47 protein-coding genes, 1 tRNA gene, 2 rRNA genes and 2 pseudogenes (1 of these 52 running past the window's edge) are annotated in these 57671 nt (G+C 62.5%); 16 read left to right on the top strand and 36 right to left on the bottom strand.

Annotated elements, in window-relative coordinates; genetic code table 11:
• The 3 genes in view from ampD to ccsA are tightly spaced (at most 9 nt apart) and all read right to left on the bottom strand, a layout consistent with a single transcriptional unit that may run on beyond the window.
• A protein-coding gene (ampD, locus tag B0G74_RS00275; RefSeq protein WP_132372980.1) for a 1,6-anhydro-N-acetylmuramyl-L-alanine amidase AmpD crosses the window boundary here: on the bottom strand, positions 1–122 show its 5' end (the start). It extends 475 nt beyond the left edge of the window; only the first 122 of its 597 coding nucleotides appear in the window; it begins with the start codon at positions 120–122; its stop codon lies beyond the left edge, outside the window.
• Positions 119–433 (bottom strand): PP0621 family protein, encoded by a 315-nt coding sequence (locus tag B0G74_RS00270; protein WP_132372978.1) that lies wholly within the window; start codon positions 431–433, stop codon positions 119–121. Before B0G74_RS00270 ends, ampD begins: the two co-directional genes overlap by 4 nt.
• A gap of 9 nt (positions 434–442) precedes the next feature.
• Positions 443–1372: a cytochrome c biogenesis protein CcsA gene (gene ccsA / locus B0G74_RS00265; protein ID WP_132372976.1), complete on the bottom strand. Its 930-nt coding sequence runs from the start codon at positions 1370–1372 to the stop codon at positions 443–445.
• 81 nt (positions 1373–1453) lie between these two features.
• On the opposite strand from ccsA, the gene ffh reads away from it, so the two are divergent.
• A complete protein-coding gene (gene ffh / locus B0G74_RS00260; RefSeq protein ID WP_132372974.1) occupies positions 1454–2821 on the top strand; it encodes a signal recognition particle protein in 1368 nt (455 codons plus the stop codon).
• Positions 2822–2962: 141 nt separating this feature from the next.
• Entirely contained in the window at positions 2963–3514 is a 552-nt protein-coding gene (locus tag B0G74_RS00255; RefSeq protein ID WP_007180337.1) for a hypoxanthine-guanine phosphoribosyltransferase, read from the top strand.
• Between the two features lie 112 nt (positions 3515–3626).
• Here the strand turns inward: B0G74_RS00255 and B0G74_RS00250 are convergent, their stop codons facing one another.
• Both B0G74_RS00250 and B0G74_RS00245 read right to left on the bottom strand, forming a co-directional pair.
• Positions 3627–4226: a MarC family protein gene (locus tag B0G74_RS00250; RefSeq protein WP_132372972.1), complete on the bottom strand. Its 600-nt coding sequence runs from the start codon at positions 4224–4226 to the stop codon at positions 3627–3629.
• Positions 4227–4238: 12 nt separating this feature from the next.
• Positions 4239–5975, bottom strand: a complete 1737-nt coding sequence (locus tag B0G74_RS00245; RefSeq protein WP_132372970.1) for a proline--tRNA ligase — start codon at positions 5973–5975, stop codon at positions 4239–4241.
• 314 nt (positions 5976–6289) lie between these two features.
• Between B0G74_RS00245 and B0G74_RS00240 the strand changes: the two genes are divergently transcribed.
• A complete protein-coding gene (locus B0G74_RS00240; RefSeq protein ID WP_132372968.1) occupies positions 6290–7030 on the top strand; it encodes an RNA pyrophosphohydrolase in 741 nt (246 codons plus the stop codon).
• A 77-nt stretch (positions 7031–7107) separates the two neighbouring features.
• Positions 7108–7665: a CNP1-like family protein gene (locus B0G74_RS00235; protein ID WP_132372966.1), complete on the top strand. Its 558-nt coding sequence runs from the start codon at positions 7108–7110 to the stop codon at positions 7663–7665.
• A gap of 131 nt (positions 7666–7796) precedes the next feature.
• Here the strand turns inward: B0G74_RS00235 and proB are convergent, their stop codons facing one another.
• The 4 genes from proB to rplU all read right to left on the bottom strand — a co-directional run bounded on the left by proB (position 7797) and on the right by rplU (position 10941).
• Positions 7797–8915, bottom strand: coding sequence for a glutamate 5-kinase (gene proB / locus B0G74_RS00230; protein ID WP_132372964.1), 1119 nt, complete (start codon positions 8913–8915; stop codon positions 7797–7799).
• Positions 8916–8984: 69 nt separating this feature from the next.
• On the bottom strand, positions 8985–10106 hold the full coding sequence (gene cgtA, locus B0G74_RS00225; RefSeq protein ID WP_132372962.1) for an Obg family GTPase CgtA: 1122 nt from the start codon (positions 10104–10106) through the stop codon (positions 8985–8987).
• A 234-nt stretch (positions 10107–10340) separates the two neighbouring features.
• Positions 10341–10604 (bottom strand): 50S ribosomal protein L27, encoded by a 264-nt coding sequence (gene rpmA, locus B0G74_RS00220; RefSeq protein ID WP_007180330.1) that lies wholly within the window; start codon positions 10602–10604, stop codon positions 10341–10343.
• Positions 10605–10629: 25 nt separating this feature from the next.
• Complete coding sequence (gene rplU, locus B0G74_RS00215) at positions 10630–10941, bottom strand: 50S ribosomal protein L21 (RefSeq protein WP_007180329.1); 312 nt, start codon at positions 10939–10941, stop codon at positions 10630–10632.
• A gap of 239 nt (positions 10942–11180) precedes the next feature.
• Here rplU and B0G74_RS00205 point away from each other — a divergent pair, with 239 nt between their 5' ends.
• The 9 genes from B0G74_RS00205 (at position 11181) to B0G74_RS00165 (ending at position 19353) form a co-directional block, all read left to right on the top strand.
• Positions 11181–12173 (top strand): polyprenyl synthetase family protein, encoded by a 993-nt coding sequence (locus tag B0G74_RS00205; RefSeq protein ID WP_132372958.1) that lies wholly within the window; start codon positions 11181–11183, stop codon positions 12171–12173.
• Positions 12174–12221: 48 nt separating this feature from the next.
• Positions 12222–12298, top strand: a tRNA-Pro gene (locus tag B0G74_RS00200).
• Between the two features lie 216 nt (positions 12299–12514).
• Positions 12515–13813 (top strand): HlyC/CorC family transporter, encoded by a 1299-nt coding sequence (locus tag B0G74_RS00195; protein WP_207915606.1) that lies wholly within the window; start codon positions 12515–12517, stop codon positions 13811–13813.
• A gap of 174 nt (positions 13814–13987) precedes the next feature.
• On the top strand, positions 13988–15283 hold the full coding sequence (locus tag B0G74_RS00190) for an ATPase, T2SS/T4P/T4SS family (protein WP_132372956.1): 1296 nt from the start codon (positions 13988–13990) through the stop codon (positions 15281–15283).
• Positions 15280–16509 carry a type II secretion system F family protein gene (locus tag B0G74_RS00185; protein ID WP_132372954.1) on the top strand — a complete coding sequence of 410 codons (1230 nt, stop codon included), beginning with the start codon at positions 15280–15282 and terminating at the stop codon, positions 16507–16509. Before B0G74_RS00190 ends, B0G74_RS00185 begins: the two co-directional genes overlap by 4 nt.
• A gap of 27 nt (positions 16510–16536) precedes the next feature.
• Positions 16537–17478: an A24 family peptidase gene (locus B0G74_RS00180; RefSeq protein WP_132372952.1), complete on the top strand. Its 942-nt coding sequence runs from the start codon at positions 16537–16539 to the stop codon at positions 17476–17478.
• 3 nt (positions 17479–17481) lie between these two features.
• Positions 17482–18084, top strand: a complete 603-nt coding sequence (coaE, locus tag B0G74_RS00175) for a dephospho-CoA kinase (RefSeq protein ID WP_132372950.1) — start codon at positions 17482–17484, stop codon at positions 18082–18084.
• A 194-nt stretch (positions 18085–18278) separates the two neighbouring features.
• A complete protein-coding gene (gene zapD, locus B0G74_RS00170; RefSeq protein WP_106285174.1) occupies positions 18279–19034 on the top strand; it encodes a cell division protein ZapD in 756 nt (251 codons plus the stop codon).
• Positions 19035–19155: 121 nt separating this feature from the next.
• Positions 19156–19353 (top strand): DNA gyrase inhibitor YacG, encoded by a 198-nt coding sequence (locus B0G74_RS00165; protein WP_132372948.1) that lies wholly within the window; start codon positions 19156–19158, stop codon positions 19351–19353.
• A 78-nt stretch (positions 19354–19431) separates the two neighbouring features.
• Here the strand turns inward: B0G74_RS00165 and B0G74_RS00160 are convergent, their stop codons facing one another.
• The 5 genes from B0G74_RS00160 to ltrA form a co-directional block, all read right to left on the bottom strand.
• Entirely contained in the window at positions 19432–19854 is a 423-nt protein-coding gene (locus B0G74_RS00160; protein WP_132372946.1) for an NUDIX domain-containing protein, read from the bottom strand.
• An 8-nt stretch (positions 19855–19862) separates the two neighbouring features.
• Positions 19863–20732: an ATP-binding protein gene (locus B0G74_RS00155; RefSeq protein ID WP_132372944.1), complete on the bottom strand. Its 870-nt coding sequence runs from the start codon at positions 20730–20732 to the stop codon at positions 19863–19865.
• Positions 20733–20786: 54 nt separating this feature from the next.
• The gene (gene argJ, locus B0G74_RS00150) at positions 20787–22028 is read right to left on the bottom strand and encodes a bifunctional glutamate N-acetyltransferase/amino-acid acetyltransferase ArgJ (protein ID WP_132372942.1); all 1242 of its coding nucleotides are present in this window, start codon (positions 22026–22028) and stop codon (positions 20787–20789) included.
• A 151-nt stretch (positions 22029–22179) separates the two neighbouring features.
• Complete coding sequence (gene secA / locus B0G74_RS00145) at positions 22180–24990, bottom strand: preprotein translocase subunit SecA (protein WP_132372940.1); 2811 nt, start codon at positions 24988–24990, stop codon at positions 22180–22182.
• 202 nt (positions 24991–25192) lie between these two features.
• A complete protein-coding gene (ltrA, locus tag B0G74_RS00140) occupies positions 25193–26893 on the bottom strand; it encodes a group II intron reverse transcriptase/maturase (RefSeq protein WP_132372938.1) in 1701 nt (566 codons plus the stop codon).
• Positions 26894–28109: 1216 nt separating this feature from the next.
• On the opposite strand from ltrA, the gene B0G74_RS00130 reads away from it, so the two are divergent.
• Positions 28110–28595 carry a DciA family protein gene (locus B0G74_RS00130; RefSeq protein WP_132372936.1) on the top strand — a complete coding sequence of 162 codons (486 nt, stop codon included), beginning with the start codon at positions 28110–28112 and terminating at the stop codon, positions 28593–28595.
• A gap of 71 nt (positions 28596–28666) precedes the next feature.
• On the opposite strand, the gene lpxC is transcribed toward B0G74_RS00130, so the two are convergent.
• The 18 genes and pseudogenes from lpxC to coq7 all read right to left on the bottom strand — a co-directional run bounded on the left by lpxC (position 28667) and on the right by coq7 (position 49072).
• On the bottom strand, positions 28667–29584 hold the full coding sequence (lpxC, locus tag B0G74_RS00125; protein ID WP_132372934.1) for a UDP-3-O-acyl-N-acetylglucosamine deacetylase: 918 nt from the start codon (positions 29582–29584) through the stop codon (positions 28667–28669).
• Positions 29585–29872: 288 nt separating this feature from the next.
• Positions 29873–30376 (bottom strand): peroxiredoxin, encoded by a 504-nt coding sequence (locus B0G74_RS00120; RefSeq protein WP_012434415.1) that lies wholly within the window; start codon positions 30374–30376, stop codon positions 29873–29875.
• A gap of 265 nt (positions 30377–30641) precedes the next feature.
• Positions 30642–31838, bottom strand: a complete 1197-nt coding sequence (gene ftsZ, locus B0G74_RS00115) for a cell division protein FtsZ (RefSeq protein WP_132372932.1) — start codon at positions 31836–31838, stop codon at positions 30642–30644.
• A gap of 132 nt (positions 31839–31970) precedes the next feature.
• Complete coding sequence (gene ftsA / locus B0G74_RS00105) at positions 31971–33203, bottom strand: cell division protein FtsA (RefSeq protein WP_007180311.1); 1233 nt, start codon at positions 33201–33203, stop codon at positions 31971–31973.
• Between the two features lie 27 nt (positions 33204–33230).
• Positions 33231–33983, bottom strand: a complete 753-nt coding sequence (locus tag B0G74_RS00100; protein WP_132372930.1) for a cell division protein FtsQ/DivIB — start codon at positions 33981–33983, stop codon at positions 33231–33233.
• A 24-nt stretch (positions 33984–34007) separates the two neighbouring features.
• Positions 34008–34949 (bottom strand): D-alanine--D-alanine ligase, encoded by a 942-nt coding sequence (locus B0G74_RS00095; protein WP_132372928.1) that lies wholly within the window; start codon positions 34947–34949, stop codon positions 34008–34010.
• Between the two features lie 5 nt (positions 34950–34954).
• On the bottom strand, positions 34955–36358 hold the full coding sequence (gene murC, locus B0G74_RS00090; RefSeq protein WP_132372926.1) for a UDP-N-acetylmuramate--L-alanine ligase: 1404 nt from the start codon (positions 36356–36358) through the stop codon (positions 34955–34957).
• Positions 36355–37473 (bottom strand): undecaprenyldiphospho-muramoylpentapeptide beta-N-acetylglucosaminyltransferase, encoded by a 1119-nt coding sequence (gene murG / locus B0G74_RS00085; protein WP_132372924.1) that lies wholly within the window; start codon positions 37471–37473, stop codon positions 36355–36357. Before murG ends, murC begins: the two co-directional genes overlap by 4 nt.
• A complete protein-coding gene (gene ftsW, locus B0G74_RS00080) occupies positions 37470–38744 on the bottom strand; it encodes a putative lipid II flippase FtsW (RefSeq protein WP_132372922.1) in 1275 nt (424 codons plus the stop codon). The genes murG and ftsW overlap by 4 nt, the downstream gene beginning before the upstream one ends.
• A pseudogene (murD, locus tag B0G74_RS00075) lies at positions 38741–40254 on the bottom strand (UDP-N-acetylmuramoyl-L-alanine--D-glutamate ligase). Before murD ends, ftsW begins: the two are co-directional and overlap by 4 nt.
• Before the next feature lie 23 nt (positions 40255–40277).
• A complete protein-coding gene (mraY, locus tag B0G74_RS00070; protein WP_095418165.1) occupies positions 40278–41447 on the bottom strand; it encodes a phospho-N-acetylmuramoyl-pentapeptide-transferase in 1170 nt (389 codons plus the stop codon).
• Positions 41448–41464: 17 nt separating this feature from the next.
• Positions 41465–42877, bottom strand: a complete 1413-nt coding sequence (gene murF, locus B0G74_RS00065; RefSeq protein WP_132372918.1) for a UDP-N-acetylmuramoyl-tripeptide--D-alanyl-D-alanine ligase — start codon at positions 42875–42877, stop codon at positions 41465–41467.
• Complete coding sequence (locus B0G74_RS00060) at positions 42874–44421, bottom strand: UDP-N-acetylmuramoyl-L-alanyl-D-glutamate--2,6-diaminopimelate ligase (RefSeq protein WP_132372916.1); 1548 nt, start codon at positions 44419–44421, stop codon at positions 42874–42876. The genes murF and B0G74_RS00060 overlap by 4 nt, the downstream gene beginning before the upstream one ends.
• Complete coding sequence (locus tag B0G74_RS00055) at positions 44418–46283, bottom strand: penicillin-binding protein 2 (protein WP_132372914.1); 1866 nt, start codon at positions 46281–46283, stop codon at positions 44418–44420. Before B0G74_RS00055 ends, B0G74_RS00060 begins: the two co-directional genes overlap by 4 nt.
• Positions 46280–46630: a cell division protein FtsL gene (gene ftsL / locus B0G74_RS00050; protein WP_132372912.1), complete on the bottom strand. Its 351-nt coding sequence runs from the start codon at positions 46628–46630 to the stop codon at positions 46280–46282. The genes B0G74_RS00055 and ftsL overlap by 4 nt, the downstream gene beginning before the upstream one ends.
• Complete coding sequence (rsmH, locus tag B0G74_RS00045) at positions 46627–47580, bottom strand: 16S rRNA (cytosine(1402)-N(4))-methyltransferase RsmH (protein ID WP_132372910.1); 954 nt, start codon at positions 47578–47580, stop codon at positions 46627–46629. The genes ftsL and rsmH overlap by 4 nt, the downstream gene beginning before the upstream one ends.
• A 15-nt stretch (positions 47581–47595) precedes the next feature.
• Positions 47596–48024 carry a division/cell wall cluster transcriptional repressor MraZ gene (mraZ, locus tag B0G74_RS00040; protein ID WP_012434430.1) on the bottom strand — a complete coding sequence of 143 codons (429 nt, stop codon included), beginning with the start codon at positions 48022–48024 and terminating at the stop codon, positions 47596–47598.
• A 409-nt stretch (positions 48025–48433) separates the two neighbouring features.
• On the bottom strand, positions 48434–49072 hold the full coding sequence (gene coq7 / locus B0G74_RS00035) for a 2-polyprenyl-3-methyl-6-methoxy-1,4-benzoquinone monooxygenase (protein ID WP_132372908.1): 639 nt from the start codon (positions 49070–49072) through the stop codon (positions 48434–48436).
• A 303-nt stretch (positions 49073–49375) separates the two neighbouring features.
• On the opposite strand from coq7, the gene B0G74_RS00030 reads away from it, so the two are divergent.
• Positions 49376–50545 carry a porin gene (locus B0G74_RS00030; protein WP_132372906.1) on the top strand — a complete coding sequence of 390 codons (1170 nt, stop codon included), beginning with the start codon at positions 49376–49378 and terminating at the stop codon, positions 50543–50545.
• A gap of 182 nt (positions 50546–50727) precedes the next feature.
• Here the strand turns inward: B0G74_RS00030 and B0G74_RS00025 are convergent, their stop codons facing one another.
• Positions 50728–52401 carry a long-chain fatty acid--CoA ligase gene (locus B0G74_RS00025; RefSeq protein WP_132372904.1) on the bottom strand — a complete coding sequence of 558 codons (1674 nt, stop codon included), beginning with the start codon at positions 52399–52401 and terminating at the stop codon, positions 50728–50730.
• Positions 52402–52547: 146 nt separating this feature from the next.
• Positions 52548–54627, bottom strand: a pseudogene (locus B0G74_RS00020) (molybdopterin oxidoreductase family protein).
• 187 nt (positions 54628–54814) lie between these two features.
• Between B0G74_RS00020 and B0G74_RS00015 the strand changes: the two are divergent.
• Positions 54815–56011, top strand: coding sequence for a M20 aminoacylase family protein (locus B0G74_RS00015; RefSeq protein WP_132372902.1), 1197 nt, complete (start codon positions 54815–54817; stop codon positions 56009–56011).
• Positions 56012–56242: 231 nt separating this feature from the next.
• On the opposite strand, the gene rrf is transcribed toward B0G74_RS00015, so the two are convergent.
• Positions 56243–56356: ribosomal RNA gene (gene rrf / locus B0G74_RS00010) — 5S ribosomal RNA — on the bottom strand.
• Positions 56357–56557: 201 nt separating this feature from the next.
• Positions 56558–57671: ribosomal RNA gene (locus B0G74_RS00005) — 23S ribosomal RNA — on the bottom strand; the annotation flags it as partial.

The raw sequence follows: 57671 nt of genomic DNA, 5'->3' as shown, positions 1-57671 counted from the left end.
ATGTTGTGAACCACGATCAGGGTCGGCACGGCCCCGTCGGGCCGCGCTTCGAAATTCGGCGATGGCAGTTTGCGTGCGGCGGCGACCCAACCGTCGGTATCGACGGTGAACTCGACGCTCATCGAGCGTCGCGGCCCGCGGGTCGCGCGCCGTGACGCTGCGCGTGCGCGGCGCTGCAGAACGGCTGCCCCGCCACCACCACGGAATCGCTCTTCGGCGCGTGCACGCCGCACTCGACGCAACGGATCATCGGCTCGGCGAGTTGCGCCGGCGCGGCAGCACGCGCGCCGCCGTTCGGACCATTCGCGCCTTTGGCACCCGCGGCGCCGTTCGCGCCGCTGCGTTGGGACGTCTGCGCGTCATGACGACGCAGCGCCTTCACCAGCCACTGGCCGACGATGAACAACAGGATCAGCAGAAATATTTGTCGCATGGGACACGCTCACACTACAGCACGGTGCAACAGCACCTCGAAAACAAAACGGCTGCCGACGTACGCCAGCAACAACGCGACGAACGACGCCAGCACCCAGCGCAATGCCGCACGGCCGCGCCAGCCGGAAACCTTGCGCGCGGTCAGCAGCGCACCGAACATCACCCAGGAAAGAATCGCGAACACGGTTTTGTGATCGAGCCGCAACGCGCGGTCGACCAGTTGCTCGCTGAACAGAATGCCCGACACCAGCGTCAACGTCAGCAGGACAAAACCCGCGCCGATCAGACGGAACAGCAGCTTCTCCAGCGTGAGGAGCGGCGGCAGCGTATCGAGCCAGCTCGACAGCCAGCCGTTGCCCGCCGCAGCCGCGTGCCGCTGCGCCATGCCGCCCCGCATGGCATGCAGACGCCGCTCGACCAGCAGCATCAGAATGGCGTGCAGCGCCGCGATCGCAAACAGACCATAGGCGATGTTGGCGATCAGGAAGTGCAGCTTGAACATCGGCGCGGCCGAATACGGCAGCACGCGCACGCCGTTGAACGCGAGCGGCAACAGCGAGGCGACGCAGGCGAGCGGCAGGACCAGCAGACGCAAGCCGTCGAGCGGAAAGAAAAAGCTCTCGATCCAGTAGATGCCGGCGCCGAGCCAGAACATGGCCGACAGCGCGAACGCGAAACCGAACACCATCGCGTTCTGCGGGAAGATGGTGGTATGCAGCAGCACGCCGTGGGCGAGCAGCGCCACGAACAGCAGCGCGCGGCCCGACGCGCTCATACCCGAAGCGGCCGATGGGGCCGACACGGGCGCCGCTGCGGCGGGCACCGGCGGCACGCTTTCGAGCATGGGACGCATGGCGGCGTGCCGGTGCGAGCGCCAGCCGGCCACGGCTAAACCGCCGTAGAGGAGCGCAGTGAGGGCATACAGTACAATATCCATATTCGAAGTTTACACTAGGCCCCTACTCCGCGACGTCTTCCGCTTCGCGCGCTGCCCGGGCCGCACTGTTCATCGCTCCCCATGCTCGACAATCTGACTCAACGGATGGCGCGCGTCGTCAAGACGCTGCGCGGCGAAGCCCGGCTCACCGAGGCGAACACCCAGGAAATGCTGCGCGAGGTGCGCCTTGCGCTGCTCGAGGCCGACGTGGCGCTGCCCGTCGTGCGCGAGTTCATCGCCAAGGTGAAGGAAAAGGCGCTCGGCGAGGAAGTCATCAGCAGCCTCTCGCCGGGTCAGGCGCTGGTCGGCGTGGTGCAGCGCGAGCTGACCGCGATCATCGGCGGCGACTACGAGGGCAAGGCGGTCGAACTGAACCTCGCGGTCACGCCGCCGGCCGTCATCCTGATGGCGGGTCTGCAGGGCGCGGGTAAGACGACCACCGTCGGTAAGCTCGCCAAGCTGCTGCGCGAGAAGTACAAGAAGAAAGTACTGACCGTCTCGTGCGACGTCTACCGCCCCGCCGCTATCGCGCAGTTGAAGACGGTGACCGAGCAGGTCGGCGCGGATTTCTTCCCGTCGGAGCCGGATCAGAAGCCGGTCGACATCGCGCGCGCCGCCGTGGATTGGGCCAAGCGCCACTATCACGACGTGCTGCTGGTCGACACGGCCGGCCGTCTCGGTATCGACGAAGCGATGATGCAGGAAATCACCGCGCTGCATAACACGCTGAAGCCGGCGGAAACGCTGTTCGTCGTCGACGCGATGCTCGGCCAGGACGCGGTCAACACCGCCAAGGCCTTTAGCGACGCGCTGCCGCTCACCGGCGTGGTCCTCACCAAGCTCGACGGCGACTCGCGCGGTGGCGCGGCGCTCTCCGTGCGCCATGTCACGGGCAAGCCGATCAAGTTCGTCGGCGTCGCGGAAAAGCTCGACGGCCTCGAAGTCTTCTACCCGGATCGCATGGCGAACCGGATTCTCGGCATGGGCGACATTCTCGCCCTCGTCGAAGAAGCGCAACGCGGCGTGGACGTTCAAGCCGCTCAGAAGCTCGCCGACAAGGTCAAGAAAGGCGGCGACTTCGATCTAAACGATTTCCGCGCACAGTTGACGCAAATGAAGGGCATGGGCGGCCTGTCGTCGCTGATGGACAAACTGCCCGCGCAATTCCAGCAGGCCGCCGCCGGCGCTGACATGAGCCAGGCCGAAAAGCAGATGCGCCGCATGGAAGGCATCATCAATTCCATGACGCCGCTGGAGCGTGCCAAGCCCGATCTCATCAAGGCCACGCGCAAGCGCCGCATTGCCGCGGGCGCGGGCGTGCAGGTGCAGGAAGTCAACCGCATGCTGAATCAGTACGACCAGATGCGCACCATGATGAAAAAGCTCAAGGGCGGCAATCTGCAGAAGATGATGCGCGGCATGAAGGGTATGTTGCCCGGCATGCGCTAAGCTTTAGCAAGACGGCGGCGCGCGCGTTCCGACCTGGACCACGGAACGCGCGGCTGACTCCGGATTCGTGCGGGTTTATTCTGTACCGCGCGCCGCCGATCTCACCCACACTATGTATACAGTTACCGCCCGTCAGACGTCATGAACCGCGAAGAAGCTCTCCACATTTTTAGCCACTCCGAAGAAATCGTTTCGGCCGACGACGTCAATGCGTCGATCAGCGGCATGGCGGCCGCCATCCGCGACGAGATGAGCGAGGACTTCCCGCTCGTGCTGTCGGTCATGGGCGGCGCGGCGGTGTTCACCGGCATGCTGTTGCCGCACCTCGATTTCCCGCTCGAGTTCGACTACATCCACCTGACCCGCTACCGCAACACCACCAAGGGCGGCAACGAGATGCAGTGGCGCGTGGCGCCGGCGGAGTCGGTGAAGGATCGCGTCGTACTGGTGCTCGACGACATTCTCGACGAAGGCGAGACGATGGCCGCGATCCGCGACCGCATTCTCGCGATGGGCGCGAAGCGCTTCCTGAGCGCGGTGCTGTGCGAGAAGATCATTCCGAAGGCCAAGCCGCTGCGTCCGGATTATTGCGGCTTCGAAGTGCCGGACCGCTATGTGTTCGGTTGCGGCATGGATGCAAAGGGTTACTGGCGCAACCTCCCCACGATTCGCGCGCTGACTGAAGGCGCCTGATCTTCTTAGAGGCGGCCGCCTACGGGCGGTGAATCGATATAGAAAAAGCGGCCCACGGGCCGCTTTTTTTGCGCTGTACTGTGCGAGGCTGAGCGCTCCGGCGGCTCCTGCATCACAGTTGATGCACGAACGACCGGATACCGCCAAGCATCATCTCCACCGAAATCGCCACCAGCACGAGGCCCATCAGCCGTTCGAAGGCCATCATGGCGCGCTCGCCGAGCCACGCCTGGATGCGCTCCGCCAGCATCAGCACGATCGCGCAGACGATCATCGTGACGGTCAGCGCACCGATCCACTCGAACATCTTGCCGGGCGCCTGCGACGTCAGCAGCATCACGGTGGCCAACGCCGACGGACCCGCCAGTGCCGGTATGGCGAGCGGCACGATCAGCGGTTCGCCGCCGCGCGTGTCGCCGCCCAACGGGCCGTCCGGATGCGGAAACACCATTCTGAGCGCGATGAGGAACAGCACGATCCCGCCGCCGATACGCAACGACTGGTCGGTCAGACTCATCATGCGCAGAAAACCGTCGCCGACCACCATGAAGGTCAGCAGGATCATGAAGGCGATCGCCACCTCACGGAGAATGACGATCGTGCGCCGCTTCGGCGACACACCGCGCAGACAACTGACGAAGAGCGGGATGTTGCCGAGCGGATCGGTGATCAGAATCAGCAGGATGGTCGCGGAGGCGAAGGTGTACTCCACCGTGCGCTCCGCCTAGCGCACCAACGCTGCGCGAACTTTCCCGATCACCGTTTGCGCGGCGTCTTCGACCGGCAGCAGCGTCGCTTCAGCGTCGCGGCGGCCCTGGTATTCGAGCTTGCCTTCCTTGAGGCCACGGTCGCCGATCACGAGGCGATGCGGCACGCCGATCAGCTCCCAGTCGGCGAACATCACGCCGGGGCGTTCGCCGCGATCGTCGAGGATCACGTCGACGCCCGCTTCGACCAATGTCGCGTACAGCTTGTCGGCTTCTGCGCGCACGGCTTCGCTGCGGTCATAGCCCATCGGGCACAGCACGACTTCGAACGGCGCAATCGATTCCGGCCAGATGATGCCCTTGTCGTCGAAATTCTGTTCGATCGCGGCGCCCAGGATACGCGTCACGCCGATACCGTAGCAGCCCATTTCCATCGGCCGCGGCTTGCCGGTTTCGTCGAGGCAGGTCGCGTTCATCGCTTCGGAATACTTGGTGCCGAGCTGGAACACGTGACCCACCTCAATACCGCGGCAGATGTCGATCACGCCCTTGCCGTCCGGCGACGGATCGCCCTTCTTCACGTTGCGAATGTCGGCGACGACCGGTTCCGGCAGATCGCGGCCCCAGTTCACACCGGTGGTGTGGTAGTCCACCTCGTTCGAGCCGACCACGAAGTCGCTCATGTTCGCGACCGTGCGATCCGCGACGACCTTGATCGGCTTCTTCGTGTCGATCGGGCCGAGGTAACCCGGCGGCGTACCGAAGGTTTCGATGATTTCAGCCTCGGTCGCCATGCGGAAGTCGGCCAGACCCGGCAGCTTGCTCGCCTTGATCTCGTTCAGATCGTGGTCGCCGCGCAGCATCAGCAGCCAGATGGTCGGCTCGGCGCCTTCGTTTTCGGTCGCAAGGATGATCGACTTGATCGTGCGCTCGAGCGGAATGTTCAACAGCTCGGCCACCGCTTCGCACTTCGCCTTGCCCGGCGTGGGCGTCTTCTTCATCTCTTCGGCCGGCGCCGCGCGTTCCGCGTAAAGCGGCAGCGCTTCGGCCGCTTCGACGTTCGCGGCGAACTCGGAGGTCGGGCAATAGGCGATCGCGTCTTCACCCGTCTCGGCGATCACGTGGAATTCGTGCGAACCGCTGCCGCCGATCGAACCGTTGTCCGCCGCCACCGCGCGGAAGTCCAGACCGAGGCGCGTGAAGATGCGCACGTACGCGTCGTACATGTTGCGATACGACTCGCGCAGGCCGTCCATGTCCTTGTCGAACGAGTACGCGTCTTTCATGATGAACTCGCGGCCGCGCATCACGCCGAAACGCGGACGGATCTCGTCGCGGAACTTGGTCTGAATCTGGTAGAAGTTCACCGGCAACTGGCGATAGCTCTTGATCTGATTGCGCGCGATGTCCGTCACCACTTCTTCGTGGGTCGGTCCGATGACGAAATCGGACTGCTTGCGATCCTTGAAGCGCAGCAGTTCGGGGCCGTACTTCTCCCAGCGGCCCGACTCCTGCCACAGCTCGGCCGGCTGCACCGCCGGCATCAACAGCTCGATCGCGCCTGCCCGGTTCATTTCTTCGCGCACGATGGCTTCCACCTTGCGGATCGAACGCAGGCCGACCGGCAGGTAGTTATAGATACCGCCGGCAACACGCCGGATCATGCCGGCGCGCACCATAAGCTTGTGGCTGACGATCTCTGCGTCGGCGGGAGCTTCTTTGAGGGTACCGATAAAGAAACGGGAAGCTTTCATTCAGATTATCCAAAAGCGGCGGCTCCGGAGGGACCGCCCGAAAGGTGAAAACGGTGGGGAAATCGACACAGATCCGGCTCTGAGCCGGCACGGCTCACCTGCCAATGCCACTGACACCGGCACATCGCAGCCGACCGCGGCGCCGAAGCCGCCGCGCAAAGCCTTTGCACAAGGGATAAGGCACGGAAAGACTGACAGGCTACCGCAAACGCGGGCCTTTGGCGGCGAATCGTTCCAATCTGGTGCGAATCGGTGCGTCAGGCCCGTTATCTGTTTATAATCAAAGCAATTTTAAAGGATTCGAAGGTGGTTGTATGCTGGATCGTGAAGGCTTTCGCCCGAACGTCGGCATCATCCTCTTGAACGCGCACAACGAGGTGTTTTGGGGCAAACGGCTCCGTGAACATTCCTGGCAGTTTCCGCAAGGGGGCATCAAGTACGGAGAGACCCCCGTGCAAGCGATGTATCGGGAGTTACACGAAGAAACCGGGCTGCTTCCTGAGCACGTCAAGGTGATCGGTCGCACGCGCGACTGGTTGCGTTACGAGGTGCCTGACAAGTTCATCAAGCGCGAAGTACGCGGTCATTACCGCGGCCAGAAACAAATCTGGTTTTTGCTCCGGATGGTTGGACGCGACTGCGACATCTGCTTGCGCGCCACCGACCACCCTGAGTTCGATGCGTGGCGCTGGAACGAGTACTGGGTGCCGCTCGACTGTGTGATCGAGTTCAAGCGGGATGTATATCAGTTGGCGCTGACGGAGCTATCCCGTTTCATGCGCCGGGCTGCGCCGCGTGCGGAAAAACCTGGCGGGCACCATGGGCCGCGTTATCCCCGGATAGCGTCGTCAATGGAAAGTCCGCCGGATTCCACGGTAATGACGGTGACTTCTGTGACCACCGTCAGCATCGAAACATCGGTTCACGCAACGATCGTGTCCGATTGCGGTCCGGGCTCCGGGTCAACGGCAGAAGTAGGCGCCGCGCCGGAGCACGAAGACGAATCGGAACGCGAAACGGCCGGCTCGCTGTTCCGCCCGGGCGTGCGCAATTAACAACTCTGTGCGGCTGTCCACGCCGCCTCTCTCTGACGCGGCTCGTCGAGCCGCGTCAGTGTTTCGAGGAAATCATATTGAAAGCACTTGCTCTCGTCGTGGCGTGCGTCGCCACCGGCGCCCTGCTGGCTGGCTGTTCAAGCGCCAGCAAACCTACCAATAAAGACGACAGCGCGTTTACGTACCTGCTGGACCGGCAGAGCAATTGGGTGGAGAACAAGGTGGACGCTTTGCCGCCGCTGCCGCAAGACTCGAATCTCCTGCCTTTCGAAGTCTCCGGCAATACGCCGCTGCAGTTCGCGGTCGACCGGAATTCGCTAACCGTCGGTACGGACGGAGTGGTTCGCTTTACGGTCGTCGTGGCAAGCCCGAGCGGCGCTCGTAACGTAATCTACGAAGGGATTCGCTGCGACACGTATGAATGGCGCCAGTATGCGGGCCTGAATTCTGATCACGACGGCTGGGACACGACGGTCGCGAACAACTTCACGCGCATCGAGAACGGCGCCCTGAACGCCTATCAGGCGGCGCTGTATCAGGATTATCTGTGCGCGAACAAGATGCCCATGGGTAACGCGGCTTCGATTCTGGAGAATATTCGGTACAAACGCACCGCGAGTTCGTTGATCCACTGAGGCGCTTTGGTGGGCGCGTTTTGAATGGGGGCGCGTTGCGTTGCAGACTTGAAAAAGCCGGTCCAGCTTACGCTGGAACGGCTTTTTTTGTATGCCCGCACCGTGCCCGTGCGCCAGCGCCGGTCAGTGACTCAGATCAGCACCAGGTTGTCGCGGTGAATCAACTCCGGCTCCAGCATATAGCCGAGCACCGATTCGATTTCACCGCTCGGGCGCCGCTGGATCAGCTTGGTTTCGGCGCTGCTGTAGTTCGTGAGGCCGCGCGCCACTTCGCGCCCCGCGGCGCTAAGACAAGCAATCACTTCACCGCGCGCAAATGCGCCCTGCACGCCGACAATACCGATAGGCAGCAAGCTCTTGCCGCCATCGGTCAGCTTTTCGACTGCGCCGTCGTCGATCACCACGTGGCCACGCACTTGCAGATGATCCGCCATCCATTGCTTGCGCGCCGCCATCCGCGCCGTGCGCGCGATCAACTGCGTGCCGATCGCCTCGCCCGACGCCAGCCGCGACAACACATCCGCTTCGCGCCCGCTTGCGATCACCGTATTCGCGCCGCTGTGCGCCGCGCGCTTGGCGGCGAGAATCTTGGTCAGCATGCCGCCGCGACCCAGACTCGAACCGGCGCCGCCCGCCATGGCTTCGAGCTCCGGCGCGCCGGCATCGGCCTGCTGGACCAGCGTGGCAGCCGGATCCTTGCGTGGGTCGGCGGTAAAAAGCCCTTGCTGATCGGTGAGAATGACGAGCGCATCGCCTTCGATCAGGTTTGCGACGAGCGCGCCCAGCGTGTCGTTGTCGCCGAATTTGATTTCGTCGGTGACGACCGTGTCGTTCTCGTTGATGATCGGCACCACGCCCAGGCGCAGAAGGGTGAGCAGCGTGGAGCGCGCGTTCAGATAGCGTTCGCGGTCCGCCAGGTCGGCGTGGGTCAGCAGAATCTGCGCGGTCTGGATGGAATGCTCGGCAAAGCGGCTTTCGTAGACCTGCGCGAGCCCCATCTGGCCGACGGCCGCGGCCGCTTGCAGTTCGTCGATCTCACGTGGCCGTTTGGTCCAGCCGAGCCGTTGCATTCCCTCGGCAATGGCGCCCGAACTGACGAGCACCACTTCCTTGCCTTGCGCGCGCAAGGCGGCAATCTGCGCGGCCCAGCGGCCGATAGCAGCATGATCGAGGCCGCGCCCGTCATTCGTGACGAGGCTCGAACCGACTTTCACTACCAATCGCCGTGAATCTGCGATGACGGAACGCATTGTGCGCAATCTCCAAGATGACGCGTGATGCATGCCGGCAGCCCGTTTGGGCGCCGGCGCTCGAGCTTTTTATGCCTGCGGGTCGATGCCGGCGTCGTCCGCGGCGGCCGGAGCTTCCGGCTTTTCGCGGAAACGCACGTCCGCAGCGAGATCTTCAGCCTCGGCCGCGCGCTGCGCGTCCGAATGCGCGGCGATGTGGTCGAACACAGCGTAGCAAAGGTTTTCACAGCCCTGACCGGTCAGCGCCGAGATTTCGAACACCGGACCGTCCCAGCCGAAGCCTTCGAGGAATGCCGAGACGCGCGCTTCGCGCTCGTCTTCGGGCACCATGTCCAGCTTGTTCAGCACGAGCCAGCGTGGCTTTTCATACAGCAGTTCGTCGTACTTGCGCAATTCGTTGACGATCGCCTTGGCTTCCGCGACCGGATCGACCGCGTCGTCGAACGGTGCGAGGTCGACGATATGCAGCAACAAGCCCGTGCGCTGCAAATGCCGCAGGAACTGATGGCCAAGGCCCGCGCCTTCCGCCGCGCCTTCGATCAGGCCCGGAATGTCCGCGATCACGAAGCTGCGGCTCGGCCCGACGCGCACCACGCCGAGATTCGGCGCGAGCGTCGTGAACGGATAGTCGGCGATCTTCGGCTTCGCGTTCGACACCGACGCGATGAAGGTCGACTTGCCGGCGTTCGGCATGCCGAGCAGACCGACGTCCGCCAGCACCTTCAGTTCGAGGCGCACCATGCGGCGCTCGCCCGGCTTGCCGTCGGTCTTCTGACGCGGCGCGCGGTTCGTACTGGACTTGAAATGCAGGTTACCGAGACCGCCCGCGCCGCCCTGAGCGATCTGCACGCTCTGGTTGTGCTCGGTCAGATCGGCGATCAACTCGCCGGTCTCCATGTCGGTGATGGTGGTGCCGACCGGCATGCGCAACGTGATGTCGTCGCCGCCCTTGCCGTAGCAGTCCGCGCCGCGGCCGTTTTCGCCGTTGCGCGCCAGGTGTTTTTTCGCGTAGCGGTAGTCGATCAGCGTGTTGATGTTGCGGTCCGCGACCGCGATCACGCTGCCGCCCCGGCCGCCGTCGCCGCCATCCGGGCCGCCGAACGGAACGAATTTCTCGCGGCGCATCGACGCGCTGCCATCCCCTCCGTCGCCGGCGATGACTTCAATCCTCGCTTCGTCAATGAACTTCATGCGTAACTCCGTCCCGTGGTGTACTGCCAGATGGTGCTGCTAGATTTGATGCTACTGGATGATGCTATTTTGCCGCGCCCGCCGCGCGCTGATCAATCGACTGAACGGCATAGGCGTGCCGGGCGTGAGCGGAACATTCACGCCCATTCGTCCGGCGAAAACCGCCGGAATAAAAAAAGCCCCGCTAACTTCGCGGGGCCTTTTTCCGGTCCTGAAGCCCGTGCCTGAGTAAACTCAGACTGCTGCCGGGACGACGTTGACCATGTGCTTCTTCGCTGCGCCCTTCGTCGAGAAATTGACGTGGCCGTCCGTCAGCGCGAACAAGGTGTGATCCTTGCCGATACCGACGTTTTCGCCCGGGTGCATACGCGTGCCGCGTTGGCGAACGATGATGCCGCCAGCGTTGATAGCCTGGCCGCCATAAACCTTCACGCCGAGGCGCTTCGATTCAGAGTCGCGGCCGTTGCGGGATGATCCGCCTGCCTTTTTGTGTGCCATTTGATTTGCTCCTTAACCGGCGCGCTTACGCGTTGATCGCGTCGATGCGCAATTCGGTATAGTTCTGGCGGTGGCCGCCATGCTTCTGGTAGTGCTTCCGGCGACGCATCTTGAAGATGGTCACTTTTGCGTGACGACCTTGCGACACGACGGTAGCCTTGACGGAAGCCCCACTGACCAGCGGCGTACCGAACTTAATCGATTCGCCTTCGCCCACTGCGAGAACCTGGTCGAGCGTGATTTCAGCGTCAATGTCTGCCGGTATCTGTTCTACTTTAAGTTTTTCGCCGACGGCAACTTTATACTGCTTGCCACCGGTTTTTATGACCGCGTACATTGAGAACCTCACTCTGTGTTCATTTTTCCCACGCACCGCGCGCGGAAACCCGTGATTATACATAGAGTTAGCTGCTCGGTCAAAACTCATTGAGAGGTGCCGCGCGCAGCGCCCGGCGCCTTGCCACACAGCCCCGGCGCGCGGTTCTGCCGCCGCCCGGAACGCGCCGCGCCGCAGCCTGCGACCCGGAACTGTCGCGATTCGCCTTATAATTCGCGGCACTACCCAAATCAGCCATCATGTCGTCGACTGCCACCCCCTCCTCCAACGCCGCCAGCCTGCTTGCTCCGATCGCCGAAGACATGCAGCAGGTCAATCGCGTCATACGGCACCGTCTCGCGTCCGACGTGATGCTGATCAACCAGATTTCCGAGTACATCATCAGCGCCGGCGGCAAACGGCTGCGGCCCGCGCTGCTGCTGCTGGTGGCCGGCGCGCTGGGCGAAACCACGGGGCACCGGCATGAACTGGCCGCGGTCGTCGAATTCATCCATACGGCCACGCTGCTGCACGACGACGTGGTCGACGAATCCGATCTGCGGCGCGGCCGGCAGACCGCCAACGCGCTGTTCGGCAACGCCGCGAGCGTGCTGGTGGGCGATTTCCTGTACTCGCGCTCGTTTCAGATGATGGTCGGCGTGGGCAAGATGCGCGTGATGGAGATTTTGTCGGAGGCGACCAACATCATCTCCGAAGGCGAAGTGCTGCAACTCCTCAACATGCACGACGCCGACGTGGACGAAGCCCGCTACATGCGGGTGATCCGCTACAAGACCGCCAAGCTGTTCGAGGCCGCGGCCCAGCTGGGCGCGGTGCTGGCCGGCTCGGACGCGAAAACCGAAGCCGCCGCGGCGGAGTTCGGCCGGCGCATCGGCACTGCGTTCCAGATCATGGACGACTGGCTCGACTACACGGGCACGGCCGAATCCATGGGCAAGAACGCCGGCGACGATCTTCGCGAAGGCAAACCCACGCTCCCGCTGATCTATCTGATTGAACGCGGCACGCCTGAGCAGGCGACGCTCGCGCGGGAAGCAATCGAACAAGGCGGCACAGACCGTTTCGACACCATTTTCGAGGCGATCACGCGGTCCGGCGCGCTGGATCACACGCTCGAATGTGCGAAACAGGAAGCACAGGCCGCTGCAGCCGCAATTTCTTCATTTCCCGATTCCATTTTTAAAGAGAGCCTGCTAGAATTATGTTCTTACTCGACGGCAAGACAGTCTTGAACGGGACTGAAACGCCGGCTTAGTCTGAATCGAGTCTGCAGTACAAATCGGGGTGTAGCTTAGCCTGGTAGAGCGCTACGTTCGGGACGTAGAGGCCGGAGGTTCGAATCCTCTCACCCCGACCAAATTTGCCTTGTTAGTGCAAGGCTCGAAAAAACCGCCCAGCTTGCTCGGCGGTTTTTTGTTTTTGGGTCACGTACGGCGTGTTCGACGAATGTAGTTCCCCATACGCGCCCTGCGCCGCTGCTCCCACTCAGCCTGTCTTTTGCCGCCAGGCCGAACGGCGCGCGCAAGCCCCTCTGCTATATTCTCTTCATCCTTTCCCCTATCCTTCACGACGCGTGGAACAACTTCCCTTATGGGCGCAGATTGGCGCCGTCTTTCTGCTGCTTGTCTGCTCGAGCTTTTTTTCGATTTCCGAAACGGCGATGATGGCGATCAACCGCCATCGCCTGAAACATCTTGCCAACCAGAACGCGCTCGGCGCGAAGACCACGCAGGGTCTGCTGGCGCATACCGATCAACTGCTGAGCGTCGTGCTGATCGGCAACAACCTGTTCAACACGATCATTCCGGTGCTCACCACCTCGATCGCGCTGCACACGTTCGGACGTAACAACCTGGTGCTGTCGATCGCGACCGGTATCGTCGCGTTTCTGATCATCGTATTCGCGGAAATCACGCCGAAGATCGTTGGCGCGACGTTCCCGGAAAAGATCGCGCTGCCCGCCAGCCTGCTGATCGCGCCCATGATGCGCGTCGCCAAACCGCTCGTCTGGTTCGTCAATCTGTTCGCGAACGGCATCTTGCGCGTGCTGCACATCAATACGAAAGGCGCGCACGATCAGCGCCTCTCGACCGAAGAACTGCGCACCATCGTGCTCGAGTCCGGCAGCTTCATGCCGACCAAACACCGCAGCATTCTGCTGAACCTGTTCGACCTCGAAAACATTTCCGTCGACGACGTGATGATCCCGCGCCGCCGCATCGAGGCGCTCGACTTCGACGCGCCGTTCGAACAGATCCTGCATCAACTCGAAACCTGCTATCACAACAAGCTGATCGTCTATCAAGGCGACATCGACCGGGTGCTCGGCGTGCTCCACGTACGCAAGACACTGGCCGCGCTGCACAACCAGGAACTCGAACGCGAGACGCTGCGCGAGTTGCTGGCCGAGCCGTATTTCGTGCCGAGCGGCACGCCCGTGTTCCAGCAACTGCAATTCTTCCAGGAGAGCCGTCACCGCACGGCGCTGGTCGTCAACGAATACGGCGAGTTGCAGGGGCTTGTCACGCCGGAAGACATCATCGAGGAACTGATCGGCGAATTCACTACGTCGATTCCGCGTGGCGCCAATTCGCGCGGCGGCTGGAACGAAAACGGCGAATGCATCGTGGCCGGCAGCATGCCGCTGCGCGAACTGAACCGCTGGCTGCATCTCACGCTCCCCACCGATGGGCCGAAAACGCTTAACGGCCTGATCCTCGAAATTCTCGAAGACATTCCCGACGGCGACGTGTGCGTGCAGATCGGCGAAGTCAAACTCGAAGTGATGCGCAGCGACGACCAGGCAATTCGCACCGTCAAGCTGTTCCGACCGCCGACGCGCGCGAAAGCCAACAAGGTATTGCGCGGCTAGGCTAGTCGACGCAACTGCGCGACGCGGCCGAACACCACAGTCAGGCACGACACGCAGCAGCATCGCACACAGGCGCAGCGCGCGCCATTAGCCGAATGGCTGAATAGCGGCGCCCGCCGCCGTACCGGAAGATGAAGCCGTCGTGTTCTACAGGCGGCTCATCACCGGTCCCTCATGCAAGCTTCTTTTCAACCCGCGGCAGCGTCGCCGCGTCCCATCGCAAACGCCCACGAAAGCGCAGTCAAAGCGAAGCCGAAGGCATTCGCCCGCGACGTCACCGCAGCAAGTCTCACCGATCCCGACAACGCTCCCGCCGTGCGTCTGCTGACCGATACATTGCAGGAAGCGACCCGCCGCAACGCGTCGGACCTTCACATCGAGCCGGCGGAACACGGCTGGCGTGTGCGCTTGCGAATCGACGGCGTACTGCACGAAATCCCACAGCCGCCCGCGCATCTGCGGGACGCATTCATCACTCGCGTGAAGGTGCTCGCTCGCATGGATATCGCCGAGCGTCGCGTGCCGCAAGACGGTCGGCTACGCATTTCCAGTTCGCCCGGACGAGTCGAGGACTACCGCGTCAACTCGCTGCCTACGTTATTCGGCGAAAAGCTCGTGCTGCGCAGACTCGACGCGCTGCCCGCCGATCTCTCACTCGACTCCCTCGGCCTCGATCCGCATCAACGCGAAACCGTGGATGCCGCGATTCGCGCGCCGCACGGCCTCGTGCTCGTCACCGGCCCCACCGGGAGCGGCAAGACGCTATCGCTGTACTGTTTCCTGAATCTCCTCAACGGCGAGGCGCGCAATCTCTGTTCGGTGGAAGACCCCGCGGAGATCCAGTTGGCGGGCATCAATCAGGTCAGCGTGCGCGAGAAAGCCGGACTCACCTTCGCGGTCGCGTTGCGCGCATTTCTTCGTCAGGACCCCGACGTGATCATGGTCGGCGAAATCCGTGACGAAGAAACCGCCGACGTCGCCGCGAAAGCCGCGCAAACCGGTCACCTCGTCCTGTCGACCCTGCATACGAACGACGCGCCGGCAGCCGTCGCGCGCCTGATCGATATTGGCGTCGAGCCGTATAACCTCGCGGCCGCGTTGCGGATGGTGACCGCACAACGGCTGGTGCGGCGGCTGTGCGTCGCGTGCCGCGTGCCGGCGCCGCAGTCGGTCGCGGCGCTTCGAGCGGCGGGTTTCAACGAGCATCAACTCGACGGTTGGCAGCCTTACGCCGCGGCCGGATGCGCAGCGTGTCATGGCATCGGTTACCGGGGCCGCGTCGGCGTTCATCAGGTAATGCCCGTGTCCGACGCGATGCGCGAGCTGATCGTCGCGAGCGCCGGCACACATGAACTCGCGCGGCTCGCGCAAACGGAGCAGGTGGGCACCTTGCGCGACGCGGCTTTGGGTCGCGTGCGCGACGGCACCACCAGTCTCGCCGAAGCACTCGCCGCCACCGAGGTCGCATGAACACGGCCACGACCCAACGACCTCTGGCCTCCGACATGCGTTTCAAATGGCGGGGCGTCGATGCCGACGGTGTGCGAAAAAACGGCGCGCTCATCGCACCGGATGCGGCCATCGCACGCTCACAGCTCAAGCGCGACAATCTGTTCATCATCGAACTCACAGCGCACGGACCGGCACCGCGTCCGACCGCACGCGCCGCGGACATCACGTTATTCACCCGGCAACTCGCCAGCCTGCTGCGAGCCGGCCTGCCGCTCGCGCCCGCGCTGGACCTGCTCGCGCAAGCGCAGGCTTCACGCCGCCAGGGTATGCCGCGGATCGTTGGCGCTCTCGCGCGCGACATCACCGGCGGCCTGCGTTTTTCCGCGGCATTGCAGCGGCATCCCGCGCAATTCAACGCACTTTACTGCCAGCTTGTCGAAGTCGGCGAGGCGGCCGGCGCACTCTCGGCCGTCCTCGCCCGCATCGCCGATGACCGCGAACGCGCCGCCGCGCAGCGCGCCAAAGTGCGCGCGGCACTGACCTATCCCGTCGCGATCCTCGTGCTGGCGATGGCGATCACCGCGGCATTGCTCGTGTGGGTCGTGCCGACCTTCAAACAGATCTTCGACGGCTTCGGCGCCAGACTGCCCGCACCGACTCAATTCGTGCTGGCGTTGTCGTCCGGTGTGGCGCGATGGAGCATACCGGCATTCGCCATGATCTTCGCAGCGGGTTCGGCAGCGACGTTTCTACTGCGACGTTCCGAAGCCGCGCGTATCCGCTTTGCGCGCATATCGCTGACAATACCGGTCGCCGGTCCGCTGCTGCGCACGTTGTGTGCGGCACGCTGGAATCGTGCGCTCGGCACCTTGTTATCAGCCGGCACGCCGCTCGCTGACGCGTTCGATTCGCTGACTCACGCCACCGGTAATGCCTTCTTCGACCGCGCCACCGCGGAAATCGCCGCGCGGCTGCGGCGAGGCGAGCGGCTCGCCGCCGCGATGCGCGCGGCACATTGCTTTCCGCCCGAGGTCGTGCAGCCGATCGCGGTTGCCGAGGAGTCCGGAGCACTCGACACCATGCTGATCGACGTGGCATCGCTCGCTGATCGTCAGGTAGACGAAAAGATCGGCACGCTGTCGAGCCTGTGCGAGCCGCTCGTCATCATCGTGCTTGGCGCGCTGGTCGGCGGCCTCGTGATCGCGATGTATCTTCCCATTATTCAACTCGGCAACGTGGTGTAGGATCGCAGCCGAATCCATCCTTAATCTATGCGGGCTACTCTTCCACTCGTGCCAGACACTTCTTCCAGCCTGCTGTCGGGCTTGCTGCCCGGCCATCTCGCGACCGGTTTCGGCCAGGCGTTCGGCAGCTTGCCCGCCGCCCTGCAGATGACGTTCGCCATTGTGTTCGGCCTCGTGATCGGCAGCTTCCTGAACGTGGTCGTGCATCGGCTGCCGATCATGCTCGAACGCGCATGGCGCGCGGAGGTGAGCGAGACCACCGACGAACCGCTGGAAGAAGACGGCCTGCCGGCGCGCTACAACCTGTGGGTGCCGCGCAGCGCGTGTCCTCACTGCGGCCATACGTTGAGCGCATGGGAAAATCTCCCGGTGCTGAGCTACGTGCTACTGCGCGGCCGCTGCTCCGCATGCAAGGCGCCTGTGAGCCTGCGCTATCCGCTGCTCGAAATCGCCAGCGCGGCGTTCGCGGCCGGTTCGCTCGCCTTGTTCGGCCCGACTCTCACGGCGCTCGCCGCCTTCGGCCTATGCGCCGCGCTGCTCGCCATGAGCGCGATCGACATCGACACGCATCTGTTGCCTGACTCGATGACGCTGCCGCTGCTGTGGGCGGGCATCATCGTCAACTTCAACGGCATGTTCACGAACCTGCACGACGCGGTGCTCGGCGCGATCTTCGGCTATCTGGTGCTGTGGGTCGTGCATTGGGTATTTCTCCTCGTACGCGGCGTCGAAGGCATGGGTTATGGTGATTTCAAACTGCTGGCGGCGCTCGGCGCGTGGCTCGGCTGGGCGGCGCTGCCGCAGATCGTGCTGATCGCGGCGGTGGCCGGCGCGGTCGTCGGCCTGCTGGCAACATGGCGTGGCCGTATGCGCTTCGAAGAGCCGCTGCCCTTCGGGCCGTTTCTCGCGGCAGGCGGTGCATTGACGCTGTTTCTCGGCACACCGCTTTATCTGGCTCTGGGAGGCTGAAGCATGTTTGCTGTGGGATTGACCGGCGGCATCGGCAGCGGCAAATCGACTGTCGCCGACCTGTTTGCGGCGCACGGCGTGCCGCTCGTCGACACCGACCTGATCGCGCACCGCATCACCGCGCCGCACGGCATCGCCATGCCGCAGATCGCTACGGAGTTCGGCGAGGCGTTCGTCGCCCCTGACGGCTCACTCGACCGCGCGCGCATGCGCTCGCTCGTATTCAGCGAGGACAGCGCGCGCAAACGCCTCGAAGGCATCACGCATCCGTTGATTCGCGCGGAAACCGAACGCGAGCAACGCGAGGCTCAGGGGCCTTACGTAATCGTGGTGGTGCCGCTGCTAGTTGAATCCGGCAAGTGGAAGACCCGTGTGAATCGCGTACTGACGGTGGACTGCAGCGTTGAAACGCAGATCTCGCGCGTGATGAGCCGCAACGATTTCAGCCGCGAACAGGTGCAGGCGATCATCGCCCGTCAGGCCACGCGCGAAGCGCGCCTCGCCGCGGCCGACGACGTGATCGACAACGACAACGCGCCGCTCGACGCGCTAAAAGCCCAAGTCGACGCGCAGCATCGCGTGTATCTGGCGCTCGCCGGCGCATGACGCCGACGTGACACTTCGGGAAATCCCGGTTGAACTTCGCGGCGATGCGCATGCCAAAAGTGCGTTGAAAACCGCCCGAAACACGTGAAAAAAGTTGCGAATGCGTGCTGAAAAAGTGCGTGATTGCTAGGGTAGTCTCACGGCATTAGAATGTTCTGCATTCCCGTCACCGACCACGCCCGAGGCGAGCCCGCTTGATCCTTTACGAGTATCCCTTCAACGAGCGAATCCGGACGCTATTGCGCCTCGAAGATCTGTTCGAGCGCTTCACGTTCTTTCTGACTCAGGAAGACGCCAGGGAACATCACGTCGCACTGACAACGTTGTTCGAAATCTCAGAGGTTGCGGGCCGCGCGGATCTGAAGTCGGATCTGATGAAAGAACTCGAGCGTCAACGGCAAACGCTGGCGCCGTTTCGCGGCAATCCGGGAATCGAACAGAATGCGCTCGAGGCCGTACTCGGCGAGATCGAGCAAACTCTCGCGGGCCTTTCGCAGATGCAGGGCAAGACCGGCCAGCATCTTGCAGACAACGAGTGGCTCGCCAGCATCCGCAGCCGCGCGATCATTCCAGGCGGCACCTGCAAGTTCGATTTGCCGTCCTACTATGCCTGGCAGCAGATTCATCCCGATCAGCGCCGTCAGGACATCGCCAAATGGGTGACGCCGCTGCTGCCGCTGCGTGATGCGGCCATCATCGTTCTGCGGCTCGCGCGCGAATCCGGCCAGGCATCGAAGGTCATGGCCATGCAGGGCAGCTATCAGCAAATGCTGTCCGGCCGGTCGTATCAATTGATGCAAGTACGGGTGGCACCGGAATTGCGCGTGATCCCCGAAGCCAGTGCGAACAAGTACATGCTGTGGGTGCGGTTCACGGTGCAGGACGGCGATCTGCGTCCGCGTGCGGTCGATGTCGACGTCCCGTTCCAGCTCACGCTTTGCAGCCTGTAAATCACGCTCGCAAGCTGTCACGTTCGCCTGTAAATCCGAACCGAAGGGGCACGCCTTTAAAGTGGCGAGAAATGCCCCTATATTCGTTACTTATTCCGTTTGCGATTGACTGCCTGACCGTATGCCTACTGTCGTCAAATGCCCCACTTGCGGAAAGGACGTCCGCTGGACACCTGAAAACCGCTTCCGCCCCTTCTGCTCCGATCGCTGCAAGCAGACCGACCTCGGCGCCTGGGCCGCTGAGAAGTACAAGATCGGCGGGAGCGAGCAGGAAGCGTCGTCGGACGAGACGCCCGGCGGGGACTACACGCCGCATTGAGCGCGGCCCGTTGTCCGGGTCACGCGGACCGGCGCTGCTCGCGCAGCGCCTGCTACCGCGCGCCCTAATCCTTTGCTATCAGGCCTTCTCGGCTGCGAGCCATTCCAGCACGGGAATGGTCGCCGGCAACAGCGGCTCGACGTCCGCAGGCAACGTCTGCCAGACAAAAGCCTGGCCTTCGCGGCCGTGCGGCTCGCCGGACCACTGAGTCACCTTGCAGAAAAAGAGCCGCACGTAGGCGTGCGGGTAGTCGTGTTCGAGCGTATGCCAGAGATGGCTCGCCTCGACGTCGATACCCAGTTCCTCGTGCAACTCACGGGCGAGCGCGGCTTCGACCGACTCGCCCGCTTCCAGCTTGCCGCCCGGAAACTCCCAATACCCCTCGTACGGCTTGCCTGCCGGGCGCTGCGCCAGCAGATAGCGGCCATCGGGCTGAACCAGCACGCCGACGGCAACTTCCGTCACCTTGCGACCGGCGGCATTCTTCTGGGCGTCGTTCATGCCGCGGCTCACGCTGAGGTTTTGCGGCCGGACCAGTCGCGCGCGAACTGCCACGCAACACGTCCCGAACGCGAGCCGCGCTCCAACGCCCACACCAGCGCATCGCCGCGCGCCGCTTCGACTTCGGCGTCGTCGCAGCCGAAATGCCGCAGCCAGTGGCCGATGATCGACAGGTAGTCATCCTGCTTGAACGGATAGAAGCTGACCCACAGCCCGAAACGCTCGGACAGCGAGATCTTTTCTTCGACCAGCTCGCCGGGATGAATCTCGCCATCGGACGTGTGCTTGTACGTCTCGTTGTCGCTCATGTATTCGGGCAACAGATGGCGGCGGTTCGACGTCGCGTAGATCAGCACGTTGTCCGATTGCGCGGCGATCGAGCCGTCGAGCGCGACCTTCAGCGCCTTGTAGCCCGATTCGCCGTCTTCGAACGACAGGTCGTCGCAGAACACCACGAAGCGCTCCGGCCGCTGCGCGATCAGGTCGACGATATCGCCCAGGTCATGCAGATCGTCCTTATCCACTTCGATCAGACGCAGGCCGTCTTTTGCGTACGCGTTCAGGCATGCCTTGATCAGCGACGACTTGCCGGTGCCGCGCGCGCCCGTCAGCAGCACGTTGTTGGCCGGCTGCTTGTGCACGAATTGACGCGTGTTCTGCTCAATCAGACCTTTCTGGCGTTCGATGTTTTGCAGATCGTCGAGCGTGATCGTCGAGATGGCCGGCACCGGCTGCAGATAGCCGCGCCCCTGGCGCTTGCGCCAGCGGAAGGCGACCGCCGCCGACCAGTCGATATTTGGCGTGGCGGGCGGAAGCATCGCTTCGAGGCGGACGAGCACGGCTTCGGCCCGGGTCAGAAACTGTTCGAGTTTGTCCATGGCTGGTGAGTAAGCGGCCCGCAGGCCGCTTTAAAACCCCTATGAGAAACCTGGTTACGAACGATAGTCGGCGTTGATGCTCACGTAGTCGTGCGACAGATCGCAAGTCCAGATCGTGGCTTGCGCATCGCCGCGGCCGAGTACGACGCGAATGCCGATCTCGCTCTTTTTCATGACGCGCTGGCCGTCTTCTTCACGGTAGGCCGGATTGCGGCCGCCGGCAGTCGCAACCAGCACGTCGTCCAGATACAGATCGATCTTGCCGACGTCGAGATCGTCCACGCCGGCATAGCCGATGGCCGCCAGAATGCGGCCGAGATTCGGGTCCGATGCATAGAAGGCCGTCTTCACGAGCGGCGAGTGGCCGATCGCATAGGCGATCTGGCGGCATTCGCCGACGCTAGAGCCGCCTTCCACCTGCACGGTCATGAATTTGGTCGCGCCTTCACCGTCGCGCACGATCAACTGCGCGAGGGTCTGCGCGACTTCGGTCACCGCGTCGCGCAGCGCTGCATAAGCGGGCGAGTCGGTGGACGTGATCGCCGGCAGGCTCGATTTGCCCGACGCGATCAGGATGAATGAATCGTTGGTCGACGTATCGCCATCGATCGTGATGCAGTTGAACGAGCGGTCCGCCACGTGCTTGACCAGCGCGTCGAGCACCGGCTGGGCGACGGCGGCATCGAACGCGAGGAAGCCGAGCATGGTCGCCATGTTCGGCTTGATCATGCCCGCACCCTTGCTGATACCGGTCAGCGTGACCGTATGGCCGTCGATTGCGACCTGACGCGACGTGGCCTTGGGCAGCGTGTCCGTGGTCATGATCGCCTGCGCGGCGTCGTACCAGTTCGCTTCCTTGCGGTTCGCCAGCGCGGCCGGCAAACCCGCATTCAGGCGATCGACCGGTAGCGGTTCGAGAATCACGCCCGTCGAAAACGGCAGCACCTGCTCCGGCGTGATATCCGCCAGACGCGCGAGTTCGGCACAGGTTTCACGCGCCGCCACGAGGCCCGGCTCGCCCGTGCCCGCGTTCGCGTTGCCGGTGTTGATCACCAGCGCGCGAATCGGCTTGCCGCCGGCGCGCACACGCTCCAGATTCTCACGGCACACCGTGACGGGCGCCGCGCAAAAACGGTTCTGCGTGAACACGCCGCCCACCGTGGCGCCTTCGCCCACGGAAATGACGAGCACGTCCTTGCGGTTCGGCTTGCGGATATTCGCCTCCGCCCAGCCGAGCGAAACGCCGGCGACGGGGTGGAGTTGAGCGGGATCGATCGAGGGGAAATTGACAGCCATGGTCGCGACCTGTCGAAGAAAATGCCGGCAGGCGCCGGCATCGAGGGAAACGGAAACTGATGGCCCGGGCGTGCTGCCGGATCACCGCGAAATCAAGGCAAAGTACCGCGTAAAACGACGCGGCGCGCCTCGCAGCGCGCCGCCTTCGGCATTACACGATCTTGCCGTGGCACTGCTTGTACTTCTTGCCGCTGCCGCACGGGCACGGGTCGTTACGGCCGACCTTCGGCACATTGTCGGCGCTCATGTTCGCTGCAGCCGTATGCGACGAGCCGTGGCTCATTGCATCGCCGATCATGGCGGCGGTGGCCGCTTCCGCGGCAACAGGCGCCGCGGCTGCGGCTTCGGCGAATTCGGCGTGGCGGAACTCGACGTTTTCGAGGTGGCCACCCTGCTCTTCGAGCTGTTCGGCGGCCTGTTCCAGCTGTTCCGGCGACTGGATCTGCACGTTCATCACCACGCGGGTGACTTCGAGCTTCACAGCGTCGAGCATGGCGGCGAACAGTTCGAACGCCTCGCGCTTGTATTCCTGCTTCGGATTCTTCTGCGCATAGCCGCGCAGATGGATGCCCTGGCGCAGGTGATCGAGCGCGGCCAGATGTTCACGCCAGCTACGATCCAGCGTTTGCAGCATGATCGAGCGTTCGAACGCGCTGAACGATTCGCGGCCGACCAGTTCGACCTTCGCCTCGTAGGCTTCGTCCGCGGCGGCTTCGACCGCTTCGAGGATCTCGTCCGCGCTGATCGAGTTCGACTCGTTGATCATTTCCTGGATCGCGAGGTCGAGCTGCCATTCGTTGCGCAGCACTTCTTCCAACTCAGGCACGTCCCACTGCTCTTCAATGCTGCCAGCCGGCACGAACTGGTGAACGATGTCGGCAATCACGCTCTGGCGCATCGCGCCGATGGTTTCCGTGATGTCGTTCGCTTCGAGCAATTCATTGCGCTGCTGGTAGATCACCTTGCGCTGATCGTTCGACACATCGTCGTATTCGAGCAATTGCTTGCGAACGTCGAAGTTGCGCGCTTCCACCTTGCGCTGCGCCGATTCGATCGAGCGCGAGACGATGCCCGCCTCGATCGCTTCGCCTTCCGGCATCTTCAGGCGGTCCATGATTGCGCGCACGCGATCGCCGGCGAAAATGCGCAGCAGCGGATCTTCCAGCGACAAATAGAAGCGCGACGAACCCGGGTCGCCCTGACGACCGGCACGGCCGCGCAACTGGTTGTCGATCCGGCGCGATTCGTGGCGCTCGGTGCCGATGATGTGCAGACCACCCGCGGCCTTCACCTGATCGTGCAGCGCTTGCCATTCGTCGTGCAGCTTCTGGATGCGGCGCTGCTTGTCGTCGTCGGCGAGCGTTTCGTCCAAATCGATGAACGACGCCTGCTTTTCCGCGTTGCCGCCGAGCACGATGTCGGTACCGCGACCGGCCATGTTGGTGGCGATCGTGATGCGCTTCGGACGGCCGGCTTCTGCGACGATCTCGGCTTCACGCGCGTGCTGCTTGGCGTTCAGCACTTCGTGCGGCAAACCGGTTTGCTTCAGCAGATGCGACAGCAACTCGGAGTTTTCGATCGACGTCGTGCCGACCAGCACCGGCTGACCGCGCTCGTAGCAATCGCGGATGTCGCGGATCACCGCGTCGTAGCGTTCCTTGGCGGTCTTGTAGATCTGATCTTGCTTGTCGATCCGCTTGGGCGGACGGTTGGTCGGGATCACGACCGTTTCGAGACCGTAGATCTCGTTGAATTCGTACGCTTCCGTATCCGCCGTGCCGGTCATGCCGGACAGCTTCGCGTACATGCGGAAGTAGTTCTGGAACGTGATCGACGCGAGCGTCTGATTCTCGCTCTGGATCTTGACGTGTTCCTTCGCCTCGACGGCCTGGTGCAGGCCGTCCGACCAGCGGCGCCCCGCCATCAGGCGGCCGGTGAATTCGTCGACGATCACCACTTCGCCGTTCTGCACCACGTAATGCTGGTCCTTGAAGAACAGCGTGTGCGCGCGCAGCGCGGCGTACACGTGGTGCATGAGCGTGATGTTCTGCGGCGCGTACAGGCTTTCGCCCTCGCCGATCAGGCCCCACTCGGCGAGCAGGCGCTCGGCCTTTTCGTGGCCCGATTCCGTCAGGAACACCTGGCGGCCTTTCTCGTCCAGCGTGTAGTCGCCCGGCTTTTCGACGCCGGTGCCGTCCGCTTTCTCTTCGCCGATCTGGCGCTCGAGCAGCGGCGGCAGCGCATTCATGCGCACGTAGAGTTCGGTATGGTCTTCGGCCTGGCCGGAGATGATCAGCGGCGTACGGGCTTCGTCGATCAGGATCGAGTCGACCTCGTCGACCACCGCGAAATTCAAGGCTCGCTGCACGCGTGCGTCGGTCTCGTAGACCATGTTGTCGCGCAGGTAGTCGAAGCCGAATTCGTTGTTGGTGCCATACGTGATGTCAGCCGCGTAGGCTTCCTGCTTCGCGCCGTGATCCATCTGCGACAGGTTGATGCCGACCGACAGACCGAGGAAGTTGTACAGCCGCGCCATCCATTCGGCGTCGCGCTGGGCGAGGTAGTCGTTGACCGTGACCACGTGCACGCCGCGCCCCGACAGCGCGTTCAGGTACACCGGCAGCGTGGCAACGAGCGTCTTGCCCTCACCAGTGCGCATTTCGCCGATCTTGCCGTAGTGCAGAACCATGCCGCCGATCAGCTGCACGTCGAAGTGGCGCATTTTCAGCACCCGCTTGCTGGCCTCGCGGCATACCGCGAAGGCTTCCGGCAGGAGCTTGTCGAGCGACTCGCCGCTCGCGACGCGCTGGCGGAATTCACCCGTTTTGGCGCGCAGTTGATCGTCCGTCAATTGCTCGATCTGCGGCTCGAGCGCATTGATCGCCGTGACGGTCTTTTGATATTGCTTGACTAACCGCTGGTTGCGGCTGCCAAAAATCTTCTGTAGAAAACCGGTGGTCATCGGATCGGTGTCTGCGTCGCGGCTTCGGCTGGGTCGCGGCGTGCAGTTCGTGCACGTGCGCTCCGGGGTCGGAAGGGCCTCGGCGGCTTAGTCCAAGAGTGAATTGTCGGGTAGCCCGACCTTCTTACGAAGATCGGGCCCCCCGAGAACCGTACGTGCGAGTTTCCCCGCATACGGCTCAAATCTACAAACAAAGTTCTGTCTACGACAGAACCGGCTTAGTTACTACAAGTTTACCAACGTGTACCTGCTGGTGACAGTGCGGGTGAAGCAAGACCCGGTTGGACAACTTGTCTGACCCGCCATGCATCCGATATTCCAGATGATGATCGTGCCAGCCTGTTTCGTCCGTCAAGGCACAGCCGCAGTGCGCACACAGCCCGCTCTGCGACATGTACAGCTTTGCCCACTGTTTCCGGTAGCGCATCGAATCCCACAGACGCGTCTGCCGCAGTTGCTCGCCATATTGCTCCCACTTCGGATCAAAGGGATTGAATTCTCCTTGGATCTTCTTGTGTCTCCTGATCGCCGTACCGCTGAGTTGGTACAACTCCATCAGGCCCCAACTGCCATCGTCTCGAACCGTCCGGACCGCAAACACCCACTGTCGAGCGTCGATTGAGTGGAAGTACTTCTGTCGCACCCAACTGCTGCTCTTTCGCGGATGTCGCCGCTTGGACCACCACCAGAGCCTCCGGAACACCAGATGCTCCATGCGGGTGTACGCCTTTTTGGCCGTAACCGGATGGTGATACTGCGCCCATCCGCGCAACATTGGATTTAGCAGTCGGATCATCTCCTCCTGCTTCACCGTCTTGTTGCTGCTAATCGTTTCCGCCACCTTGCTGTAGAACGCTTTCGCGTTCTTCTTGCTCGGCTTGATGAGCATCTTTCCCGAGTACTTCCGGAAATTCCACCCAAGGAAATCGAAGCCGTCGTCAATGTGAGTGATCCGCGTCTTCTCCTCCGATAACTGCAGTCCCCGAACCGCAAGGAATGCTTCTACCCAAGGTCGGACCTCGCACTCCAGTAACTCACGTGAGTCGCCGGTGATTACAAAGTCGTCCGCGTACCGCACCACATTCACTTTGAGCCTTCGAGCTTTCATGATCCCTAGTTTTGCACCGAGGTGCACTTCCAGTTCTCGCTCCAGCCCATTCAGCGTTACGTTTGCCAACGTCGGGGAGATGATGCCTCCCTGCGGCGTACCGGCCTCAGTCGCCTGTAGCTGCCCCTTATAAATCAGGCCAGCCTTCAACCATTTCCGGAGGATTACTCTGTCCATCAGGACATTGTTTTCCAACCAGTCATGACTGATGTGGTCAAAGCATCCCTTGATATCCGCTTCGAGGACCCATTTGGCAGAAGCCTCTTGGGACATACAGACGCGGATTTGGGCCATCGCATCAGCTGTCGAACGATTTAGCCTGAACCCGTAGGAATTCAGGTCACTCGTCGACTCCGATACTGGCTCCAAAGCCAGCAGATGCAGAGCTTGCATCGCCCTGTCCCGCATGGTCGGAATGCCCAGAGGGCGTTCCTTCCCATTGGCTTTGGGGATAAAGACTCTCCGTAATGGCAGAGGCTTGTATCCGCGCCGCTTCAACCTGCCGATGGCTTCCCACCGGCTGTCAGGCGAATCCCATAGCTCGCGATCGACTCCAGCCGTTCGCGCACCCTGGTTTTGCGTAACACGTCGTACCGCATACAGCTTCGCAGACAACGTGCGGGTCAGCATCCGTTGCAGGGCTTTCACCCTTCGCCAATCGCTTTCCCGCGTCGCCTTCGCAATTCGAATCTGCATCCCCCTCACGTTCCGCTCAACCCGCTGCCAATCTATGGCGTACCAGTTGTCCGGCGCGTGGGAAAGCGCAGATCCGGTCTTTCGACCAGATACTTTCATGCTGCTCTCCTACCTGGAAAGTCCCCAGACAGAAGGCGCATCTCCCCCAGCGGGGCAGATACACCCCGCTGGGGAACAACAAAACTCAATGCAGGCGCATGCACCTGCATCTGACCAAGTTACAGAGGGTAGTCAGCCGTCTTGCGACGGTAGACCAGACGGAAGTCTGCCCGCTTTCGCGTGGGGTGATGTTCCAACCCCTATCCGAACCATTACACCCCGGCTTTCGCTTTTTCCGTCCTCCCATACCTGCACAATCAACAGCGTCCCTTGCGGTTCGCCTGCCAGCCTGACTGCGCTGGCAACCATACAGGCTTACCACGTTCCCGGCATGTCACACGACTGACTTAGGTTCTGCCTATTCCCCGGCGGTATCACGAACGACGTAACCCGAGATTCGAGCGGGCTATCCAACCGCATACCTTTTGGTCAGTGCCTATCAGCAGCTTTGGCACACAATGCTAACGAGGTTTATCAGCAGTTCACTTCCGTTAACCCTATCAGCCAGCCTAGCGCCTTACCCCCTTGCTGCTAGGAGTATCCAGACCGCCTCCTCGCGGAACCAATCTGCCCGAAACGTCCGGGGGCTACATTGTCAGAAGAGCTTCACACCCCACCGTTGCCAGTGACGCATGTCTCCCTAGGCTACTGCTGGTCGTACAGCAGGTTCACTACCCTCGTCTTCCAACAAACGAGGTCGAACAATGACACACCGAGCTTTCGCTCGTATCGTTTAGCGAAACCCTTGCCTAAAGGCTCGGGAATTGCAAACATCACCCCGCCCTGTCGGCGGAGGTGAAGCCGCTGACTGGGCGGGACCTAACGGTAATCAGGCCCATGCAACAAGGTTCCCGGCTGATTGCTCCGGTTTCCAATTTCACTACAAGGATGCTTCCCATAGGGTTGCATCTGCTTCCTAAAGTGCGGCCCACAAGGGGGCCGCCTGCGGAGGGCATGGTGAGTTACCTCAATAACCCTCTAGTCGATGCTCCGTAACGTGGAGCAGCCGGACACGAGCATGCGTGTCGCACCGAATCGCGCATTTTAGCACGCGCCCCCGCCCACGCTGATGTCGGCAGCGAGACGGCTGCGGGGCATCCGAAGCCCGCCGCAGCGAGCTCTGACAGTCCGCATTGAGGCAGGTCCGCGTGCATCCCGCGCGGTACAATCGCGGCGTGAACGCGCATAGGGTGCGGACACGCCGTTACCATCGAACATGAGCCGTATTCCTTCCTTTTCAAGGCCGCCGCCCCAGCAGTTCAAGGCGCGCCGCCCGCAGCCGGTCGCCGAGGTGCTCAACCGCACGGACGCGTTCGCGGCCCTGCGCGCGGGCGTCGAGCAGATTGCGGCGTTGGAGAAGGATCTGCGGGCGCTGCTGCCGGACTATCTGGCGACGAGCGTCGAGCCCAGCTTTATCAAGGAAGGCGTGTTGGCCCTGTTCGCCGGCCACAACGCGCTGGCGGCACGGCTGCGGCATCTGGAACCGCGGCTGCTGTCGGATCTACAACAGCGCGGCTGGCCGGTCAATGCGCTGCGGATTCGCGTGCGGCCGCAGGCTGTCAAGGAACCGCCGCCGGTCAAACAGGCGCGCATGACGCCGGCCGGCGCCGACGCGCTCCACGCGCTGAGCGAATCGTTGGCGCCGTCGCCCTTACAGGAAGCGCTGGCGAAAATGGCGGCCCGGCATCGGAGAAATCGCTAGGCAAAAGAAAAGCGGCCCGACTGGGCCGCTTACTTTTCGTACGATTACTTCGGAAAATTCGCCCGAAGGCGTCAGGCAAAAGCCGTCTGGGTCTCGTAGGCGAAACCGCGCGGTGCCTTCTGCGTGTCGTCGAAGGTGACGATTTCGTACGAATCTTCGTGCGCCAGCAGTTCACGCAGCAGCGCGTTGTTCAGGCCGTGGCCCGACTTGTACGCGTTGTACGACGCCAGCAACGGGTGGCCGATCACATACAGGTCGCCGATCGCGTCGAGCATCTTGTGCTTCACGAACTCGTCGTCGTAGCGCAGGCCGTCGTTATTCAGGATGCGGTACTCGTCGAGCACGATCGCGTTGTCCATGCTGCCGCCACGCGCCAGACCCAGTTCACGCATCATTTCCACTTCATGCGCAAAACCGAAGGTGCGGGCACGCGCGATTTCACGCACGTACGACGTGTTGGCAAAATCCACTTCCAGCGCCTGACCGGTTTTATCCACGGCCGGGTGACGGAAATCGATCGTAAATTTGAGCTTGAAACCGAAATACGGGTCGAGACGCGCGAATTTATCGCCGTCACGAATTTCGACCGGCTTGGTGACCTTGATGAATTTCTTCGCCGCGTTCTGCTCTTCGATACCTGCCGATTGAATCAGAAACACGAACGAACCCGCGCTGCCGTCCATGATCGGGATTTCTTCGGCGGTGACGTCGACGTACAGGTTGTCGATGCCGAGACCGGCGCAGGCGGACATCAGATGCTCGATGGTCGAGACGCGCGCGCCGTCCTTCTGCAACACGGAAGCCAGACGCGTATCGCCAATCGCCATCGCCGACGCAGGAATGTCCACCGGCGTGGCCAGATCCACGCGCGAAAACACGATGCCCGTGTCCGGCCCGGCCGGACGGAGGGTCAGTTCGACTTTGCGGCCGGAGTGCAGGCCAATGCCGACTGTCTTGACGATTTGCTTGATAGTGCGCTGCTTCAACATGGTGATCTTCTATTCGATTGAAAATCCCAATCGGGACTTTTTATTCCATAGCACGAATTATACTCCAATACCCTAAGGAGCGTCTTTTCGCGGAACGTATCAATCTGTTTCGCTGCATTACCCCTGGGCGCCCGTCAGGAAAGCGTGACGGGCCGATGCCCCGGAACGGAGGCGTTTCCGGTCATCGGCCCGCGTAACGGCCTGTCACAAAAGCGTCTTATCGACCGTTGCCCCGGCACAACGCGCCAACCGCGCGTGCCTGTGGCGAAGGCCACGACGCCCACGTGCCTAGCTCAACGTAGCGAGAATACTCCCTGCATCGCTGACTTCGAATTTGCCGGCAGCCTCGACGTTCAACGTCTTGACCACGCCGTCGTCGACCACCATCGCGTAGCGCTGGGAACGGATTCCCATGCCGCGCGCCGACAAATCCTGCTCGAGACCGAGCGCTCGCGTGAAAGCCGCACTGCCGTCCGCCATCATGCGCACCTTGCCCGAGGCGTGCTGATCGCGTCCCCACGCGCCCATTACGAACGCGTCGTTGACGGACACGCACCAGATCTCGTCGATGCCAAGAGCGCGCAACTGCTCGGCGTGTTCGACATAACCCGGTACATGTTTGGCCGAACAGGTGGGCGTGAACGCGCCCGGCAATCCGAAGATCACCACACGCTTGCCCGCCGTCTGTTCGCGCACGTCGAAGCTGTTAGGCCCGATCGTGCAGCCCGCCCGCTCGTCTTCGATCAACTCGAAGAGCGTTGCGTCGGGCAGCTTGTCACCTGCTTGAATCATGCTCAAGTCCTTTGCATCGATGCGAAGCACGCTCGCACGTCGTCGTGTCGCAGTGAAAAATCCGGCGTGAGCCTCACACTATGCTCCGCCGCCCGGCGACAGTCGCCCACTCCGCTTCGCGAATCCGAAGAGGGCAGTCGTCCTTGCCGCGGATCTGACGATACGCGACTTGTTTGCCGTTCACCCGCCACGCTCGTGCATTCGTCCGCCAGCGCTGCACTGCTGTCCAACTCGCAGCGCCGCAACGAAAAGCCTGCTCGTGCGCTCAGTCCGCCTGCTTGCGCAGGAATGCCGGAATGTCGTACGTGTCGACGCCCTTTTCCTGCAGCGCCTGCACATGCGAAGCGGCCGTATCGCGCGACGTGCGCCACACTGCCGGCGTGTCCAGCGCGCCGTAGTCGGCGGTGCTGGCGTGCGACGACTGCGGTGTGTAGGCAGCGTGTGCATTGATCGGCTGGTTGTCGGTGCCGGTGCGCAGCAGCGTCATCGGTGCCGATTGCTGCTTCTTCGCCGCACGGCCCAGGCCCGTTGCCACGACCGTCACGCGCAGCGCGTCGCCCATCGCATCGTCGTACACCGCGCCGAAAATCACGGTCGCGTCTTCCGCAGCATAGCTCTTGATGGTGTTCATCACTTCGCGCGTTTCCGACAGACGCAGCGAACGGCTCGACGTGATGTTGACCAGCACGCCACGCGCACCCGACAGATCCACGCCTTCCAGCAGCGGGCTGGCGACAGCCTGCTCAGCAGCGAGGCGTGCGCGATCGACGCCGGCAACCGTCGCCGTGCCCATCATCGCCTTGCCTTGCTCGCCCATCACCGTCTTCACGTCTTCGAAGTCGACGTTCACCAGACCGTCGACGTTGATGATTTCCGCGATGCCGGCAACTGCGTTGTTCAGAACGTCGTCTGCGCACTGGAAGCACTTGTCCATCTCGGCGTCATCGCCCATCACCTCGAACAGCTTGTCGTTCAGGACGACGATCAGCGAGTCGACGTGATCCTCCAGTTGCTGCGAACCGGCTTCCGCGACGCGCATGCGCTTGCCGCCTTCGAATTCGAACGGCTTGCTGACGACGCCAACGGTCAAGATACCCATTTCCTTGGCGATCTGCGCGACCACGGGTGCTGCGCCCGTACCCGTGCCGCCGCCCATGCCGGCCGTGATGAAGACCATATGCGCGCCGCGCAGTGCGTCGGCGATGCGCTCACGGGCTTCTTCCGCTGCGGCGCGGCCCATTTCCGGCTTGGCGCCCGCGCCCAGACCCGTGTTGCCGAGCTGGATCACCGCGGTGGCGCGCGAACGCGACAAAGCCTGCGCGTCCGTGTTCATCACGATGAAGTCGACGCCTTGCACGCCTTTGTTGATCATGTGCTGGACAGCATTGCCGCCAGCGCCACCTACTCCGACCACCTTGATGATGGTGCCGTTCGTTTCGGTTTCCAGCATTTGGAAATCCATGATGCCTCCGTCAAGATAAAAAATTTACAGCCACTCGGCCGTTATTCGGCAGGAGATCGGGCAACCTCCTGTCGCGCGCCGGCCGCCGGCACCGGCGCGTATTTCTAAGAACCGTTCTGTGCAGCGAATGCGTTAGAAGTTGCCGAGGAACCAGTCCTTCATGCGCGTGAACACCTGTCCCATCGAGCCCGACTGCACCGCGACCTTGCGGCCGCGCATGCGCTGCGAGCGTCCTTCGACGAGCAGGCCCATCGCCGTCGAGTAGCGCGGATTGCGCACCACGTCAGCGAGACCGCCCGCGTATTCCGGCACGCCGATGCGCACCGGCTTCAGGAAGATGTCCTCACCCAGTTCGACCATGCCGAGCATCATCGACGCGCCGCCGGTCAGCACCACGCCGGAGCTCAGCAGTTCCTCGTAACCCGACTCGCGCACCACCTGCTGCACGAGCGAAAACAGTTCTTCGACACGCGGCTCGACCACTGCCGCCAGCGCCTGGCGCGACAGCGTGCGCGGACCGCGCTCGCCGAGACCCGGCACTTCGATCATCTCGTCCGGATCGGCGAGCGCCTGCTTGGCGATGCCGTAATCCACCTTGATGTCTTCCGCATCCGGCGTCGGCGTACGCAGCGCCATCGCGATGTCGCTCGTGATCTGGTCGCCGGCGATAGGAATCACCGCCGTATGACGGATCGCACCTTCGCTGAAAATCGCAATGTCCGTCGTGCCGCCGCCGATATCGACCAGCACCACGCCGAGTTCTTTTTCGTCTTCCGTCAGCACCGCCAGCGACGACGCCAGCGGCTGCAAGATCAGATCGTTCACTTCGAGCCCGCAGCGGCGCACGCACTTGACGATGTTCTGCGCCGCGCTCACCGCGCCGGTGACGATATGCACCTTCACTTCGAGACGAATGCCGCTCATGCCGATCGGCTCGCGCACATCTTCCTGACCGTCGATGATGAATTCCTGCGTCAGGATGTGCAGCACCTGCTGATCGGTCGGGATGTTGATCGCCTTCGCCGTTTCGATCACGCGAGCCACATCCGTCTGCGTGACTTCCTTCTCCTTGATCGCCACCATGCCGCTCGAGTTGAAGCTGCGGATATGGCTGCCGGCAATTCCGGTAAATACGTTTGTGATCTTGCAGTCGGCCATCAGTTCGGCTTCTTCGAGCGCGCGCTGAATGGACTGCACGGTGGCTTCGATATTCACCACCACGCCTTTCTTGAGCCCCTTCGATTCGCTCTGGCCGAGGCCGATCACCTCGTAGTGACCCTCGCCCTTCAACTCGGCGACGATGGCCACGACCTTCGACGTCCCAATGTCGAGGGCGACCAGCAGATCTTTATAGTCTTTACTCATAGCGTGCTCATTGCGTGTGATGTCCGTTTACTTCTTGCCCTTGTCGGGTTCGGTGATAAAGCGCATCCCTGCCGCGCGAATCGCGAAACCGTTCGGATAGCGCAAGTCCGCATACTCGATATCCTTTCCCCAACGTTGCGTCACCGCGTTCCACGCCGCGCTCAGACGCTTGCTCCGGTCGAGCAGCGTGTCCTGATTGCGTTCGCGCCCAAGTTCCACCTGCGTGCCGTTCGAGAGCTTCACCGTCCACGCGTAGCGTGGCGACAGCGTCACTTCTTCAGGCGTCGCGCCCAACGGCGCAAACCATTTCTGGAAGTCGTGATAACGCGCGACCACCTCTTTTGCCGTACCGTCCGGACCGTCGAACGCGGGCAAGTCTTCTTCGAGCTCGCCCTGGTTCGCGGTGAACAGCTCGCCGTCGACGCTCACCAACTGATCGCTGCCCCACGTTCCCAGCGGTTTGTACTCTTCCAGCGTGACAGCCAGTGCATTCGGCCAGACGCGCCGCACGCTCGCATGACGCACCCACGGCATCTGCTCGAACGCCTGACGCGCCACGTCGAGATCCACCGTGAAAAAGTTGCCCTTCAAGCGCCCCACGACACCCGCGCGCACCGTCGGCGAATTGATGTGCTCGGTATCGCCGTCGATCTGGATTTCGCGCAACGCGAAATTCGGGCGCTGGATCAGCCAGTAACCGCCCGCCGCCAGCAGCACGAGCACCAGCAACGCATGCAATGCGTTGGCGGCGAAATTGAGCTGGCGAACGTTGTTCCACATGGTGTTGCTTTCGGGTCGCCCCGGTTAGTCCTGCAGCGTCAGCGCCAATACGCCGACAACCAGTTCCTGATAGCTGATGCCCACCGCGCGCGCCGCTTTCGGCGGCAGCGAGTGATCGGTCATGCCAGGCGCCGTGTTCACTTCGAGGAAATACGGGTTGCCGTCGGCATCGAGCATGAAATCCGCGCGGCCCCAGTCGGTGCAACCGAGCACGTCGAAGGCACGGCGCGCCAGCACTTTCAGGCGCGCTTCCTCGTCCGCGGCCAGACCGCACGGGATCAGGTACTGCGTGTCGTTCGCGATGTACTTCGCGTGATAGTCGTAAAACTCGCCGGCCGGCACGATGCGAATCACCGGCAAGTCGAGATTGCCGGCGATGCACGCGGTGTATTCGCCGCCGCCTTCAATGCTCTTTTCGACCACCACGATCTTGTCGTACTTGACCGCTTCGATCAGCGCGGCAGGCAGTGCGTCGGCGCTCTTGACCTTGATCACCGCGACGCTCGAACCCTCGCTCGCCGGCTTCACGAAGAGCGGCAAGCCGAGCTTCGCGACGATATCTTTCGAACGCGCCGCGTAGTCGTCGCCGCGCAGCACCGCTTCGAACGGCGGCGTCGGAATGCCGAGTTGCTGCCACACGAGCTTGGTGCGGAACTTGTCCAGACCGAGCGCCGAGCCGAGCACGCCGCTACCCGTGTACTTGATGCCGTAAAAGTCGAGCGCGCCCTGGATCTGGCCGTTCTCGCCATAGCCGCCATGCAGCGCGTTGAACGCGCGCACAAAGCCTTCTTCCTTCAATGCGGCGAGCGGACGCTCGGCCGGATCGAACGGATGCGCGTCCACGCCGGCGTCGCGCAGACCTTGCAGCACCAGGCGGCCGGAGTTGAGCGATACCTCGCGCTCGGCGGAGTTCCCACCGAGTAGCACTGCCACTTTGCCGAATTGTTTCGGGTCGATACTGCTCATTTCGCTCACACCTTCGTTTCCTGCGCCAGGCGACCGGGCACACCGCCGATCGAACCCGCGCCCATCGTGATCACCACATCGCCGTCGCGCACCACTGCTGAGAGCGCGTCCGGCACTTCATCCACCGTATCGACAAACACCGGCTCGACCTTGCCCGCCACACGCAGCGCACGCGCCAAGGCGCGGCCGTCCGCGGCGACGATTGGCGCTTCACCGGCCGAATAGACTTCGGTCAGCACGAGCGCGTCGACGGTCGACAGCACTTTCACAAAATCCTCGAAGCAATCACGCGTACGCGTGAAGCGGTGCGGCTGGAACGCCAGCACCAGACGCCGGCCCGGAAATGCGCCGCGCGCCGCCGCCACCGTGGCCGCCATTTCGACCGGGTGATGACCGTAGTCGTCGACCAGCGTGTAGGCGCCGCTCGCTTTGCCTTCGCTTACGACCGGCACTTCGCCATAGCGCTGGAAGCGTCGGCCCACGCCGTTGAAATCCGCCAGCGCTCGCTGGATATCGGCATCTTTCACTTCAAGTTCAGTCGCAATTGCAATTGCGGCCAAAGCGTTCTGCACGTTGTGCTCGCCCGGCAGGTTCAAAACGATGTCGATCGGCGCCGCGTCTTCGCGCATGGCGGTGAAATGCATCTTGCCGTCGCGCGCCTGTACGTTGACCGCGCGCACCTGCGCATCCGGCGCGAAGCCGTAGCGGATGATCGGCTTCGACACGAACGGCAGAATTTCCTTCACGTTCGGATCGTCGACGCACAGCACCGCGATACCGTAAAACGGCAGACGGTGCGTGAATTCGATGAACGCCTGCTTGAGCCGCGCGAAGTCATGCCCGTAGGTGTCCATGTGATCGGCGTCGATGTTCGTGATGACTTCGATCACCGGGAACAGATTCAGGAACGACGCATCCGACTCGTCGGCTTCCGCGACGATGAAGTCGCCCGTGCCGAGCCGCGCATTCGCGCCCGCGCTGATCAGCCGGCCGCCGATCACGAAGGTCGGATCGAGACCGCCCGCCGCGAGCACGCTCGCCACCAGCGAGGTGGTCGTGGTCTTGCCGTGCGTGCCGGCAATCGCGATGCCCTGCTTCAGGCGCATCAGCTCCGCGAGCATCACTGCGCGCGGCACGATCGGAATGCGGCGATGACGCGCGGCCAGCACTTCCGGGTTGTCGCTGCGCACCGCGGTAGAGACGACCACCGCGTTCGCGCCTTCGATGTTCTCCGCCGCGTGACCGATCGCGATCCGCGCGCCGAGTGCGGCGAGGCGATCCGTGACCGCGTTGCTCGTGAGATCCGAGCCGCTCACCTGATAGCCGAGGTTGACCAGCACCTCCGCGATGCCGCTCATGCCGACACCACCGATGCCGACAAAGTGAATATGTTTGACGATGTGTTTCATTGCTTTCCTTCTGGGCTCGCGCCCGAAATCGAACCCGCCACGGTCGCGCAAATCTGCGCGACCTGTTCCGTGGCGTCGGGTTTCGCGAGCGAGCGCGAACGCTCCGCCATCTCCGCGAGGGTTTCTCGCGTCTGGCTGCGCAACCAGTCAGCGAGGGTTTCCGCCGACAGATCGCGTTGCTGCACGACCAGCGCCGCGCCGTTGTCGGCGAGGAACGCTGCATTAGTGGTTTGGTGATCGTCTACTGCATACGGGAACGGCACGAAGAACGCCGCCACGCCTACTGCTGAAATCTCGGACACCGTCATCGCGCCGGACCGGCAAATCACCAGGTCCGCGTTCGCGTAGGCGCTCGTCATGTCGTCGATGAACGGTACGAGTTCGACGCCGGCGCCCGCTTGCAAACCGGCTGCCGCGTAGTTCTCGCGCAGCGCCTCGATGTGCTTCGCGCCCGCCTGATGCACGATGCGCGGCCGTTCGTTCGGCGCGAGCAAGGCCGCCGCGCGCGGCACGACTTCATTCAATGCCGTCGCGCCCAGACTGCCGCCCACGACCAGCACATTCAACGGACCGCTGCGTTGCGCGTAGCGTGTTTTGGGTGCAATTGCGCGCGCAAGTTCCTCACGAATCGGATTTCCCGTCCATTCGCCGTGCGGCAATGCATTCGGGAACGCAACCAGCACACGCTTGGCAACTTTCGCGAGCACCTTGTTCGCGAGACCGGCAATCGAATTCTGTTCATGCAGCACCAGCGGACGGCCGCTCAATGCGGTCATCAAGCCGGCCGGAAACGTGATGTAGCCGCCCATGCCGAGCACCACATCCGGCTTCACGCGACGCAGCACGGAGAGGCTTTGCGTGCAGGCACGCAGCAGATTCAGCGGCAGCATCAGCTTGGTTTTCATGCCCTTGCCGCGCAGTCCGCCGAAGCGCACGTATTCCATCGGGATGCCGTGCTTCGGCACCAGCGTCGCTTCCATGCCCGCGGGATTGCCGAGCCATACGACCTTCCAGCCCCACGCCTGCATCAGATGAGCGACCGCGAGCCCAGGGAACACGTGTCCCCCGGTGCCTCCGGCCATCACCATCAGCGTGCGTTGCGGCAGAGCGGTCATACTTTCCCTCCGCGCATCAACACCCGGTTCTCGTAATCGACGCGCATCAACACCGCAACAGCGACGCAGTTCAGCACAATGCCCGAGCCGCCATAACTGACGAGCGGCAGCGTGAGACCCTTGGTCGGCAGCAAGCCGAGGTTCACGCCCATGTTGATGAAGGTCTGCGCGCCGAACCAGATGCCGACGCCCTTCGCGACCAGGCCCGCGAACGTGCGATCGAGTGCGAGCGCCTGACGGCCGATCTCGAACGAGCGGCGCACGATCCAGTAGAACATCAGGATCACCACCAGCACGCCGATAAAACCGAGTTCCTCGCCGATCACCGCGAGGATGAAGTCGGTATGCGCTTCCGGCAGATAGTTGAGCTTCTCGACGCTGCCGCCGAGGCCCACGCCGAACCACTCGCCGCGGCCGAACGCGATCAGCGAGTGCGTCAATTGATAAGCCTTGCCCTGCGCGTAACGGTCGTCCCACGGATCGAGATACGCGAAAATCCGTTCACGACGCCACGGCGACGCCCAGACCAGCAAACTGAAAGTGCCGACCGCGGTTGCCACCAGGCCGCCGAACAGCTTGCCGTTCACGCCGCCGAGAAACAGCACGCCCATCGCGATCGCCGCGATCACCATGAACGCGCCCATGTCCGGTTCGAGCAGCAGCAACGCGCCGACGAGACCCACCGCCACCGCCATCGGCAAAAAGCCTTTGGCGAAGCTGTGCATGTATTCCTGCTTGCGCACCGTGTAGTTCGCCGCGTAAATCGTCACGGCGAGCTTCATGATTTCCGACGGCTGCATGTTCGTGATGCCGAGCGGAATCCAGCGGCGCGCGCCGTTCACGCCCTTGCCGACGTGCGGAATCAGCACGATCACCAGCGCGACCAGCGAAATCAGAAACAGCTTCGGCGCGTACTTGTCCCACGTCGCGATCGGAATGCGGAACGACACGACGCCGATCACCGAGCCCATCACCACGAAGATGATCTGGCGCACGAGAAACGCGTAGTCGCGATAGGACGCGTACTTCGGCGAATCGGGCATGGCGATCGACGCCGAATACACCATCACGACGCCGAGACCGAGCAGCGCGACGACCACCCACAGCAGCGAGTGATCGTAGTCGAGCATGCGCGAGCGCAACGGACGCACGCCGTTGACGGCGCTTGCGAGCCCACTGCCGCCGGTGCGGCCGACACGCGCCGCACCGCCCGAACCACCCGCGTCGCCGGCGGCGGCTTGACGCGAACCGAAACGTTCCGACCAGCTCATATCATCGTCCCCCGTTCGGCCGCGATGTCTTCTACCGTGCTGCGGAATACCGCGGCGCGGTGCGCGTAACCCTTGAACATGTCGAAGCTCGCGCAAGCCGGCGACAACAACACGGCGTCGCCCGGCTCCGCGAGCGCAGTTGCGGCGCGCGTGGCTTCTTCGAGCGTGGCGTGATCCGTCATGGCGATGCCGGTGTCTTCCAGCGCGGCGCGGATCTGCGGCGCGTCACGGCCGATCAGCATCACGGCGCGACACCAGCGCATGACCGGCGCGGCGAGCGGTTCGAAATCCTGGCCCTTGCCGTCGCCGCCGGCGATGAGCACGATGCGCTGCGCAAGGCCGTCGAGCGCGGCCACCGTCGCGCCGACATTGGTGCCCTTGCTGTCGTCCACATAGTCGATACCGTCGATCGACGCGATTAATTCCACGCGATGCGGCTCGCCGTGATATTCGCGCAGGCCGTGCAGAAGCGGCGCGCCCGGCAGGCCGATCGCGCGCGCGAGTGCATAAGCGGCGAGCGCATTGGCGGCGTTGTGCAGTCCGCGAATACGCAACGCGTCCGCGGGCATCAGGCGTTTTAGCGCGATGTTCGGCGGCGTCACCACTTCGTTCTTGCGACGGCGCTTCGGCACCGGCTCGTCGCTCGCGTCGCGATCGTGCGCCTCTACGAGCCAGATCATGCCGTTGTCGCGCAGCAGACCATAGTCGCCGTCGTTCTTCGGCTCGGTGACGCCGAATGTGACCATCTCGGCTTCGCTGTCTTCCGAAGGCGCGAGCTTCATGACGCGCGAGTCGTCGCGATTCAGCACGCGCACGGTCTGTGCACCGAAGATGCGGCCCTTCGCGGTGGCATACGCGTCGAGACCGCCGTGCCAGTCCAGGTGATCCTGGGTGATGTTCAGCACGACTGCCGCATCCGGCGTAAACGTATGCGCGGTTTCCAACTGGAAGCTCGACAGCTCCAGCACCCACACGTCGGGCAATGCGGTGTTGTCGATCGCTTCCGAGAGTTTGTCGAGCAGCGCCGGGCTGATGTTGCCGGCCACCGCAACCTTCTTGCCGGCGCGTTCGCACAGCAGGCCGGTCAGGCTCGTGGTCGTGGTCTTGCCGTTGGTGCCGGTAATCGCGATCACCTTCGGCGCGTAGCCGCTTTCGCCGAGCGTCTTCAACGCCTGCGAGAAGAGTTCGAGTTCGCCCCACACGGGGATGCCCTGTTCGCGCGCCGCCGAGATCAGCGGCAACAGGTCAGCAGCCAGCGGCGACAAACCTGGGCTGATGGCGACGAGTTCTACGCCTTCGAGCAGCGCCGTCGAAAACGGGCCACCGACGAATGCGGCGTCGATGCCGTGCGCTTCCAGCGCGGGCAGGTTCGGCGGCACTTCACGCGTATCGGCCACACGCAGCCGACAGCCGTGCCGCGCGCACCAGCGCGCCATGGCGAGACCGGATTCACCCAGTCCAGCACGAGCACCATCGGCTTTTGCCGATCCCGAAACTTCTCGCCGAACATCGCCTGCTTCCCCTAATACCTGCTTAACGCAACTTGAGCGTGGACAAACCAAAGAGACACAACATCAACGTGATGATCCAGAAGCGCACGACCACCTGCGTTTCCTTCCACCCCGACAATTCGAAATGGTGATGCAGCGGCGCCATCTTGAAGAGACGCCGCCCTTCGCCGAAACGGCGCTTGGTGAATTTGAACCACGTCACTTGCAACATCACGGAGAGCGTCTCCGCGACGAAAATGCCGCCCATGATGAAGAGCACGATTTCCTGGCGCACGATCACCGCCACCGTGCCGAGCGCGCCGCCGAGCGCGAGCGCGCCGACGTCGCCCATGAACATCTGCGCCGGATGCGTGTTGAACCAGAGGAACGCGAGCCCTGCCCCGCCCATCGCCGAACAGAAAATCAGCAGTTCGCCCGCGCCGGCGATATGCGGAAACAACAAATACTTCGAGTAGACCGAGCTGCCCATCACATACGCGAACACACCGAGCGACGCGCCGACCAGCACGACCGGCATGATCACGAGACCGTCGAGGCCGTCGGTGAGGTTGACCGCGTTGCTCGCGCCGACGATCACCAGATACGTCAGCACGATGAAGCCCCACACGCCGAGCGGATAGCTGATCGATTTGACGAACGGCAGCATCAGGTCGGCGCGCGCCGGCAGGCCCATCGAGAGGCCGCTGCGCACCCACGCCATGAACAGGTCGAACACGCGCACATTGCTCGCTTCGGACACGCTGAACGCGAGATACACGGCTGCGAACAGACCGATCACCGACTGCCAGAAATACTTTTCGCGCGACGACATGCCGCGCGGATCCTTGTAGACCACCTTGCGATAGTCGTCGACCCAGCCGATCACACCGAAACCGAACGTGACGAGCATCACGATCCAGATGAAGCGATTCGTCAGATCGGCCCACAACAGCGTGGCCACGGCAATGCCGAGCAGAATCAGCACGCCGCCCATGGTCGGCGTGCCGGATTTGACGAGGTGAGTTTGCGGACCGTCTTTACGAACGGCCTGACCGACCTTCATGGCGGTCAGCTTGCGAATCACCGCCGGGCCGCAGACGAGCCCGATCAGCAGCGCGGTGATGGTCGCCATCACCGCACGGAAAGTCAGATAACTGAACACGCGCAAGAAGCTTGCGTCATTCTGCAGCCATTGCGCCAGCGCCAGTAGCATGCTTCGGTCCTTCTATTTCAATGTGCTGCGGGCGTACTGCCCGCAGCGTTGGGTTGTGGACTCGTTACGGCGTCCACCACGCGCTCCATCTGCATGAAGCGCGAGCCTTTCACGAGAAGCGTTGCGGCAGGACCGAAACCGGCCTGCTGCAATTGCGCGACCAGCGTGCCGATATCGGCGACGTGATGCGCGTTGGCGCCGTACGCGGTGCAAGCGTCGCGCGAGGCGTCGCCCATGGCGTACAGCGCGTCGATACCGCGTTCCTTGGCGTAAGCGCCGATTTCGCGGTGAAACGCCGGACCGTTGTCGCCGACTTCGCCCATGTCGCCCATCACCAGCACGCGCGGCGCGGCGCGTGAGGCGAGCACGTCGATCGCGGCGCGCATCGAATCGGGGTTGGCGTTGTAGGTGTCGTCGATCACGGTGGCGCCGGCGAGCGTGCCGAGCACGGCCTGCTTCACCTGCAAGCGGCCTTTCACGGCGCCGAACGATTCGAGACCGCGCTTGATCGCGTCGAGCGAAACGCCCGCGGCCAAAGCGGCCGATGTTGCGGCCAGCGCGTTGTGCGCATTGTGGTCGCCGAGCACTTTTAGCGTGACTTCGACTTGCCCTTCAGGCGTGGCGATGCTCAAGACGTTGCCGTCAAACGTGCCTTTTACCGCGGCTTCAGTCGTGCGCTCGGCGGAGTTCAGCGCGAAGTCCATGATGCGGCTGCCGGTGGCGGCCACGCGCCAGATGCTCGCGTAGGCGTCGTCGGCGGGGAATACGGCCACGCCTTCCGGCGACAGCGCGTGAATCACGCTGGCGTGTTCGAGCGCGACGGCTTCGACCGTCGCCATGAATTCCTGATGCTCGCGCTGCGCGTTGTTCACCACCGCGACCGTCGGCTCGGCGATTTTCGCGAGCTCCGAGGTTTCGCCCGGATGGTTCATGCCGAGTTCGACTACCGCCAGTTGGTGCGCGGCGTGCAAACGGAACAAGGTGAGCGGCAAGCCGATGTCGTTGTTGAAATTGCCCGCGGTGGCCAGACGCGCGTCGGCGCCGACCGCGGCGGCGAAGATCGACGCGATCATTTCCTTGACCGTGGTCTTGCCGTTGCTGCCCGTCACGGCGACGAGCGGCATGCTGAACTTGCGGCGCCAACCGCGTGCGAGCGCGCCCAGACCCACGCGCGTGTCGGTGACTTTCAGCGCGGGAACATTCCAGTCTTGCGGCGTGCGCGAGACCAGCACGGCGCTCACATTGCGCGCGGCGACGTCCGGCAGAAAGTCGTGCGCGTCGAAGCGGTCGCCCTTGATCGCGACGAACAGATCGCCCGGTCCGGCGCTGCGGCTGTCGGTGGAAACGCGATCGAACGTGACGCCGTCGTCACCCAGCACGCTTGCGCCCGTGATCAAAGCGGCGGCTTCACGCAGCGAGAACATGCTCATTCGCCACCTCCGCGTGCTTGCGTCGCGCGCGCGGCCAGCGCGAGGCGAGCGTGGTCCTGATCGGAGAAAGCGCGTTTCTTGCCCATGATTTCCTGTGTTGCTTCGTGCCCCTTGCCGGCCAGCACGATGACGTCTTCGCGCGCGGCGCTGCGGATCGCTTGCAGGATCGCGCTCGCGCGGTCCTCGATACGGCGCGCCTTCGAGGCGTCTTTCATGCCCGCCGCGATCTGCTCGATGATCGATTGCGGATCTTCGCTGCGCGGGTTGTCGCTGGTCACTACGACGCCGTCGGCGATCTTCTCGGCGATCGCGCCCATCAGCGGACGCTTGGTCGCGTCGCGGTCGCCGCCGCAGCCGAACATGCAGATCAGTTCGCCGCCGCGCGCGGTTGCCATCGGGCGCAGCGCTTCGAGCGTCTTTTCCAGTGCGTCCGGCGTGTGCGCGTAATCGATCACGACGAGCGGCTCGTCGTTCTGCAAGCGGCCGCCCAGACGCTGCATGCGGCCGTTCACCGACTCGAGCTTCGCCAGTTCGGCCAGTGCGGCGTCGAACGGCACGTCGGCGGCGAGCAATGCGCCCAGCACGCCGAGCAGATTGCTCACGTTGAACGCGCCGAGCGTTTGCACTTCGACGTCGGCATCGCCCCAGTCGGAAGTGCTCAAATGGAATGCGGTGCCCGTTGCCGTTGCGCGCACATTCGAGGCGAGCAGCAACGCGTCGGCTTGCGGCGCGTCTTGCAGCGTGTCGTCTAGCCCATAAGCGATCGTGCGTGCACGGCCTTGCGTGCTGGCGAGCAAACGACGGCCCGCCGCGTCGTCACGGTTGATCACGGCCGCGCGCAGTTCCGGCCAGGCGAACAGACGCGCCTTGGCGGCTTCGTAGGCTTCGAACGTGTGGTGATAGTCGAGATGGTCTTGCGTGAGATTCGTGAACACGGCGATGTCGAACGCCGTGCCGTTCACGCGCCCCTGATGCAGCGCGTGCGACGACACTTCCATCGCCACCGCCTGCGCGCCCGCGTCGCGCAAGTGCGCGAGACTGCGTTGCAGTTGCGGTGCGTCGGGCGTGGTGAAGCCGGTGTGCACAAGGTGGCCCGGCAAACCGGTGCCGAGCGTACCGATGATCGCGCAGCGCGTGCCGAGCGCCGTCAGCGCCGCCGAGATCCACTGGCTGCACGAAGTCTTGCCGTTCGTGCCGGTGATGCCGACCGTCAGCATGCCGTCGCTCGGATCGTTGTACCAGCCGCTCGCGATCGAACCCGCGAGCTCGTTCAACGCCGGCACGACCAGCGTGTTCGACGGATCGATCGCGCCGCTGAAGCCTTCAGGCTGAACCAGCACGGCGGCGGCGCCGCGTTCGATCGCGCCGTCGATGAACGGGCGGTTGTCAGCGCCGTCCACCGCATAGGCGAAAAACGCGTCGCCGGCCGCGAGCGAGCGCGTGTCGGCGTGCAGATGCGCGTTTGGTTGCACGCGGGCGTGCAACCAGGCGAGCGCGTCGGCGATCTGCCGCTGCGCGGGATGCTTCTGCCGCAACATGCTCATCGCACGACTCCCGGATGGCTTTTCGCGTTCGCGGAAATCGTCATCTTCTTCGCGCCGGCGCTGGTGGAGAGCTTCTTGACCGTGGCCGGCGTGGCGGGCGTGGTCGGCGCGGCCGGGGCCGAATCGTCGGACACCACCATTTGCTTGACCGGCATGTCCGGCGGCACATTCAACGAGCGCAGCGTATCGCCGACGATGCTCGAAAACACCGGGCCCGACACCTGACCGCCGAAGTGGCTGCCCGCCGTCGGTTCGTCGACCGAGACGGCCACGACGATGCGCGGGTTCGGCATCGGCGCCATGCCGACGAACGAAGCGCGATATTTGGAGTGGTCGTAGCCGTGCGCGCCGTGCTTGTATGCCGTACCGCTCTTGCCGCCGACGCGATAGCCGGGCACTGCCGCATCCGGCGACGTGCCGCCCGGCGCCGTGACGGTTTCGAGCATGGCGCGCACCTGGCGAGCGGTGGTCGGCGCGAAGATCTGCGGACCGGTGGCCGGCTGATCGCCAGGCGTGCGGAAAATCGACACCGGCATGATCTCGCCGTCATGCGCGATCGCGGTGTAAGCGCGGCCCAACTGGAACAGCGACACCGACAGGCCATAGCCATACGACATGGTCGCCTGTTCGATGCGGCGCCAGCTCTTCCACGGACGCAAACGGCCCGCCGCCGCGCCCGGGAAACCGACCTTCGGCGCCTGGCCGAGACCGATGCTGGTGTACATGTTCCACATCTCTTCGGGCTTGAGCTGCATGGCGATCTTCGTCGCGCCGATGTTGCTCGACTTCTGGATCACGCCGCCCACCGTCAGCACGCCGAACGCGCTGTCGTCGGTAATCGGCGCACCGTCAAGCACGAAACGGCCGCCGCCTGTATCAACCAGTGTAGTCGGCGTGACGCGGTGCAGATCGAGCGCGAGCGAGACCGTGAACGGCTTCATGATCGAGCCGGGCTCGAACGTGTCGGTCAGGATGCGGTTGCGCAACTGGTCGCCGGTCAGGTGTGAACGGTCGTTCGGGTTGTACGTCGGGTAATTGACGAGCGCCAGCACTTCACCGGTGCGCACGTCGATTACCATCGCCGCGCCGGCCTTCGCCTTGAATTTCTCGACTGCCGCCTTCAGGTTGGTATAGGCGATGTACTGAATCTTGCTGTCGATCGAGAGATCCACGTCCTGCCCGTTGTGTGGCACGACCTGCTCGTCCACGTCCTCGATGATGTGGCCCATGCGGTCCTTGATCACGCGGCGGCTGCCCGACATGCCGGCGAGCAGCTTCTGGTCGCCGAGTTCGACGCCTTCCTGGCCTTCGTCTTCCACATTGGTGAAGCCGATCAGGTGAGCCGTGATCTCGCCTTCCGGATAGAAGCGCTTGTACTCGTCGCGCGCGTAAATGCCGGGGATGTCCAGCGCGGTGACTTTCGCGGCCACGTCCACCGGCACCTGGCGCTTCACGTAGACGAAGTTCTTGTCTTCCGAGAGCTTGGCGCGCAGTTCCTTGTTGGTCATGCCGAGCAGCTTGCCGAGCGACGTCAGCTTGTCGGCGCCGAGGTCGTCCGGCACCGATTCGGGAATCGCCCAGATCGCGCGCACCGGCAGACTCGTGGCCAGCACGAGACCGTTGCGGTCGAGAATCTTGCCGCGCGTGGCCGGCAGTTCGAGCCGGCGCTGATAGCGGATTTCACCCTGCTTCTGATAGAACGCGTTGCCCGGGCCCTGGATCCAGAACGCGCGCGCGGTGAGCGCGACGAACGCCATGAACAGCAGGAACACGACGAGTTTCGAACGCCACATCGGCAGGCGCACCGACAGGATCGGATTGGCCGAGAAAGCTACGCTCTTGCGAGCCGATGATTTTTTCATCGCACGCCTCCGCGACGGGTCGCCGCCGGCGCCGATGCCGGGCCGGAAGTCGGAATCGGTGCGTCTTCGGCCTTCACCGCGCCCGGATCGAGCGTGAGGTACTGGGTGCGGCCGGTGGTGACCGATTGCATCTTCAGGGAATCAGTGGCGATATTCTCGATGCGCGACGTTTTCGACAGCGCACTCTGCTGATATTGAAGTTGCGAATAATCCTGCTGCAGCTGACGCTCCTGCGATTGAGCGCGCTGCAACTGGATGAAGATCTGACGCTGCTGATTGGTAGCGTTGACGACAGACAAGGCGCAGCCCATCACGATGATCAGCAGGAAGATATTGAGGCGGTTCATGGTGCGATCCGCTCCGCCACACGCATCACGGCAGAACGGGCGCGCGGGTTCGCGGCGACTTCAGCGTCGCTCGCGAACACACGGCCGATGATTTTGAGCGGAGGGCTCGGCAGATCGACTGCGCGAATCGGCAGACGGCGATCCACCGCAGGCGTACTCGCGTGCGCCTGCATGAATCGCTTGACGATCCGGTCCTCGAGCGAATGAAAGCTGATGACCACCAGCCGCCCCCCTTGCTCCAACAGCGACAACGCTGCTTCTAAAACGACTTGCAGCTCCGCAAGCTCTTGATTGATGTGAATCCGTATAGCTTGAAAGGTGCGGGTTGCCGGATCCTTGCCCTTCTCACGGGTTTTGACGACGTTAGCCACGATTTGGGCAAGCTCGCCCGTGCTGACGAGAGGCCCAAGACGGTCGGACTCTGCCCGGCGAGCAACAAGCGCCTTTGCAATCTGAAAAGCAAACCGTTCTTCCCCATAATCTCGTATCACCTCCGTCAATTCCTGCACCGTGGCCCGCGCCAGCCAGTCAGCCGCGGATTCGCCGCGCGTCGGGTCCATCCGCATGTCGAGCGGGCCGTCGGCGCGGAAGCTGAAGCCCCGCTCCGGATCGTCGACTTGCGGCGACGACACGCCCAGATCCAGCAAAACACCCGACACCCGTCCTACGCCGCGCTCCGCAATCGCGGTGCGCAGTGAAGCAAAACTCTCGTGCACGATGCCAAAGCGCGGATCGGCAATCTGCTGCGCCGTGGCGATGGCGAGCGGGTCTTTGTCGAAAGCGATCAGACGCCCCGACTCAGCCAGCTTCTCCAGCACCAGGCGGCTATGACCGCCGCGCCCGAACGTGCCGTCCACATACACGCCGTCCGCGCGTGTGACCAGCGCTTGAACCGCTTCTTCCAACAGCACCGTGCGATGCTGCAATTCGTTTCCCATCGCAGGTGCCATATATGTAAACCGCGATCAGAACGTGAAATCTTTTAACGCGTCGGGCATGCCCTCGGCCATTGCCGCCTGTTCCTTCGCGGCGTATGTTTGTGCATCCCACAACTCGAAGTGACGACCCATGCCGAGCAAGGTCACTTCTTTTTCCAGCCCACCAGCCGTGCGCAATTCCGGCGACACGAGCACGCGCCCTGCGCCGTCCATTTCAACGTCCATTGCGTTGCCGAGGAAAATGCGCTTCCACCAGGTCGCGTTCATAGGCAGCTTGTCGACCTTGTCGCGAAAGATCTCCCACTCCGGGCGCGGAAAGAGCAACAGGCAGCCGTCCGGGTGCTTGGTGATCGTCACCCGGCCCTCTGCCTGTGTCTGCAGCGCATCCCGATATCGAGAGGGAATAGACATCCGCCCTTTCGCATCGAGCGTCAGCGCCGACGCCCCTTGGAACACTTCGCTCTCCCCTGCGGCGCTTTTGCGCCGGCTACCCGATCCGTGAAAATCTACCCGAAACCGTTTGTGAGATCACACAAAAATACACTTTCTCACACTGTCTCCCACTTTAGAGGAACGCTAAACAGGGGTCAAGGGAGATGCGTGCTTTTCCGGCGAATTTTGTTTGTTAGAACAAGGACTTAGCGCGACTCCTTCACGTCAGGCATAAAACGGAAAACCGTTATAAATGAATGAGCTAGTGCAACTTGTGAAGGTGTTACGTGAAAAGTGCGGGGGAAAGGCGTGGAATGAAAGAGATCGTTAAGCGGGATCGGCAGGTGTGGGATGGCGTTTCCGGGTACTTCGGGCGGACGGCGCGCGAGGCGCCGTCCCACTTTCGAGAGGTGCGTGAACGGCGGGCTTTAACTTATATGTAATAGGCGGTGCGCGTCATGACTTTCGACACGGCGCGCATCAATGCGCGCGCGGGAAACGGCAGTTCGAGCCCGCCGGCCTCCATCGCCGCCTTGCCGTGTTCTGCTTCGTCCACGCGCATCTGTTCAACGATCGCACGCGACTCGTGGTCGGCGGCCGGCAACTCGTCCAGATGACTGTCGAGATGCTGCTCCACCTGGCGCTCGGTTTCAGCCATGAAGCCGAGACTGACACGGTCGCCCATACGCCCTGCCGCGAGGCCGATTGCGAGCGCGCCGGTGTACCAAAGCGGATTCAAAAGACTGGGACGCGAGTCGAGCGCTTCGAGACGTTTGGAAGTCCACGCGAGATGATCTTCTTCCTCGATCGCGGCGCGATTGAACACAGCCCGCAAGGAAGGCGATTTGGTTGCGAGTTTCTGAGCCTGATAGAGCGCCTGGGCGCAGACCTCGCCGACGTGGTTCACGCGCATCAATCCAGCCGCGTGCGCACGCTCCGCCGGTGAGAGTTCGGGCGCCGGTTCCGTCACCGTAGATTCTTGCGGAACCGGCAACGGACGACTCATCCGCGACACGCCGGTCATTGAGCGTAAACCCCGATCAAACTCGCTAATCAACTCGTCCAGAAACATTCAGCACTCCCTCATTCGACAGCCGCCTCACCGATCCGCCAAGGCCGCTCAACAAGGCTTTGCGGCGCAAATCCGGCTTCACGGAAACCTTCAAACCGCATGACTCGAGCGGCCAATCTCCGATTCTAGACCATGTTGCGTAAACGAAACAGGAGCGTTCCCGCCCCGCTCCTTTTTCTTTGTGCCATGTATGCCTTTTGTTACATTACGTGCAACTTCTCGCGAAGTTGGACAAGCAAGGCCTCAACGCTAGATAAATATTCCGCCTTGTACAAAAGATTCGTAATCCTTGGAGATCATTCGATGAAAAAGTCGCTTCTCGCTCTCGCAGCACTGGGCGCATTCGCAGGCGTCGCACATGCTCAGAGCAGCGTGACCCTGTACGGTATCATTGACGAAGGCTTCAACATCAACACCAACTCGGGTGGCAAGCACCTGTACAACCTGTCCAGCGGCGTTCTGCAAGGTTCGCGTTTCGGCCTGCGCGGCACGGAAGATCTGGGCGGCGGTCTGAAGGCAATCTTCGTGTTGGAAAACGGCTTTGACGTGAACAACGGCAAGCTGGGTCAAGGCGGCCTGATGTTCGGTCGTCAAGCTTACGTCGGCCTGTCGAGCCAGTTCGGTACGGTCACGCTGGGTCGTCAGTACGACTCCGTCGTCGACTACGTCGGTCCGCTGGAAGCAGGCGACCAGTGGGGCGGCTACATCGCTGCTCACCCGGGCGACATCGACAACTTCAACAACGCGTACCGCACCAACAACACGGTCAAGTACACGAGCGCAAACTACGGCGGCCTGACGTTCGGCGGCACGTACAGCTTCGGCGGCATCGCCGGCAACGTCACGTCGAACCAGATCTGGTCGTTGGGCGCTGGCTACAACAACGGTCCCCTCGTCTTGGGCGTTGGTTACTTGAACGCACGCAGCCCGGCAGCTTCGGGTGGCCTGTTCAACAACGGCGGCACGGCTGCAGCACCGGCTGCTGCTGTGACGTCGCCGGTCTACGCTGGCTTCTCGTCGGCTAACACGTACCAGGTGATCGGTGCAGGCGGCGCATACACGTTCGGCGCAGCAACGGTTGGCCTGACGTACTCGAACATCCGCTTCGGCAACCTCGGCGCTTCGTTCGCATCGCCGTTCAAGGGCCAGTCGGCTACGTTCAACAACGCGGAAGTCAACTTCAAGTATCAGTTGACCCCGGCGTTGCTGGTCGGCGCAGCGTATGACTACACGCGCGGCGCAGAAATCAACGGCAATTCGCGCGCTCAGTACCACCAAGGCGCGATTGGCGTGGACTACTTCCTGTCCAAGCGTACCGACGTGTACGTGACGGGTGTGTACCAACACGCTCTGGGCGACACGGTCACCGCTGGTGGCGCTGTGGTCGACGCAACGGCAGGCATCAACGGCCTGACCGGTTCGTCGAACCAGAACCAGTTCACGGCTCGCGTCGGCATCCGCCACAAGTTCTAATAAGTCGTAAAAAAGCAGTTTGCCTCAAAGGCGCCTTCGGGCGCCTTTTTTTATGGCGCGCGCTGTCGGCGGGTTTTCGCGGTGGCCGAAAAGAAAAGGCCCGGCAGACTTTCGTCTGCTGGGCCTTTTTCGCTTACTCGCTACTTCGTGACGGCTTCGTCCGTGATCAGCGTGTGATCCGCCTATGCCCGCCCGTCGCGCAACTCGCGGCGCAGAATCTTGCCGACGTTGCTCTTCGGCAGTTCAGTGCGGAATTCGACGATTTTCGGCCGCTTGTAGCCGGTCAGCTGCTGCTTGCAGTACGCGAAGATGTCGGCATCGGTGAGCGCCTGGTCCTTCTTCACGACGAACAGCTTTACGGCTTCGCCCGAATGCTGGTCCGGCACGCCCACCGCCGCGACTTCGAACACGCCCGGCAGCTTGGCGACCACGTCTTCGATTTCATTCGGATAGACGTTGAAACCGGACACCAGAATCATGTCCTTCTTACGGTCGACGATCTTGACGAAACCGCCGTCGTTCATGAAGCCGACATCGCCTGATTTGAAGAAGCCGTCCGGCGTCATCACTTTCGCGGTTTCGTCGGGACGGTTCCAGTAGCCCGCCATCACCTGCGGGCCGCGGATACAAATTTCGCCCGGCTGGCCGAGCGGCACTTCGTTGCCTTCGTCGTCACGAATCGAGATTTCTGTCGACGGCAACGGCAAGCCGATCGTCCCGCTGTATTCGGTGACGGTGACCGGATTACAGGTCACGCACGGCGACGTTTCCGACAACCCGTATCCTTCGATGATCGGCGTATGCGTCTGCTCGTACCAGCGCTTGGCGACGGCTTCCTGCACCGCCATGCCACCGCCGTTCGCGGCGATCAGCTTCGAAAAATCGAGCTTGTGGAAATCCGGGCTATTCAGCAACGCGTTGTACAGCGTGTTGACGGCGGGAATCGTCGTGATCGGATAGCCTTCCAGCGCTTTGATCATGCCGGGAATGTCACGCGGATTCGGAATGAGCACCCCGAGGCCGCCGGTACGGATTGTCAGCAGTCCGCACACGGTCAGCGCGAACACGTGATACAGCGGCAGCGCGACGACGGTGACGAACTGATCGAGATCCGTGCGATTTGCGCGAACCGGATCGAGCCAAATCTCCGACTGCAGCACATTGGCGATCAGGTTCCGATGCAGCAGCGTCGCGCCCTTGGCCACGCCCGTCGTTCCACCGGTGTACTGCAAGAAAGCGACGTCTTCAGGTCCTTGCTGGACCGGCTTGAAATTCTGGCGCGCGCCTTCCGCGATCGCGGTGTTGAATTTGACGTGCCCCGGCAGACTCCAGGCCGGCACCATCTTCTTCACCTTGCGCACGACGAAATTCACCAGCGTGCCCTTGATCCCCATCAGGTCGCCCATTGCGGCCACGACGACATGCTTGATCGAGGTGTTGCGTACGATCGCCTGCAGCGTGACCGCAAAGTTCTCGAGCAGAATGATCGCTTCCGCGCCGCTGTCCTTGAGCTGATGCTCGAGCTCGCGCGGGGTATAAAGCGGGTTCACGTTCACTACCACATAACCCGCGCGCAAAATGGCTGCAATCGCCACCGGATACTGCAGCACGTTCGGCATCATGATCGCGATGCGCGCGCCGCGGACAAGGCCCTTCGACTGAAACCACGCAGCGAGCTTGCGCGAAAGCGCGTCGAGCTCGCCGTAGCTGATCTCCTTGCCCATGCAGATGAATGCCGGTTTGGCGCGGTGGTCGCGGAAGGCTTCTTCGAGCAGTTCTCCCACCGACGAATAGCGGCTCGGGTCGATCTCTGCGGGAACGCCGGGCGGATAAGATTTCAGCCAGATTTTGTCCATGCAGCGTCTCCTCCTTTATTTTCGAATGGTCGTGCTAAAAACGCATCGTAGCATGGGCACCCCGTTGCTATTCGCGAAAAGCGGCTTGGTTAGACTGCAGCCTCGAACCCGTGAAGGACGAGCGTTGCGGGATGCTTGAGCGGGTTTCAGATGCGCTCGACTTCGACCAGGCAGTCGTAGAAAGTTGCTGATCCGCCCAGGTCGGTGAGCGCCTGGCTGGTGAGTTGATTGGCGTTGCGGCCGTCGGGCGCGAGCTTCTTCCACCAGATCGACAGGCCGACGACGAGCCCTTCGCGTGCTTTATCGGTGACGCGTACGCGCGCCTGCATCGAACCGCGGTCGTTGAAGATGCGCACCTGATCGCCGTCGACGATGTCGCGTACTTGTGCGTCGGCCGGATGCATGTCGAGATGCGGCTCCCCTTCCGTCGAACGCAGACTTTCGATGTTCACGAAGGTGCTGTTCAGGAAGTTGCGGGCCGGCGGCGAGATCATGGCAAGCGGGTAGCGGGCGGCGAGTTCCGGTGCGCCGTCGGCGGATTCGTAAGGCGGCAGGTAGTCCGGGAGCGGGTCGAGTCCCTGCTGCGCGAGGCGCTCGCTGTAGAACTCGCATTTGCCGGACGGCGTTCGGAAACCGCCTTCGGCGAAAGGCGCGTCGGGCAGATTCAGCGGGGCCCAGCCACTTTGCTTCAACGTCTGCCAGTCCACACCTTCGAGCGTCTTGTCTTCCCAGCGGAACGCGGCCTGCGCGACGGTCTCGTCGCTCTCGAACAGCGCCGGTTCGTCGAGTCCCATATGGCGCGCAAATCCGCGAAAAATCTCTGTGTTCGGGAGTGCGTCGCCGACGGGTGCGATTGCCGGCAGGTTGATCATCACGTGCGTATGACCGTACGACTTGTGGACGTCGAGGTGTTCCAGTTGGGTCGTCGCAGGCAGGAGCAGATCGGCGTAGTCGGCGGTGTCGGTCTGGAAATGCTCTAGCACGATGGTGAACAGATCTTCACGCGCGAAACCCGCGGCGACTCGCTCGGAATCCGGTGCGACAGCCACGGGATTCGAGTTGTAGACGACGATCGCTTCGACTTTAGGGCCGAACGTGGCGTCGCCCTGGTGCAGCAATGCGTCGCCGATCGCATTCATATTGATGACACGGCTTACTTTCGACGGCCACCCGGGCATCAGGTCCGGACGCTGCAACGCATGCGAGTCGACCGGGGCCCAACTGCCCGAAGACAGCAGCACGCCACCCGCTCTCTCGCGCCATGCACCCGTCAACGACGGCAGGCAAGCGATGGCACGCACGGCATTGCCGCCGCCACGCACCCGTTGCAGGCCGTAGTTCATGCGGATCGCAGCCTTTTTCGTGCCACCGTAAAGTCGCGCAAGATCGACGATAACGTGCTCATCAACGCCGCAAATTTCGGCGACACGCGACGGCGGATAGCTGAGTGCGCGGGCCTTCAGCTTTTCAAAAACCTAGTGTGTGGGCCTCGATGTACGCGTGATCGAGCAGATTTTCCGTGATCAACACATTCATCATGCCGAGCGCCAAGGCGCCGTCGGTGCCGGGTTTCAGAGCAATATGCTGATGGCATTTTTCGGCGGTCAGCGAGCGGTACGGATCGATCGCGATCAGCCGTGCGCCGCGGCGTTTGGCGTGTTGGGCACGCGTCCAGAAATGCAGGTTCGACGCGATGGGATTGGAGCCCCAGATGAGGATGACTTCGCTCTCGTCGAAAAACTCGGTGAGCATGCCAATGTTCGCGCCATAGGTGTACTTCAACCCGGCGGCGCCCGCGGCCGCGCAGATCGTACGGTCCAGTTGCGATGCGCCAAGCTTGTGAAAAAATCGCTGCGCAATGCTGTCGCCCTGAATCAAGCCCATCGTGCCGGCATAGCTGTAGGGGACGATCGCTTCCGGCGCGCGGCGCGCAATCTCCGAAAGCCGGCGGGCAGCGAGCTGGAACGCATCGTCCCAGCTGATCGGCTCAAAGCGGCCTTCGCCTTTACGGCCGACGCGCTTCATCGGAGTCGTCAATCTTTGTGGATGATGCACACGCTCCGCATAGCGGCTGACCTTCGTGCACAGCGCGCCTTGCGTCGGCGGATGCTCGGGATCAGCGACGACCTTGATCGCGCGCCCGGCCTCGACCGTCACACGCATCGCGCAGGTGTCGGGGCAGTCATGCGGGCATACGGCGCGGGCGAGTTCAGTCGGAGCATTCATCGGCGATCCGTTCAATGGGGCGGTGAGCGGTGGAGCAATGCGCGATTCTATTACGGCAATTGCTGCTTGGCCTGCGTGGTGCCGCCAAAAAGGCCTTCGGCGTAGAATCGGTTATTACCGTGCCCGGGCCAATGGGGCCCCGAGCGATTCCACGCAAGCCAAAGCACAGACGCGTCACCACTACATCATGAAACTGATCCCCGAAATTCAAGCCGCTCACGGCGAAATTCAGACCCTTCGACGAACCATCCACGCCCACCCAGAACTGCGTTACGAAGAAACGGCGACGGCCGATCTGGTGGCACGAACCCTCGAGTCCTGGGGTATCGAAACTCATCGAGGGCTGGGCAAAACCGGCGTCGTCGGCGTATTGAAACGCGGCAATGGTTCACGCTCGATTGGCCTGCGGGCCGACATGGATGCGCTGCCGATACAGGAGATGAACAGCTTCGACCATCGGTCGAAAAACGACGGCAAGATGCACGCGTGCGGCCATGACGGACATACGGCGATGCTTCTCGGTGCCGCGCGGCACCTGGTCAAACACGGCGAATTTGATGGCACGATCGTGTTCATTTTCCAGCCCGCCGAAGAAGGGGGCGCTGGTGCGCAGGCCATGATCGACGACGGCTTGTTCGTGAAATTTCCGGTCGATGCGGTGTTCGGCATCCATAACTGGCCGGGCATGCCGGCGGGACAGTTCGGCGTGACCGAAGGTCCGATCATGGCGTCGAGCAACGAATTTCACATTGAAATCAAGGGCGTGGGTTCGCACGCCGCGCTACCGCACAACGGCCGCGATCCCGTCTTCACTGCGGTGCAGATTGCGAACGGACTGCAGAGCATCATCACGCGGAACAAGAAGCCGCTCGACACAGCAGTGTTGTCGATCACCCAGATTCACGCCGGCGACGCAGTCAATGTCGTTCCGAACAACGCGTGGATCGCCGGCACGGTGCGGACGTTTACGACCGATACGCTTGATCTGATCGAAGCGCGCATGCGCAAAATCGCGGAGAGCACGGCCGAAGCCTACGATTGCTCGGTCGATATTCAGTTCCACCGAAACTACCCGCCGACGATCAACAGCAGCGAAGAAGCGCGCTTTGCGGCGACAGTGATGAAGGAAATCGTCGGTGCGGAAAATGTCGACGACGCCGTTGAACCGACGATGGGTGCAGAGGACTTCTCTTTCATGTTGCTTGCCAAACCGGGCTGCTACGCGTTTTTGGGCAATGGCGACGGCGGGCACCGTGATTCAGGCCATGGCGCAGGTCCGTGCATGCTGCATAACGCGAGCTATGACTTCAACGACGAGCTGCTGCCGATCGGCTCGACGTACTGGGTACGGCTGGCTCAGCGGTTTCTCGCGCAAGACAAATAGAGTTCGCCCGAGGAGGCTGGCGGCGGTGATTGGTTCGTCGCCCCTGTTGTTTCGTCGCGCTGGGGATGAGTGACGTTTCTTGGCGCTTGCACGCTCGCTCGAGCGCGAACGCGCTGCGGATGGGGAAGGAGCGAGGGCGGTTTTCCCGTTCGTTCTTCGCCTGTTTTTTCCGGCCGTGTAAACGCAGAAACCCCACCTTTTCGGGGTGGGGTTTCTGTTTGCTGCGGGGGAGCCTGACGATTACCTACTTTCACACGGGTAATCCGCACTATCATCGGCGTGGAGTCGTTTCACGGTCCTGTTCGGGATGGGAAGGGGTGGGACCGACTCGCTATGGTCATCAGGCATGACTGGTTGCCGCACTGCCCGTGGAGCAGTACAGCCAATCTGGAAGAAGTAGTTTCTGGTGATGCTCACCAGGGGTAAAGCGTTGGGCTGTGCTGTTTCTGGCACAACATCGATCTCAACCTGTGTGCGCCCCCCTTCGGGGGTGGGATGCGCGCAAGTGCTGAAGCACTGACGGTCATCGCAAAACACACCGGTTATAGGATCAAGCCTTACGGGCAATTAGTATCAGTTAGCTTAACGCATTACTGCGCTTCCACACCTGACCTATCAACGTCCTGGTCTTGAACGACCCTTCAAGGGGCTCGAAGCCCCGGGGATATCTCATCTTAAGGCGAGTTTCCCGCTTAGATGCTTTCAGCGGTTATCTCTTCCGAACATAGCTACCCGGCGATGCCACTGGCGTGACAACCGGTACACCAGAGGTTCGTCCACTCCGGTCCTCTCGTACTAGGAGCAGCCCCCTTCAAATATCCAGCGCCCACGGCAGATAGGGACCAAACTGTCTCACGACGTTTTAAACCCAGCTCACGTACCTCTTTAAATGGCGAACAGCCATACCCTTGGGACCGGCTACAGCCCCAGGATGAGATGAGCCGACATCGAGGTGCCAAACACCGCCGTCGATATGAACTCTTGGGCGTATCAGCCTGTTATCCCCAGAGTACCTTTTATCCGTTGAGCGATGGCCCTTCCATACAGAACCACCGGATCACTATGACCTGCTTTCGCACCTGCTCGACTTGTCGGTCTCGCAGTTAAGCACGCTTATGCCATTGCACTATCAGCACGATTTCCGACCGTACCTAGCGTACCTTCGTACTCCTCCGTTACACTTTGGGAGGAGACCGCCCCAGTCAAAACTGCCTACCATGCACTGTCCCCAGTCCGGATAACGGACCAAGGTTAGAACCTCAAACAAACCAGGGTGGTATTTCAAGGTCGGCTCCACGCAGACTGGCGTCCACGCTTTCAAAGCCTCCCACCTATCCTACACAGATCGGTTCAAAGTCCAATGCAAAGCTACAGTAAAGGTTCATGGGGTCTTTCCGTCTAGCCGCGGGGAGATTGCATCATCACAAACACTTCAACTTCGCTGAGTCTCGGGAGGAGACAGTGTGGCCATCGTTACGCCATTCGTGCAGGTCGGAACTTACCCGACAAGGAATTTCGCTACCTTAGGACCGTTATAGTTACGGCCGCCGTTTACCGGGACTTCAATCAAGAGCTTGCACCCCATCATTTAATCTTCCGGCACCGGGCAGGCGTCACACCCTATAACGTCCACTTTCGTGTTTGCAGAGTGCTGTGTTTT

It is taken from the genome of Paraburkholderia sp. BL9I2N2 (assembly GCF_004339745.1).
Classification (GTDB): Bacteria; Pseudomonadota; Gammaproteobacteria; order Burkholderiales; family Burkholderiaceae; genus Paraburkholderia.
The sequence above is the reverse complement of the archived record's forward strand: the minus strand, read 5'-3'. Positions and strand labels throughout refer to the sequence as shown.

Coding starts and splice junctions, on each gene's coding strand:
- B0G74_RS00270 (WP_132372978.1), bottom strand. CDS start 433: ATGCGACAAATATTTCTGCTGATCCTGTTGTTCATCGTCGGCCAGTGG.
- ccsA (WP_132372976.1), bottom strand. CDS start 1,372: ATGGATATTGTACTGTATGCCCTCACTGCGCTCCTCTACGGCGGTTTA.
- ffh (WP_132372974.1), top strand. CDS start 1,454: ATGCTCGACAATCTGACTCAACGGATGGCGCGCGTCGTCAAGACGCTG.
- B0G74_RS00255 (WP_007180337.1), top strand. CDS start 2,963: ATGAACCGCGAAGAAGCTCTCCACATTTTTAGCCACTCCGAAGAAATC.
- B0G74_RS00245 (WP_132372970.1), bottom strand. CDS start 5,975: ATGAAAGCTTCCCGTTTCTTTATCGGTACCCTCAAAGAAGCTCCCGCC.
- B0G74_RS00240 (WP_132372968.1), top strand. CDS start 6,290: ATGCTGGATCGTGAAGGCTTTCGCCCGAACGTCGGCATCATCCTCTTG.
- proB (WP_132372964.1), bottom strand. CDS start 8,915: ATGCGTTCCGTCATCGCAGATTCACGGCGATTGGTAGTGAAAGTCGGT.
- cgtA (WP_132372962.1), bottom strand. CDS start 10,106: ATGAAGTTCATTGACGAAGCGAGGATTGAAGTCATCGCCGGCGACGGA.
- rpmA (WP_007180330.1), bottom strand. CDS start 10,604: ATGGCACACAAAAAGGCAGGCGGATCATCCCGCAACGGCCGCGACTCT.
- rplU (WP_007180329.1), bottom strand. CDS start 10,941: ATGTACGCGGTCATAAAAACCGGTGGCAAGCAGTATAAAGTTGCCGTC.
- B0G74_RS00205 (WP_132372958.1), top strand. CDS start 11,181: ATGTCGTCGACTGCCACCCCCTCCTCCAACGCCGCCAGCCTGCTTGCT.
- B0G74_RS00190 (WP_132372956.1), top strand. CDS start 13,988: ATGCAAGCTTCTTTTCAACCCGCGGCAGCGTCGCCGCGTCCCATCGCA.
- B0G74_RS00185 (WP_132372954.1), top strand. CDS start 15,280: ATGAACACGGCCACGACCCAACGACCTCTGGCCTCCGACATGCGTTTC.
- B0G74_RS00180 (WP_132372952.1), top strand. CDS start 16,537: ATGCGGGCTACTCTTCCACTCGTGCCAGACACTTCTTCCAGCCTGCTG.
- coaE (WP_132372950.1), top strand. CDS start 17,482: ATGTTTGCTGTGGGATTGACCGGCGGCATCGGCAGCGGCAAATCGACT.
- B0G74_RS00165 (WP_132372948.1), top strand. CDS start 19,156: ATGCCTACTGTCGTCAAATGCCCCACTTGCGGAAAGGACGTCCGCTGG.
- B0G74_RS00160 (WP_132372946.1), bottom strand. CDS start 19,854: ATGAACGACGCCCAGAAGAATGCCGCCGGTCGCAAGGTGACGGAAGTT.
- B0G74_RS00155 (WP_132372944.1), bottom strand. CDS start 20,732: ATGGACAAACTCGAACAGTTTCTGACCCGGGCCGAAGCCGTGCTCGTC.
- argJ (WP_132372942.1), bottom strand. CDS start 22,028: ATGGCTGTCAATTTCCCCTCGATCGATCCCGCTCAACTCCACCCCGTC.
- secA (WP_132372940.1), bottom strand. CDS start 24,990: ATGACCACCGGTTTTCTACAGAAGATTTTTGGCAGCCGCAACCAGCGG.
- ltrA (WP_132372938.1), bottom strand. CDS start 26,893: ATGAAAGTATCTGGTCGAAAGACCGGATCTGCGCTTTCCCACGCGCCG.
- B0G74_RS00130 (WP_132372936.1), top strand. CDS start 28,110: ATGAGCCGTATTCCTTCCTTTTCAAGGCCGCCGCCCCAGCAGTTCAAG.
- lpxC (WP_132372934.1), bottom strand. CDS start 29,584: ATGTTGAAGCAGCGCACTATCAAGCAAATCGTCAAGACAGTCGGCATT.
- B0G74_RS00120 (WP_012434415.1), bottom strand. CDS start 30,376: ATGATTCAAGCAGGTGACAAGCTGCCCGACGCAACGCTCTTCGAGTTG.
- ftsZ (WP_132372932.1), bottom strand. CDS start 31,838: ATGGATTTCCAAATGCTGGAAACCGAAACGAACGGCACCATCATCAAG.
- ftsA (WP_007180311.1), bottom strand. CDS start 33,203: ATGAGTAAAGACTATAAAGATCTGCTGGTCGCCCTCGACATTGGGACG.
- B0G74_RS00100 (WP_132372930.1), bottom strand. CDS start 33,983: ATGTGGAACAACGTTCGCCAGCTCAATTTCGCCGCCAACGCATTGCAT.
- B0G74_RS00095 (WP_132372928.1), bottom strand. CDS start 34,949: ATGAGCAGTATCGACCCGAAACAATTCGGCAAAGTGGCAGTGCTACTC.
- murC (WP_132372926.1), bottom strand. CDS start 36,358: ATGAAACACATCGTCAAACATATTCACTTTGTCGGCATCGGTGGTGTC.
- murG (WP_132372924.1), bottom strand. CDS start 37,473: ATGACCGCTCTGCCGCAACGCACGCTGATGGTGATGGCCGGAGGCACC.
- ftsW (WP_132372922.1), bottom strand. CDS start 38,744: ATGAGCTGGTCGGAACGTTTCGGTTCGCGTCAAGCCGCCGCCGGCGAC.
- mraY (WP_095418165.1), bottom strand. CDS start 41,447: ATGCTACTGGCGCTGGCGCAATGGCTGCAGAATGACGCAAGCTTCTTG.
- murF (WP_132372918.1), bottom strand. CDS start 42,877: ATGAGCATGTTCTCGCTGCGTGAAGCCGCCGCTTTGATCACGGGCGCA.
- B0G74_RS00060 (WP_132372916.1), bottom strand. CDS start 44,421: ATGAGCATGTTGCGGCAGAAGCATCCCGCGCAGCGGCAGATCGCCGAC.
- B0G74_RS00055 (WP_132372914.1), bottom strand. CDS start 46,283: ATGAAAAAATCATCGGCTCGCAAGAGCGTAGCTTTCTCGGCCAATCCG.
- ftsL (WP_132372912.1), bottom strand. CDS start 46,630: ATGAACCGCCTCAATATCTTCCTGCTGATCATCGTGATGGGCTGCGCC.
- rsmH (WP_132372910.1), bottom strand. CDS start 47,580: ATGGCACCTGCGATGGGAAACGAATTGCAGCATCGCACGGTGCTGTTG.
- coq7 (WP_132372908.1), bottom strand. CDS start 49,072: ATGTTTCTGGACGAGTTGATTAGCGAGTTTGATCGGGGTTTACGCTCA.
- B0G74_RS00030 (WP_132372906.1), top strand. CDS start 49,376: ATGAAAAAGTCGCTTCTCGCTCTCGCAGCACTGGGCGCATTCGCAGGC.
- B0G74_RS00025 (WP_132372904.1), bottom strand. CDS start 52,401: ATGGACAAAATCTGGCTGAAATCTTATCCGCCCGGCGTTCCCGCAGAG.
- B0G74_RS00015 (WP_132372902.1), top strand. CDS start 54,815: ATGAAACTGATCCCCGAAATTCAAGCCGCTCACGGCGAAATTCAGACC.